Origin of the sequence: Mesorhizobium sp. IMUNJ 23033 (assembly GCF_044778005.1) — a bacterium.
In the GTDB taxonomy this organism is placed as follows: domain Bacteria; phylum Pseudomonadota; class Alphaproteobacteria; order Rhizobiales; family Rhizobiaceae; genus Mesorhizobium; species Mesorhizobium amorphae_A.
This window is the reverse complement of sequence record NZ_JBJACT010000031.1, coordinates 1-54,523: the sequence shown is the minus strand read 5'-3', so window position 1 is coordinate 54,523 and position 54,523 is coordinate 1. Positions and strand designations below refer to the sequence as shown.

Annotated in this window: 54 protein-coding genes, 1 pseudogene and 1 riboswitch (1 of these 56 cut by a window edge); of the genes and pseudogenes, 30 read left to right on the top strand and 25 right to left on the bottom strand. The window is 64.0% G+C overall.

Annotated elements, in window-relative coordinates:
• From ACFX5Q_RS27605 to ACFX5Q_RS27595, 3 genes are all read right to left on the bottom strand, one after another.
• On the bottom strand, positions 1 to 450 hold the 5' portion of the coding sequence (locus ACFX5Q_RS27605) for a lytic transglycosylase domain-containing protein (protein WP_404283120.1). The gene continues 387 nt to the left of window position 1, outside the view; only the first 450 of its 837 coding nucleotides appear in the window; its start codon is at positions 448 to 450; its stop codon lies off the left edge, out of view.
• Between the two features lie 166 nt (positions 451 to 616).
• Positions 617 to 1,870, bottom strand: a complete 1,254-nt coding sequence (gene ispG / locus ACFX5Q_RS27600; protein WP_404283055.1) for a flavodoxin-dependent (E)-4-hydroxy-3-methylbut-2-enyl-diphosphate synthase — start codon at positions 1,868 to 1,870, stop codon at positions 617 to 619.
• A gap of 263 nt (positions 1,871 to 2,133) precedes the next feature.
• Entirely contained in the window at positions 2,134 to 2,313 is a 180-nt protein-coding gene (locus tag ACFX5Q_RS27595) for a YdcH family protein (protein WP_006203778.1), read from the bottom strand.
• A gap of 241 nt (positions 2,314 to 2,554) precedes the next feature.
• Here ACFX5Q_RS27595 and ACFX5Q_RS27590 point away from each other — a divergent pair, with 241 nt between their 5' ends.
• Entirely contained in the window at positions 2,555 to 2,758 is a 204-nt protein-coding gene (locus ACFX5Q_RS27590) for a YdcH family protein (protein WP_006203777.1), read from the top strand.
• 30 nt (positions 2,759 to 2,788) lie between these two features.
• Here the strand turns inward: ACFX5Q_RS27590 and ACFX5Q_RS27585 are convergent, their stop codons facing one another.
• A complete protein-coding gene (locus ACFX5Q_RS27585) occupies positions 2,789 to 3,592 on the bottom strand; it encodes an IclR family transcriptional regulator (RefSeq protein WP_404283053.1) in 804 nt (267 codons plus the stop codon).
• Between the two features lie 119 nt (positions 3,593 to 3,711).
• Here ACFX5Q_RS27585 and ACFX5Q_RS27580 point away from each other — a divergent pair, with 119 nt between their 5' ends.
• The 8 genes from ACFX5Q_RS27580 to ACFX5Q_RS27545 all read left to right on the top strand — a co-directional run bounded on the left by ACFX5Q_RS27580 (position 3,712) and on the right by ACFX5Q_RS27545 (position 10,150).
• Positions 3,712 to 4,593: a transporter substrate-binding domain-containing protein gene (locus ACFX5Q_RS27580; RefSeq protein WP_404283052.1), complete on the top strand. Its 882-nt coding sequence runs from the start codon at positions 3,712 to 3,714 to the stop codon at positions 4,591 to 4,593.
• Between the two features lie 79 nt (positions 4,594 to 4,672).
• Complete coding sequence (locus ACFX5Q_RS27575; RefSeq protein ID WP_006203774.1) at positions 4,673 to 5,338, top strand: amino acid ABC transporter permease; 666 nt, start codon at positions 4,673 to 4,675, stop codon at positions 5,336 to 5,338.
• 1 nt (position 5,339) lies between these two features.
• Entirely contained in the window at positions 5,340 to 5,990 is a 651-nt protein-coding gene (locus tag ACFX5Q_RS27570; RefSeq protein ID WP_404283050.1) for an amino acid ABC transporter permease, read from the top strand.
• Between the two features lie 5 nt (positions 5,991 to 5,995).
• A complete protein-coding gene (locus ACFX5Q_RS27565) occupies positions 5,996 to 6,784 on the top strand; it encodes an amino acid ABC transporter ATP-binding protein (RefSeq protein WP_404283049.1) in 789 nt (262 codons plus the stop codon).
• A 35-nt stretch (positions 6,785 to 6,819) separates the two neighbouring features.
• Entirely contained in the window at positions 6,820 to 7,281 is a 462-nt protein-coding gene (locus tag ACFX5Q_RS27560; RefSeq protein WP_404283047.1) for a RidA family protein, read from the top strand.
• A 24-nt stretch (positions 7,282 to 7,305) separates the two neighbouring features.
• On the top strand, positions 7,306 to 8,511 hold the full coding sequence (locus ACFX5Q_RS27555; protein WP_404283046.1) for an aminotransferase class V-fold PLP-dependent enzyme: 1,206 nt from the start codon (positions 7,306 to 7,308) through the stop codon (positions 8,509 to 8,511).
• Between the two features lie 68 nt (positions 8,512 to 8,579).
• Positions 8,580 to 9,077 carry a 5-(carboxyamino)imidazole ribonucleotide mutase gene (gene purE / locus ACFX5Q_RS27550; RefSeq protein WP_006203767.1) on the top strand — a complete coding sequence of 166 codons (498 nt, stop codon included), beginning with the start codon at positions 8,580 to 8,582 and terminating at the stop codon, positions 9,075 to 9,077.
• On the top strand, positions 9,074 to 10,150 hold the full coding sequence (locus ACFX5Q_RS27545; RefSeq protein ID WP_404283045.1) for a 5-(carboxyamino)imidazole ribonucleotide synthase: 1,077 nt from the start codon (positions 9,074 to 9,076) through the stop codon (positions 10,148 to 10,150). The genes purE and ACFX5Q_RS27545 overlap by 4 nt, the downstream gene beginning before the upstream one ends.
• A gap of 8 nt (positions 10,151 to 10,158) precedes the next feature.
• Here the strand turns inward: ACFX5Q_RS27545 and ACFX5Q_RS27540 are convergent, their stop codons facing one another.
• Positions 10,159 to 10,584 carry a lysozyme inhibitor LprI family protein gene (locus ACFX5Q_RS27540; protein WP_404283043.1) on the bottom strand — a complete coding sequence of 142 codons (426 nt, stop codon included), beginning with the start codon at positions 10,582 to 10,584 and terminating at the stop codon, positions 10,159 to 10,161.
• Positions 10,585 to 10,837: 253 nt separating this feature from the next.
• Between ACFX5Q_RS27540 and ykgO the strand changes: the two genes are divergently transcribed.
• From ykgO to ACFX5Q_RS27525, 3 genes are all read left to right on the top strand, one after another.
• Positions 10,838 to 10,963 carry a type B 50S ribosomal protein L36 gene (ykgO, locus tag ACFX5Q_RS27535; protein WP_006203764.1) on the top strand — a complete coding sequence of 42 codons (126 nt, stop codon included), beginning with the start codon at positions 10,838 to 10,840 and terminating at the stop codon, positions 10,961 to 10,963.
• A 114-nt stretch (positions 10,964 to 11,077) separates the two neighbouring features.
• Complete coding sequence (locus tag ACFX5Q_RS27530) at positions 11,078 to 11,674, top strand: tetratricopeptide repeat protein (protein ID WP_404283040.1); 597 nt, start codon at positions 11,078 to 11,080, stop codon at positions 11,672 to 11,674.
• Positions 11,675 to 11,745: 71 nt separating this feature from the next.
• Entirely contained in the window at positions 11,746 to 12,804 is a 1,059-nt protein-coding gene (locus ACFX5Q_RS27525; protein ID WP_404283039.1) for an alpha/beta fold hydrolase, read from the top strand.
• An 87-nt stretch (positions 12,805 to 12,891) separates the two neighbouring features.
• On the opposite strand, the gene pyk is transcribed toward ACFX5Q_RS27525, so the two are convergent.
• On the bottom strand, positions 12,892 to 14,328 hold the full coding sequence (gene pyk / locus ACFX5Q_RS27520) for a pyruvate kinase (RefSeq protein WP_404283037.1): 1,437 nt from the start codon (positions 14,326 to 14,328) through the stop codon (positions 12,892 to 12,894).
• Positions 14,325 to 14,741 (bottom strand): DUF1036 domain-containing protein, encoded by a 417-nt coding sequence (locus ACFX5Q_RS27515; protein WP_404283119.1) that lies wholly within the window; start codon positions 14,739 to 14,741, stop codon positions 14,325 to 14,327. The genes pyk and ACFX5Q_RS27515 overlap by 4 nt, the downstream gene beginning before the upstream one ends.
• Before the next feature lie 323 nt (positions 14,742 to 15,064).
• Here ACFX5Q_RS27515 and ACFX5Q_RS27510 point away from each other — a divergent pair, with 323 nt between their 5' ends.
• The 3 genes from ACFX5Q_RS27510 to ACFX5Q_RS27500 all read left to right on the top strand — a co-directional run bounded on the left by ACFX5Q_RS27510 (position 15,065) and on the right by ACFX5Q_RS27500 (position 17,465).
• Positions 15,065 to 15,862 carry an N-formylglutamate amidohydrolase gene (locus ACFX5Q_RS27510; RefSeq protein WP_404283036.1) on the top strand — a complete coding sequence of 266 codons (798 nt, stop codon included), beginning with the start codon at positions 15,065 to 15,067 and terminating at the stop codon, positions 15,860 to 15,862.
• Positions 15,863 to 15,875: 13 nt separating this feature from the next.
• Positions 15,876 to 16,184, top strand: a complete 309-nt coding sequence (locus tag ACFX5Q_RS27505; protein ID WP_404283034.1) for a DUF1244 domain-containing protein — start codon at positions 15,876 to 15,878, stop codon at positions 16,182 to 16,184.
• A 99-nt stretch (positions 16,185 to 16,283) separates the two neighbouring features.
• Positions 16,284 to 17,465: an MFS transporter gene (locus tag ACFX5Q_RS27500; protein ID WP_404283032.1), complete on the top strand. Its 1,182-nt coding sequence runs from the start codon at positions 16,284 to 16,286 to the stop codon at positions 17,463 to 17,465.
• Here the strand turns inward: ACFX5Q_RS27500 and ACFX5Q_RS27495 are convergent.
• Positions 17,423 to 18,337 carry a LysR family transcriptional regulator gene (locus ACFX5Q_RS27495; RefSeq protein WP_404283031.1) on the bottom strand — a complete coding sequence of 305 codons (915 nt, stop codon included), beginning with the start codon at positions 18,335 to 18,337 and terminating at the stop codon, positions 17,423 to 17,425. The two genes, ACFX5Q_RS27500 and ACFX5Q_RS27495, sit on opposite strands and share 43 nt — an antisense overlap.
• A 94-nt stretch (positions 18,338 to 18,431) precedes the next feature.
• Here ACFX5Q_RS27495 and ACFX5Q_RS27490 point away from each other — a divergent pair, with 94 nt between their 5' ends.
• On the top strand, positions 18,432 to 19,397 hold the full coding sequence (locus tag ACFX5Q_RS27490; protein ID WP_404283029.1) for an SDR family oxidoreductase: 966 nt from the start codon (positions 18,432 to 18,434) through the stop codon (positions 19,395 to 19,397).
• Between the two features lie 67 nt (positions 19,398 to 19,464).
• Here ACFX5Q_RS27490 and ACFX5Q_RS27485 read toward each other — a convergent pair whose 3' ends face one another.
• From ACFX5Q_RS27485 to ACFX5Q_RS27460, 6 genes are all read right to left on the bottom strand, one after another.
• Positions 19,465 to 19,623, bottom strand: coding sequence for a DUF3309 family protein (locus ACFX5Q_RS27485; protein WP_006203743.1), 159 nt, complete (start codon positions 19,621 to 19,623; stop codon positions 19,465 to 19,467).
• A 96-nt stretch (positions 19,624 to 19,719) separates the two neighbouring features.
• A complete protein-coding gene (locus ACFX5Q_RS27480; protein ID WP_404283028.1) occupies positions 19,720 to 22,896 on the bottom strand; it encodes an efflux RND transporter permease subunit in 3,177 nt (1,058 codons plus the stop codon).
• Positions 22,897 to 22,971: 75 nt separating this feature from the next.
• Positions 22,972 to 24,153 (bottom strand): efflux RND transporter periplasmic adaptor subunit, encoded by a 1,182-nt coding sequence (locus ACFX5Q_RS27475; protein WP_404283026.1) that lies wholly within the window; start codon positions 24,151 to 24,153, stop codon positions 22,972 to 22,974.
• A 309-nt stretch (positions 24,154 to 24,462) separates the two neighbouring features.
• A complete protein-coding gene (locus ACFX5Q_RS27470) occupies positions 24,463 to 25,884 on the bottom strand; it encodes a coniferyl aldehyde dehydrogenase (protein ID WP_404283118.1) in 1,422 nt (473 codons plus the stop codon).
• 155 nt (positions 25,885 to 26,039) lie between these two features.
• Positions 26,040 to 27,170 (bottom strand): patatin-like phospholipase family protein, encoded by a 1,131-nt coding sequence (locus ACFX5Q_RS27465; protein ID WP_404283025.1) that lies wholly within the window; start codon positions 27,168 to 27,170, stop codon positions 26,040 to 26,042.
• A gap of 213 nt (positions 27,171 to 27,383) precedes the next feature.
• Positions 27,384 to 28,472 (bottom strand): citrate synthase/methylcitrate synthase, encoded by a 1,089-nt coding sequence (locus ACFX5Q_RS27460; protein ID WP_404283024.1) that lies wholly within the window; start codon positions 28,470 to 28,472, stop codon positions 27,384 to 27,386.
• Positions 28,473 to 28,566: 94 nt separating this feature from the next.
• On the opposite strand from ACFX5Q_RS27460, the gene ACFX5Q_RS27455 reads away from it, so the two are divergent.
• Entirely contained in the window at positions 28,567 to 29,709 is a 1,143-nt protein-coding gene (locus tag ACFX5Q_RS27455) for a citrate/2-methylcitrate synthase (protein WP_404283023.1), read from the top strand.
• Positions 29,710 to 29,784: 75 nt separating this feature from the next.
• Here the strand turns inward: ACFX5Q_RS27455 and phaR are convergent, their stop codons facing one another.
• The gene (gene phaR, locus ACFX5Q_RS27450; protein ID WP_404283022.1) at positions 29,785 to 30,396 is read right to left on the bottom strand and encodes a polyhydroxyalkanoate synthesis repressor PhaR; all 612 of its coding nucleotides are present in this window, start codon (positions 30,394 to 30,396) and stop codon (positions 29,785 to 29,787) included.
• Positions 30,397 to 30,423: 27 nt separating this feature from the next.
• Between phaR and ACFX5Q_RS27445 the strand changes: the two genes are divergently transcribed.
• From ACFX5Q_RS27445 to phbB, 3 genes are all read left to right on the top strand, one after another.
• Positions 30,424 to 30,657, top strand: coding sequence for a hypothetical protein (locus tag ACFX5Q_RS27445; protein ID WP_404283020.1), 234 nt, complete (start codon positions 30,424 to 30,426; stop codon positions 30,655 to 30,657).
• Positions 30,658 to 30,698: 41 nt separating this feature from the next.
• Positions 30,699 to 31,877 carry an acetyl-CoA C-acetyltransferase gene (locus ACFX5Q_RS27440; RefSeq protein WP_404283018.1) on the top strand — a complete coding sequence of 393 codons (1,179 nt, stop codon included), beginning with the start codon at positions 30,699 to 30,701 and terminating at the stop codon, positions 31,875 to 31,877.
• A gap of 85 nt (positions 31,878 to 31,962) precedes the next feature.
• Positions 31,963 to 32,688: an acetoacetyl-CoA reductase gene (phbB, locus tag ACFX5Q_RS27435; protein WP_404283016.1), complete on the top strand. Its 726-nt coding sequence runs from the start codon at positions 31,963 to 31,965 to the stop codon at positions 32,686 to 32,688.
• A 100-nt stretch (positions 32,689 to 32,788) separates the two neighbouring features.
• Here phbB and ACFX5Q_RS27430 read toward each other — a convergent pair whose 3' ends face one another.
• Positions 32,789 to 34,039: an FAD-dependent oxidoreductase gene (locus ACFX5Q_RS27430; RefSeq protein WP_404283015.1), complete on the bottom strand. Its 1,251-nt coding sequence runs from the start codon at positions 34,037 to 34,039 to the stop codon at positions 32,789 to 32,791.
• A gap of 83 nt (positions 34,040 to 34,122) precedes the next feature.
• Between ACFX5Q_RS27430 and ACFX5Q_RS27425 the strand changes: the two genes are divergently transcribed.
• The 5 genes from ACFX5Q_RS27425 (at position 34,123) to ACFX5Q_RS27405 (ending at position 40,663) form a co-directional block, all read left to right on the top strand.
• The gene (locus tag ACFX5Q_RS27425; protein ID WP_404283013.1) at positions 34,123 to 34,707 is read left to right on the top strand and encodes a TetR family transcriptional regulator; all 585 of its coding nucleotides are present in this window, start codon (positions 34,123 to 34,125) and stop codon (positions 34,705 to 34,707) included.
• A gap of 691 nt (positions 34,708 to 35,398) precedes the next feature.
• Positions 35,399 to 38,824 (top strand): helicase-related protein, encoded by a 3,426-nt coding sequence (locus ACFX5Q_RS27420; RefSeq protein WP_404283012.1) that lies wholly within the window; start codon positions 35,399 to 35,401, stop codon positions 38,822 to 38,824.
• Between the two features lie 12 nt (positions 38,825 to 38,836).
• Positions 38,837 to 39,223, top strand: a complete 387-nt coding sequence (locus tag ACFX5Q_RS27415; protein ID WP_404283010.1) for an RNA-binding S4 domain-containing protein — start codon at positions 38,837 to 38,839, stop codon at positions 39,221 to 39,223.
• A 149-nt stretch (positions 39,224 to 39,372) separates the two neighbouring features.
• Entirely contained in the window at positions 39,373 to 39,711 is a 339-nt protein-coding gene (gene fdxA / locus ACFX5Q_RS27410; protein WP_006202440.1) for a ferredoxin FdxA, read from the top strand.
• 370 nt (positions 39,712 to 40,081) lie between these two features.
• Positions 40,082 to 40,663: a CarD family transcriptional regulator gene (locus ACFX5Q_RS27405; protein ID WP_296745540.1), complete on the top strand. Its 582-nt coding sequence runs from the start codon at positions 40,082 to 40,084 to the stop codon at positions 40,661 to 40,663.
• 47 nt (positions 40,664 to 40,710) lie between these two features.
• On the opposite strand, the gene ACFX5Q_RS27400 is transcribed toward ACFX5Q_RS27405, so the two are convergent.
• The 3 genes from ACFX5Q_RS27400 to ACFX5Q_RS27390 all read right to left on the bottom strand — a co-directional run bounded on the left by ACFX5Q_RS27400 (position 40,711) and on the right by ACFX5Q_RS27390 (position 43,083).
• Positions 40,711 to 41,472: an amino acid ABC transporter ATP-binding protein gene (locus ACFX5Q_RS27400; protein WP_404283008.1), complete on the bottom strand. Its 762-nt coding sequence runs from the start codon at positions 41,470 to 41,472 to the stop codon at positions 40,711 to 40,713.
• Positions 41,469 to 42,149 carry an ABC transporter permease subunit gene (locus ACFX5Q_RS27395; RefSeq protein WP_404283007.1) on the bottom strand — a complete coding sequence of 227 codons (681 nt, stop codon included), beginning with the start codon at positions 42,147 to 42,149 and terminating at the stop codon, positions 41,469 to 41,471. Before ACFX5Q_RS27395 ends, ACFX5Q_RS27400 begins: the two co-directional genes overlap by 4 nt.
• A 160-nt stretch (positions 42,150 to 42,309) precedes the next feature.
• Positions 42,310 to 43,083 carry an amino acid ABC transporter substrate-binding protein gene (locus ACFX5Q_RS27390; RefSeq protein WP_404283006.1) on the bottom strand — a complete coding sequence of 258 codons (774 nt, stop codon included), beginning with the start codon at positions 43,081 to 43,083 and terminating at the stop codon, positions 42,310 to 42,312.
• 327 nt (positions 43,084 to 43,410) lie between these two features.
• On the opposite strand from ACFX5Q_RS27390, the gene ACFX5Q_RS27385 reads away from it, so the two are divergent.
• Entirely contained in the window at positions 43,411 to 44,274 is an 864-nt protein-coding gene (locus tag ACFX5Q_RS27385; protein WP_006202434.1) for an RNA polymerase factor sigma-32, read from the top strand.
• An 18-nt stretch (positions 44,275 to 44,292) separates the two neighbouring features.
• On the opposite strand, the gene ACFX5Q_RS27380 is transcribed toward ACFX5Q_RS27385, so the two are convergent.
• The 4 genes from ACFX5Q_RS27380 to thiB form a co-directional block, all read right to left on the bottom strand.
• Positions 44,293 to 45,762 carry a M48 family metalloprotease gene (locus ACFX5Q_RS27380; RefSeq protein WP_006202433.1) on the bottom strand — a complete coding sequence of 490 codons (1,470 nt, stop codon included), beginning with the start codon at positions 45,760 to 45,762 and terminating at the stop codon, positions 44,293 to 44,295.
• Between the two features lie 154 nt (positions 45,763 to 45,916).
• Entirely contained in the window at positions 45,917 to 46,702 is a 786-nt protein-coding gene (thiQ, locus tag ACFX5Q_RS27375) for a thiamine ABC transporter ATP-binding protein (protein WP_404283005.1), read from the bottom strand.
• Complete coding sequence (gene thiP / locus ACFX5Q_RS27370; RefSeq protein ID WP_404283003.1) at positions 46,699 to 48,309, bottom strand: thiamine/thiamine pyrophosphate ABC transporter permease; 1,611 nt, start codon at positions 48,307 to 48,309, stop codon at positions 46,699 to 46,701. The genes thiQ and thiP overlap by 4 nt, the downstream gene beginning before the upstream one ends.
• A gap of 8 nt (positions 48,310 to 48,317) precedes the next feature.
• A complete protein-coding gene (gene thiB, locus ACFX5Q_RS27365) occupies positions 48,318 to 49,316 on the bottom strand; it encodes a thiamine ABC transporter substrate binding subunit (protein WP_404283001.1) in 999 nt (332 codons plus the stop codon).
• A 43-nt stretch (positions 49,317 to 49,359) separates the two neighbouring features.
• A riboswitch (TPP riboswitch) is annotated at positions 49,360 to 49,474 on the bottom strand.
• A 134-nt stretch (positions 49,475 to 49,608) separates the two neighbouring features.
• Here thiB and ACFX5Q_RS27360 point away from each other — a divergent pair.
• Together ACFX5Q_RS27360 and ACFX5Q_RS27355 are read left to right on the top strand one after the other, a co-directional pair.
• Positions 49,609 to 50,253 (top strand): thiamine diphosphokinase, encoded by a 645-nt coding sequence (locus tag ACFX5Q_RS27360; protein ID WP_404282999.1) that lies wholly within the window; start codon positions 49,609 to 49,611, stop codon positions 50,251 to 50,253.
• Positions 50,254 to 50,255: 2 nt separating this feature from the next.
• Positions 50,256 to 52,073, top strand: a complete 1,818-nt coding sequence (locus ACFX5Q_RS27355) for an ABC-F family ATP-binding cassette domain-containing protein (protein ID WP_404282998.1) — start codon at positions 50,256 to 50,258, stop codon at positions 52,071 to 52,073.
• 27 nt (positions 52,074 to 52,100) lie between these two features.
• Here the strand turns inward: ACFX5Q_RS27355 and ACFX5Q_RS27350 are convergent, their stop codons facing one another.
• Positions 52,101 to 53,039, bottom strand: coding sequence for a homocysteine S-methyltransferase family protein (locus ACFX5Q_RS27350; protein ID WP_404282997.1), 939 nt, complete (start codon positions 53,037 to 53,039; stop codon positions 52,101 to 52,103).
• Positions 53,040 to 53,301: 262 nt separating this feature from the next.
• Between ACFX5Q_RS27350 and ACFX5Q_RS27345 the strand changes: the two genes are divergently transcribed.
• Complete coding sequence (locus ACFX5Q_RS27345) at positions 53,302 to 53,544, top strand: type II toxin-antitoxin system CcdA family antitoxin (RefSeq protein ID WP_120013622.1); 243 nt, start codon at positions 53,302 to 53,304, stop codon at positions 53,542 to 53,544.
• The gene (locus ACFX5Q_RS27340; RefSeq protein WP_404282995.1) at positions 53,544 to 53,843 is read left to right on the top strand and encodes a CcdB family protein; all 300 of its coding nucleotides are present in this window, start codon (positions 53,544 to 53,546) and stop codon (positions 53,841 to 53,843) included. Before ACFX5Q_RS27345 ends, ACFX5Q_RS27340 begins: the two co-directional genes overlap by 1 nt.
• 20 nt (positions 53,844 to 53,863) lie before the next feature.
• Here ACFX5Q_RS27340 and ACFX5Q_RS27335 read toward each other — a convergent pair.
• A pseudogene (locus ACFX5Q_RS27335) lies at positions 53,864 to 54,523 on the bottom strand (hypothetical protein); the annotation flags it as partial.

Here is a 54,523-nt window from a genome sequence, read left to right as displayed (position 1 = left end):
TTCACCCATGATGTCGAAGACGTAGCTCTCGGTCTCCATCGGCAGGAAGCCGCCGGAACTCAGCCAGCGCGACACACGGTTCTCGCCGGCATTGTAGGCAGCCGCCGCCAGGCCAAGATTGCCAAAGCCGACCTTCATCTCGGCGAGGTATTTCGCCGAAGCCGGGATCGCCTGCTCGATGTCGAAGGAATTGGCCAACCCTCGCATCTTGGCGGTTCCCGGCATGAACTGGGCGATGCCTTCCGCTCCGACGGGGCTCACCGCATTCGGATCGAAGCGGCTTTCCTTCCAGATCAGCCGAGCGAAGAAGTCCTTGGGCAGGCCGTTCTGGTCGGCATGCGCCTCGATCAGATCGCAGACCCGGTTGATCAATCTCTTGGCCGCGGATTGCGGCGGATCGGCGTAAGCCGTGTTGCCCCACAGAAGCCAAAGAGAGAAAAAGGAAACAATAAGCGCAACGACGTGCGCCAAACGCTGAGCCCGTGTTGAAAATTGCTCCGGTGAGCCAGATGATGGTGGCTTCGAGAACCGGCGCGGAGCGGACATCCGGTCCGTGAGCACCGGAAGCGCAGAAGACGCCTTCAGGTGGCCGCCGGAGTAGATTTTCGGCATGGGCTCATTCCGCCGCGGCCTTGCCGTGGCGCCCGAACCGCTGCTCGATATAGTCGGCGACCATCTTCTCGAAATCCGCTGCGATCGAAGGGCCGCGCAGCGTCGCCGCCTTCTTGCCGTCGACGAACACCGGCGCCGTCGGCGTCTCGCCGGTGCCTGGCAGCGAAATGCCGATATCGGCATGTTTGGATTCGCCCGGGCCGTTGACGATGCAGCCCATCACCGCGACCTTGAGGTTCTCGACGCCGGGATATTTCTCGCGCCAGACGGGCATGTTCTTCCTGAGGTCGGCCTGGATGTTCTGCGCCAGTTCCTGGAACACGGTTGAGGTCGTGCGGCCGCAGCCGGGGCAGGCGGCGACGATCGGCACGAACTGCCGGAAGCCCATGGTCTGCAGCAATTCCTGCGACACCTGCACCTCGCGCGTGCGATCGCCATTCGGCTCCGGCGTCAGCGAGATGCGGATCGTGTCGCCGATGCCTTGCTGCAGCAGGATGCCCATCGCGGCGGACGAGGCGACAATGCCTTTCGAGCCCATGCCCGCCTCGGTAAGGCCGAGATGCAGCGCGTGGTTGGAGCGGGTGGCGAGTTCGGTGTAGACGGCGATCAGGTCCTGCACGCCGCTGACCTTGGCCGACAGGATTATCTTGTCGCGGCCAAGGCCGATCTCCTCGGCCATCTCGGCCGACAGGATCGCCGACTGCACGATCGCCTCACGGGTGACTTCCTGGGCGGTGAGCGGAAAGCCTTGCGCCTGGTTTTCGTCCATCAGACGGGTCAGCAGATCCTGGTCGAGCGAGCCCCAGTTGACGCCGATACGCACCGGCTTGTCGTATTTGATCGCCATCTCGACGATCGCCGCGAACTGGCGGTCCCTCTTGTCCTTGAAACCGACATTGCCGGGATTGATGCGGTATTTGGCCAGCGCCTCGGCGCAAGCCGGATGATCGGCCAAGAGCTTGTGGCCGATATAGTGGAAATCGCCGACCAGCGGCACGTTGACGCCAAGCCGCTGGAGCCGGTCACGGATGGAGGGCACGGCGGCGGCACTCTCGTCGCGGTCGACGGTGATGCGCACGATCTCGGAGCCGGCACGATGCAGCGCTGCAACTTGCGCCACGGTCTGGTCGATATCGGCCGTGTCGGTATTGGTCATCGACTGCACGACGACAGGCGCACCGCCGCCGACTATGACGCCGCCGACGTCGACGCCGACCGACGTGCGGCGCGGGAAAGGAGAGGAAAAATACCCGGTCATGGCCGGCCGCCTCTTATCTAGAAGGTCCGGGCATGAGGTGGAGGAGCAAAGATGGCTTGTCAATGGCAAGCGGCAAGCAGTCGCGGCAAATCGCCGGGAGGCCAAGAAAGCCTGGCGTTCACGAGAGTCGCATTCCGGCTTCGCCGGTGACGACAACAGTGGGATATTGGATTTCAGAACAAACCACCAACACCGGCGGCATGACTGCCACCGGAAAGTTGATTGCGCACCGAAGGGGGCGCGCGCTGTTTGCTAGTGGAGCGTCAGTGCGTCGTCGGTTTTGCCTTCAGCTTTTCAATCTCGTCCTTGATTGCCAGCTTGCGCCGCTTGAGATTCACGATCTCGAGGTCGTCGACCGAAGGATGGTTCATCGCGTCGGTGATTTCGCGCTCGATGTCGCCGTGTTTCCGCTGCAACTCATCAAGATGGGATGCAAGAGACATGATTGGTTCTCCCTTTCATGGTTTCCTCGATTGCAGCCGCCAAAATGCGTCCACCGCCAGTTCGCATCTGTGACAGCGCGATGACACTCTGCCACCATCCGCCATCGATGTCGAATGCCCTGTGGTAGCATTCCACGACAATGTGAAATGTGATAAGGCCTGCGCACCGGTGGCAAAACCCCGCCGGCCCCGCCCAATCAGGCCCATCCTTTGGGCGCCGCTTACGTGCAGACGGTAGATAATGTCCGAACAGGAACAGGCTGAGATCCGCCTCGAATATTCCCGCCTGAAGCAGGAACACGCCGATTTCGACGCCGCCATCAACGCTATGATCGCCATGGGCTGCGACCCGCTGCAGATCCAGCGCATGAAGAAGAAGAAGCTCTTCCTCAAGGACCGGCTGATGGCGCTGGAAGACCGCATCATTCCCGACATCATCGCCTGAGCAGCGCCCGAGCCTCGCCGCTCAAACGCGTCACGCCGCGATTGACAGCCGCGCCGCGCGCTGGCGCAGCAGGATAAGCAGTTCGTCGGTCTTTTCCTTCGACGTGTCGATCGGAACCACCAGGCACATCGTCGCCTCGACCTTACCCGGCACCGAGAAGACGGGGGCGGCCAGGCATTTCGTGTAGGCGTCGACCAGGCCCGAAGTCACGCAGTAGCCGGTCGACCTGGCGGTCACTATATCGGCGATGAAATCGTCGAGCTTGAGCCTGCGTCCGTCCGGCAGCACGAGGTCGTCTTCGGAGACCATGTCCTCGATATCGGCTCTTTCGAGACCGGCCAGCAGCAGCCGTCCGGAAGCCGTCCAGGGCAACGGGATCTGCAGACCGGTGGCCGAACTGATTCGGAACGGCCTGGTGCCCGGGCTGGAATGGACGATCGTATAGCGGCCGCTTTGCAGCATGCACAATTCGGAGGTCTCGCCGGTCTCGCGCGACAGGTCGTCGACCTCCTGGCGCCCACGCCGGAGCAGGTCGTTGCCGCGCACATAATCCATTCCGTAGAGATAAAGCTTCTTGCCGAAATAGACCCGGTTGCCGTCGCCGGCCATTTCCAGCAGGCCCGCATCCACCAGCGAACGTACCAGCGTATAGGTCGTCGATCGCGGCGCGTTGACGCCCTTGGCGAGGTCGCCAATGCCGATCGCACGCTGCGTTGTATGCAGGAACTCAAATATCTCGAGCACCCGGTTGAGTCCCTTCTCGCGAGAGCCCGGGGTCTTGTCCTCGGCCGGGCTGATGTCCGGCCGATCTGTAACGCCAATACCGTCTTGCATTACTGATTCCTGATGTTAGTATCTGTCTTGTACAAGGTACAGATGTCTTTTGTAAGAGACAAATTGGCAAAAGACACATGTATCTGAAAGGGGAACACAACCACGAAAAGGAGGTCGCCATGAACGATACATCCAAGAGACGTGATTTTCTGAAATTGGGAATGGCCGGGCTCGCCACGGCCGGAGTAATCGGCGCAGCCGCCTCGGTCGATGTCCAGAAGGCGGCGGCACAAGCCGCACCCGACAGCCTGCTGCGCACTGTTCTCGAGCGCGGCAAGCTGATCGTCGGCACCGGAAGCACCAACGCGCCCTGGCATTTCGAGAACGATGCCGGCGAACTCGTCGGCATGGACATCACCATGGGCCACATCCTGGCCAAGGGTCTTTTCGACGACCCAACCAAGGTCGAGTTCGTCATACAGGACCCGGCGCAGCGCATCCCGAATGTCACCACCAACAAGGTCGACATCACCATCCAGTTCATGACCATGACCGCCCAGCGTTCGCAGCTGATCAACTTCTCCAGGCCGTACTACGTCGAAGGCGTCGCGCTGCTGACGCTTCCGTCAGCCGAGAACAAGACATTCGACAAGCTGCTCGCCGGCGGTTCGGCAACACGCATTTCCATCCTGCAAAACGTCGATGCCGAGCAGAATGTCCATCTCGTCCTGCCGCAGTCGCAGGTGATGCAGATCGACACCCAGGCCAATGTGCTGCAGGCGCTGGAATCGAAGCGTGTCGACGCGGCCGCCGTCGATCTCTCGACGGTCCGCTGGCTGGCCTCGCGCAATCCCGACAAATATTTCGATGCCGGCAAGAGCTGGTTTTCGATGCTTTACGGCGCCGCACTCCGGCAAGGCGATCCCGACTGGCTGGCCTTCGTCAACACAGCCTTCGCGACGGCGATGTTCGGTCATGAAACGGCGCTCTACGACGCCGCATTCAAGGACTATTTCGGGCTGGAACCGCCGGCGCGGCATCCCGGTTTCCCGGTTATCTGACAAAAGCGGAGGGGCAAGCACGCCCTTCCGCCTCCTTCTCCTCGACAGCGTGATGCACGCTGGCTATTGAGGCGGACGCATGGGCTATACGCTCAACTTCAACCTGATCTGGCGGCATTTCGACAAGCTCTGGGGCGGGCTGCTGCTCAGTCTTGAGCTCGCCGTCATCTCGATCGCCATCGGCATCGTCATCGGGCTGGTGCTGGCGGTCTGGTATGTTTCGGCCGGGCGCGTCGTGCGGTCGATCATCGCCGCCTATGTCGAATTCATCCGCAACGTGCCGCTGATCCTGCTCGTCTACCTCGTCTTCTACGGCCTGCCGACCGTGGTCGACATCGCCTACAGCGCACCGACCTCGTTCGTCGCCACGCTGTCGCTCTATAGCGGTGCCTATCTGGTCGAGGTGTTTCGCTCAGGCCTCGAAGCCGTGCCGCGCGGACAGCTGGATGCTGGCAAGGCGATCGGCCTGACGCCCTGGCAGCGGCTCATCCATGTGCGCCTGCCGACGATGCTGCGCATCACGCTGCCGGCGCTTTCGAATACCTTCCTGTCGCTGTTCAAGGACACCTCCGTCGCCTCGGTCATCTCGGTGCCCGAACTGACCTACGGCGCCCAGTGGATCAATTTCAACACCTTCCGCATCGTCGAGGTCTATCTGGTGACCACGGCGATGTATCTGCTGACCGGCTATGTGCTGCTTTTCGCGCTCAGGCTCGTCGAGCGCCGGTTCAGGGCGGCGCGCTGACATGCTGGGCCAGATCATCTACGCCTTGCCGTTCCTCGCCGAAGGCTTCGCCGTGACACTGTGGGTGTCGCTGCTGGTCGTAGTCCTGTCGCTCATCGCCGGTGTCGTGCTGGGCGTTGGCCTCGTCTACGGTCCGGCGCCGCTGCGCTGGGCAGTGCGCATCTTCAGCGACACCATACGCGGCATCCCGATCCTGGTGCTCATCTTCTTCGTCTATTACGGCCTGCCGGCCGTCGGGATTCACCTGCAGTCCTTCTGGGCAGCCGTGCTGGCGCTGACCTTGTTCAAGACGGCGCAGGTCGTGGAATATCTGCGCGGTGCCGTCGGCTCCATTCCCAAGGGCCAGTCCGAAGCGGCGATGGCGATGGGGCTGACCTTCCGCCAGCGGCTGGCCTACGTCATCTTTCCGCAGGCCTTCAGGCGCTTCCTGCCGCCCTGGATCAACGGCGTCACCGATGCGGTGAAGGGCAGCGCGCTGGTCTCGCTGCTCGGCATCACCGACTTGATGCAGGCCATCAACCAGGTCATCGGCCGCACCTACGAGGCCATGCCGCTCTATATCCTCGGCGCGCTGGTCTACTTCGCGGTCAACTACGCGCTTTCGCTCGCCAGCCGGCGGCTGGAACAGCGCTTCTCCTTCATTCGGGAATAGCAAGAATGTCCGATGCCTCCAATGCCGCGCTACTCGATGTGAGCGATGTTTCCAAGGCCTTCGGCACTGTCGAGGTGCTGCGTGCCGTCAGCCTCGAGGTGAAGCGCGGCGAGGTGGTGACCATCATCGGGCCGTCCGGCAGCGGCAAGACCACGCTGCTGCGCTGCGTCAACTTCCTCGAAAGCTACGACAGCGGCTCGATCCGCATCGACGGCAAGGAGGTCGGCTATCGCGATGCCGGGACACGCCAGCGCCGCAGCGAGCGCGACCTGGCGGCGATGCGCGCCGAGACCGGGATGGTCTTCCAGAGCTTCAACCTGTTCCCGCATCTGACCGCCGCCGGCAATATCATGCTCGGCCTGCGCAAAGTGCGCGGAAAGAGCGAGGCCGAGGCGCGCCAGATCGCCGAGCATTGGCTCGGTCGGGTCGGCCTCGCCCACAAGGCCGACAGCCTGCCGGCCGAGCTTTCCGGCGGCCAGCAGCAGCGCGTCGGCATAGCCCGCGCGGTCGCCATGGAGCCGAAGATCCTGCTTCTCGACGAGATAACCTCCGCACTCGATCCCGAACTGGTCGGTGAAGTGCTGGCCGTCGTGCGCAGCCTGGCCGAGGACGGCATGACGATGCTGATGGTCACCCATGAAATGGCCTTTGCGCGCGATGCCTCGAGCCGCATCGTCTTCATGGCCGATGGCGGCGTCAGCGCGGTTGGCCCGCCGGCCGAAATCCTAGCGGCGGAAGCGTCAAACGAACGCCTGCGCAGCTTTCTGGCGCGGTTCCGCGCCTCGCATTTCTGACACCGGACAGCGAAAGCTGCCGCAAGGAGCATTTGATGACGCCTTACATCCGGCTCGCCGAACTGGGCCTGATCCTGCCCGAGCCACCGACGCCGATCGCCAACTTCGTCACCTATGCCGAGAGCGGACGCCTGATCTTCCTCTCCGGACAGGGACCGCTGCGCGCCGACGGCACGCTTTGCACCGGCAAGGTGGGCGAAGACGTGACCGTCGAGGAAGCCTACGAGCACGCCCGCCTCACCGGCCTCAACCTGCTTGCTGTCATGCATGCGGCGGCGGGCGACCTCGGCCGCATCGTGCGCGTCGTCAAGCTGCTCGGCTTCGTCAACGCCATCCCGACCTTCAGCGACCATCCAAAGGTGGTCAATGGCTGCTCCGATCTTTTCGCCGAGGTCTTTGATAGGATCGGCGGGCATGCCCGTTCGGCGATCGGCGTCGGCTCGTTGCCGGGCAACATCACCGTCGAAATCGAGGCGGTCGTCGAGATCGCCACCTGATTTGTTAGAAATGGATCTGCCGAGATGAACACCTATTCCGCTGACCGCTCCAACCTGCCAATCCGCGACCGGCTCGGCCTGCGCCCGATCATCAATGTCTCCGGCACCATGACGACGCTCGGCGCTTCGATCATCGTCCCGGAAGCGATCGCGGCAATGGCGGAAATCGCCTCGCAATGGGTCGAGATGGACGATCTGCAGCGCGCCGCAAGCACGGTGATCGCGCGCCTGACCGGCGGCGAGGTCGGTTTCATCACCGCTTGCTGTGCCAGCGGCATCACCATGGCGATCGCCGGCGCGATGACCGGAACCAACCTTTTGGCGATCGAGCGCCTTCCGGATGACACCGAAGGCCTGAAGTCCGAGGTCGTCATCCAGCTTGGCCATATCGTCAATTACGGCGCGCCGATCGACCAGTCGGTCCGGGTGGCCGGCGCCAAAGTTGTGCCCGCCGGCACGGTCAGCGTCACACAGGACTATCATGTGCACGAAGCGATCAACGAGCGCACGGCGGCAGGACTGTACGTCGTTGCGCACCACACCGTGCAGTACGGCATGCTGTCGCTGGAGGAATTCTGCGAGATCTGCCACGCCAAGGGCGTCCCGGTGATCGTCGACGCGGCTTCCGAATATGATCTGCGCAGTTTCCTCGCGCGCGGCGCCGACATCGTCGTCTACAGCGGCCACAAATTCCTCTCAGGACCGACCAGCGGCATCGTGACGGGACGCAAGGACCTGGTGCGCACCGCCTATCTGCAGAACCGTGGCGTCGCCAGGGCGATGAAGGTCGGCAAGGAAAGCATCGCCGGCACCATGGCGGCACTCGAGGCCTGGGAGCGGCGCGATCATGCCGGCATCCGCAAGCGGGAAGAAGCGGCGCTCAACCTGTGGCAGGACGCGCTGCAGGGCCTGCCCGGCATCACCGCGCGCATCATCCCCGACCCGACCGCCAATCCACTCGACCGCCTGCAGATCTTTGTTTCGCCCGAGAGCCGCTTCACCGCCGCCGGCCTCGCCTCGGCGCTTGCCGCCGGCTCGCCGCCGATCATCGTGCGCAACCACGAAGTCGAGCGCGGCCATTTCTTCCTCGATCCGTGCAATCTGCATCCCGGCGAGGCCGAGATCGTCGGCGAGCGGCTGCGTGCCGTGTTGAGCGCGGCTGAGCGCCCCGCGGATGCCATGAAACAGCCCCGCAAGGAGTCCTCCGGCGCCTTGCGGTGGCCGGATTAGATGCTCCCGATCCTTGCGGCCCTTGGCGAATTCCGCTAAGGCGCGCCTTTGCCGCCGGGAGCATGCGCTTGAACGATCACCGCGCCGACGTCGCCATCATCATGGGCAGCCAATCCGACTGGGCGACGATGCGCCACGCCGCCGAAACGCTGGAGGCGCTGGGCGTTGCGCACAAGCGCCTGATCATCTCGGCCCACCGCACGCCGGACCGGCTCTATGACTTCGCCAAGGGCGCCAAGGCGGCTGGCTACAAAGTGATCATCGCCGGCGCCGGGGGTGCCGCGCACCTGCCCGGCATGACCGCGGCGATGACGCCGCTGCCCGTATTCGGCGTGCCGGTGGAATCCAAGGCGCTGTCCGGCCAGGACTCGCTGCTGTCCATCGTGCAGATGCCGGCGGGCATTCCCGTCGGCACTTTGGCCATCGGCAAAGCCGGTGCTGCCAACGCGGCGCTTCTCGCCGCCGCCGTGCTGGCATTGCACGACGAAGAACTCGCCGACCGGCTGGATGCCTGGCGCGCCGCCCAGACCGCCAAGGTCGCCGCCGAACCCACGGACGCGCCGTGAGCCTGCCGGCGGGATCGACCATCGGCATCATCGGCGGCGGCCAACTCGGCCGCATGCTGGCGATGGCCGCGGCACGCCTCGGCTACCGCACGGTGGTGCTCGAGCCGCAGGCCGATTGCCCGGCGGCGCAAGTCGCCAACCGGCAGATCACGGCCGCCTATGACGATGCCGCCGCACTTGCCGAACTGGCGGCGGCCAGCGCCGTCGTCACCTACGAGTTCGAAAACGTCCCGGTCGCCGCAGCCACAGCACTTGCCGCCAAGGTGCCTGTCTATCCGCCGGCACGGGCGCTGGAAGTGTCGCAGGACCGTTTGGCGGAAAAGAATTTCCTCAACGGCATCGGTATTCCCACGGCGGATTGTTGTCCCGTCGACAATGACGAGGAACTGACGGCGGCGCTGCAGAAATTCAACGGCAGCGGCATCCTGAAGACGCGTCGAATGGGCTATGACGGCAAGGGCCAGCGCGTTTTCCGCAACATGGAAACCGGCGGCTTTGCCGGCACCTGCGAGGCGATGGGCAATGTGCCGTTGATCCTCGAATCCTTCGTCGCTTTCGAGCGTGAAATCTCGGTGATCGCGGCGCGTGGTCTGGGCGGTGCGCTTGCCGCCTACGATCCGGCCGAGAATGTGCATCGCAACGGCATCCTTCACACCTCGACCTTGCCGGCCGCGATAAGGCCTGAAACCGCGGCCGCGGCGCAGGAGGCGGCCGCAAAGATTCTCACGGCGCTCGACTATGTCGGCATCATCGGCGTCGAGTTCTTCGTCCTTGCCGATGGTTCGCTGCTGGCCAACGAGATGGCGCCGCGCGTCCACAATTCCGGCCACTGGACCGAAGCCGCAGCAACCGTCTCGCAGTTCGAGCAGCATATCCGCGCCGTCGCCGGCCTGCCGCTGGGATCGCCTGCCCGCCATTCCGACTGCGTCATGGAAAACCTGATCGGCGACGACGTGCTGCGAGTTCCGGCTCTGCTCGCCGAGCCCGACCTGATGCTGCATCTCTACGGCAAAGCCGAGGCGCGGCCCGGCCGCAAGATGGGCCATTTCACGCGCGTCAGCCGCCGCGCCTGACGTTTTGTCTATTGGGGATCGTCGCCCTCGTCCTCGTTCGGACTGTCGCAACTCACGTCGCCTTCCTGGCAGTTGGCACCGGAGGTGAGCTGCTTGATCCGCTCATTGGTCAATTCCGTTAGGCATTGCGAAACCTCCATCGGATGGATGGAGCCACCCTCGCTGTCCGCGGTCGTGTACGCACATTCCGCGTCGCGGAAAGTGATCCAGGCGCGCTGTGCGGTCTGCAGCAATTTGTTGGACTTGTCGTCGTTGCGGCCGACAAGGTCCTTGTAGGCCGCGTTGAGCTTTGCGTCGGCCGCCTGGTAATCGGCGCCGGCGCAGATGGTCATCATCGACTGGCTGTCGTCGCTGCGGTCGCATTCCTCCTGTGCCTGGACGGCTGACCCGGCCGAAAGGACCACGAGACAGGCAGACAGTAGAAGGCGGCGCATGGTGTTCTCCGATTTGCTTCGCGGCGACGGCACCATTCCAGCCGCACCCGTATCGCGCAATGCCGCTCGGTGCGGATGGCGAATATTTGATGGGCAAGGTCACTTGCCGCATATCGGAAGCGCTCTTGTGGCTGACTTGCGGTTGACATGGGCAAGGCTCCTCGTTTATGAGCCACGCACAAGTTGAAAGGCGCGTCTTCGGGCGCGCCTTAAAAATTCGGCCCGGACCGGGCCCAGACCGACGGGCAAGACCATGAAGATCAAGAATTCGCTCAAGGCGCTGAAGGCGCGTCATCGCGACAACCAGCTGGTTCGTCGCAAGGGACGCATCTACATCATCAACAAGACCGCCCCGCGCTACAAGGCGCGCCAGGGCTGAGTTTTGCATGCGCGGCTGATGTTGCCGCGCCTGCATGATGTTAATTGCCGGCCTGCCGGCCCTTTCACGCTAAAATCACTTTGACGATCCGCCGTCCGGGGCTAGATTCCGGCGATGCGGATTCTTTTTGCATTGATCCCGGCCCTTCTGCTTTCGGGCATCGTCTTGCCGGCCGCCATCTCACCAGCTCGGGCGGACGATCCTGTCGCGCCTCCGGTTGCCACGACCAAACAGGCACGCCTCGACCAGCTTTTCGTCGACCTGAGGCGCGAACGCAATGAAAAGGCCGCCGAGCGCATTGCCGGGCGCATCTGGAGCGAATGGTTCCAGTCCGGCAGCGCCTCGATCGACCTGATGATGCAATGGTCGCAGAAGGCCATGGAAAACCAGAAATACGACGTCGCGCTCGATTTCCTCGACCAGGTGGTGACCTTGCAGCCGGCCTATGCCGAAGGCTGGAACCGGCGCGCGACGGTGCATTTCATGATGAAGAACTACGGCAAGTCGATGTCCGACATCGACCGCACGCTACAACTCGAGCCCCGCCATTTCGGCGCACTTTCGGGGCTGGCGCAGATCATGGCCGAGACCGGCCACAAGCAGTCGGCGCTTGAAGCCTGGCAGAAGGTGCTTGCCATCTATCCGATGATGCGCAGCGCCCAGGACCAGGTCGGTGCGCTGTCGGAAGAGCTTGCCGGCGAAGGCATTTGATGCGCAGGCTTGCAGCACAAAAACCGCTGCGCCCCCTGAACTAATTCCGCTCCGCTCCGTACCTCCTGCCCATGAACCTCATCTACGCTGCGTTTGCCTTCTTCCTGGCGCTTGTGTTCGCCTTTGCCGGCGTCACCCGCGCCGGCGCATGGCTGATCGAGCGTCGCAATCCGCCGGCCGGTGACTTCGCCGATATCGGCGGCGCGCGCATCCACTATGTCCACGTGCCGGCGCCGGCCAATGCCGACCTGCCGCCGATCGTCTTCATCCACGGCGCCAGCGCCAATCTTGAAGATCAGATGCTGCCGCTGAGACCCCTGATCGAAGGCCGCGCCGAGATGCTGTTCCTCGACCGTCCCGGCTTCGGCTGGTCGGGACGCGGCAACAACGAGACCCCGTCTGTGCAGGCCAACACCATCGCGGCGCTGATGGATCGCCTCGGCATCAAAAAGGCGATCGTCGTCGGCCATTCCTTCGGCGGCGTGGTCACTGCGGCCTTCGGGCGCGAACATGCCGACAGGACGCTTGGCCTCGTCTTCCTTTCGCCCGTCAGCCATCCCTGGCCGGGCGGCGCGACCGCCTGGTACTACAGACTGACGACGGTTCCGGTCGTCGGCCGGCTGTTTTCCGAAACGCTGGCCTATCCGGCGGGAACGCTGCAGATGGACGCCGCCACCACTTGCGTCTTTTCCCCCAACAAGGTGCCGGACGGCTATGTGGCCGCGGCTTCGATCCCCCTGGTGCTACGGCCCGCCGCCTTCCGCGCCAATGCCATCGATGTAGCGGGGCTCTATGGCTATGTGCTGGCCGCCGCGCCGCGCTACCACGACATCAAGGCGCCGACCGTGATCATCTCGGGCGACCGCGACAAGATCGTCTACGCGACGGTCCATTCGGTTGGCCTGGCGCGCGACATTGCGGGCGCCGAACTGGTTTGGGTGCGCAATCTCGGCCACAAGCCCGATTGGATCGCCCCCGATCTCGTCATCGGCGCGATCGGCAAGGTCGCCGGCAGGGCCCTGGACCTGCAGGCAATGGCCAGGAGCGTGGAAGCACGCATCGCCGGCGATGCGCAGGGCGCCAAATGTCCCGATCTAAAGGTGCCGGAAGCCGAACTCGCGCCGACCTAGAACAATTCCGGGAAAGGTGTGAAACGGTTTTCCGTCCGGAATTGCGTCAAAACAAAGAGATAGATTCCGCAATCGGGCGGACCAGCTCTACCGGCTCGGCTGCGTCTCCGACCCGACATAGGCGATACGAAGCATATTGGTCGAGCCCGGGGTCCTGAGCGGCACGCCAGCGGTAATGATGACGCGGTCGCCCGGCTTGGCGAACCCTTCATCTATGGCGATGCGGCAGGCGCGGTCGACCATGTCGTCGAGGTCGACCGCATCGGGCGAGACGACGCAATGCGTGCCCCACAGAAGCGACAGCCGCCGCGCCGTGTTGAGGATCGGCGACAGCGCCACGATCGGCACCTGCGGCCGCTCGCGCGCGGCGCGCAGGCCGGTGGTGCCGGAGGCCGTATAGGTGACGATCGCCGACAGTTTCAGCGTCTCGGCGATCTCGCGGGCGGCGAGCGAAATGGCGTCCGCACCCGTCGCTTCCGGTTCAGAACGCTGCGCATTGATGATGCCGGCATAGGTCGGGTCGGTTTCGACCTTGGTGGCGATCCTGTCCATCATCGCCACAGCCTCGACCGGATAGGCGCCGGCCGCCGATTCGGCCGACAGCATGATGGCGTCCGCGCCTTCGAAGACGGCGATCGACACGTCCGAGACCTCGGCGCGGGTCGGCACCGGTGCGGTGATCATCGATTCCAGCATCTGCGTGGCAATCACCACCGGCTTGCCGGCGCGGCGCGCGGCGCGCGTGATCTGCTTCTGGATGCCGGGCACGGCTTCGAGCGGCATTTCGACGCCGAGATCGCCGCGGGCAACCATCAGCGCATCCGACAGTTCGATGATCTCCGACAGCCGGGCGACGGCCTGCGGCTTTTCGATCTTGGCCATGATCAGCGCCCGGCCGCGCGCGATCTTGCGCGCTTCGGCGAGATCCTCCGGCCGCTGCACGAAGGACAGCGCCACCCAGTCGACGCCTGCCGCCAGCACCGCGTCGAGATCCTTGCGGTCCTTCTCGGTCAAGGCGCCGACCGGCAGGTCGGTGTCGGGCAGACTGACGCCCTTCTTGTCGGAAATGGTGGTGCCGGCAACGACAGTGCAGACGATCGACTTGCCGTCGCTCTTCACCGCCCTCAGTTCCAGCTTGCCGTCGTCGATCAGCAAACGGTGACCGGCCTCGACCGAGCTCAGGATTTCCGGATGCGGCAAATAGACCCTGCTCGACGTGCCGGGCTCCGGATTGTCGTCGAGCGTGAAGCTTTGGCCGACGCCCAGCACCTCCTTGCCATTGGCGAACTTGCCGACGCGCAGCTTCGGCCCCTGCAGATCGGCGAGGATGCCGATGGGACGGCCGACGGCTTCCTCGACAGTGCGGATGCGGCCGACCAGCGTGCGCATCAAATCGTGGTCGGTATGGCTCATATTGATGCGGAAGACATCGGCGCCGGCTTCGAACAGCTTCTTCAGCATCTCCTCGGAGGAGGAAGCCGGACCGATGGTGGCGAGGATCTTGACCTTGCGGTTGCGTCTCATTGACTGTTTGTTCCCGGGGCGGGGGTCGCCGGAGCGCCTCCCGTTGCGGGCTCGTCGGTCAGCTGGACCATCCAGCTTGCCTGCTCGCCCGTGTCATATTCCTGAAATCCGGCGCGCTGGAAGCCCCGGGCGACGCAATCGGTTACGCCGGCGATCTTGAACTCTTTTTCGGCCACGCACATGTTGATCGGGCCATCCCAACGCCCGCCGCGCTCGGCGTCTTCTGCATAAAGATAGTAAAACCTTGATGACAGCGGTCCTTCGATCAGCGTCTTGCAGCTCGATCCTTCTATGTGCCACCAGCCCTCGGTGATCCAGCCGGCCTTGGCGCGGTAGCCGATGCCGACGCCAACCAGGTTCTGCGTGGCGTTGCAGACGCGGAAGTCGGCACGGGCGGGCGAGGCCGCGATCATGGCCGACAGGCCCGCGGTGACGATCAGGACCGGCAAGGCGAAGGCACGGCGCATGCGCGGCCTGCCGGCGAAACCCATCCTGAAACCCCTCAAGAACCACATCTGCATCTCTCGACGCCCCTTTTCGGAAAACTCCGGGCGCATGTCAACGCGCCGTTCTGTCCAATTCCAATCGATTTAGAAAGGCCCCGCCGGCGATCTGTCGCCTTGCGTCGGATTTTTCGCAGAAACCGTGGCCAAACAACGGCATTGCGCCTGCGCCCTCTTCGTGGAATGACGATACCACCCTCCCCGGAAGCCAGCGACCAGACCATTTTCAGACAATGACCCGATCCACAGTTTTCGCGCCGTTCGATATCGTCGAAGGCGACCGCAAGCGAGGCATCGTGCTTCTTGGCGATCACGCCCGCCGCGAACTGCCGGAAGAGTATGGCAGCCTCGGCCTGCCGGCTAAGGAGTTCGAGCGCCACATCGCCTACGATATCGGCGTCGAGGCCGTGACGCGCGAGCTGGCGGCAATGCTCGGCGTGCCGGCGGTGCTTGCCAATTTCTCGCGGCTCTTGATCGACCCCAATCGCGGCGAGGATGACCCGACACTGATCCGCCAGCTCTATGACGGCACCATCGTGCCGGGAAATTACCCCATGGCGGCGGAAGAGCGGGAGAGACGGCTCGACGGTTTCTACCGGCCCTATCACGATGCCGTCGGCGCCATGATCGCCTCGGTGGCGCAGGCGTCCGCGAAAGCGCCCTTCATCTTCTCGGTACACTCCTTCACGCCGGCCATGCAGGGCATCGAGCGCCCATGGCATGTCGGCATATTGTGGGACCTGGACGACCGGGTGGCGCGGCCGCTGATCGATATGCTGGCGGCGGACGAGAGCCTCGTCGTCGGCGACAACGAACCCTATGACGGCGCGTTGCGCGGCGACACAATGTTCAGGCACGCCATCATCAACGGCTTTGCCCATGCGCTGATCGAGATCCGCCAGGACCTGATCGCCGACAGCAGGGGCGCAATGCAATGGGCCGAACGGCTGGCCCCGATCGTTGACGCGATCGACCGCCTTCCCGATATACATCGGGTGAAGATGTTCGGCTCGCGCACCGGGCCGGTGTGACGGAGATCCGACAATGACCGAACTTAGCGACGAACAGAGACGCGATTTCGAGGCCGCCGCCTTCCGCCGGCTGGTGGCGCATCTGCGCGAACGCAGCGACGTGCAGAACATCGACCTGATGAACCTCGCCGGCTTCTGCCGCAACTGCCTCTCCAACTGGTACCGCGAAGCCGCCGAGACCGAGGGCGTTGCCCTGTCGAAGGACCAGTCGCGCGAAATTATCTACGGCATGCCCTATGCCGAATGGCAGGCGCTCAACCAGACCGAGGCCTCAGACGCCAAGAAGGCCGAATTCGAGGCAAGACGTCCCAGGGATCACTGACGCTGCTTGGCCCAAACACTTTCGGCCCCCAGCGCTTGACTGAAAATTGAATCGATCTAATTTGCCGCGCAAAGCCCTTTTCACACCGGATTCTGCCTTATGGACGCGCAAAACGTCATGGAGACAGCCATTCGCGGGCGGTGGGCCGTGGCCGGCATCTTCCTCGCCAACGGCTTCCTGACCGGCAGTTGGGCGCCGCAGATTCCGGTGTTCCTGACCCGCCTCGACATCTCGAAGTTCACGCTCGGCCTGCTGATCCTGCTGTTCGGCGTCGGCGCGGTGACCGCGATGACCTGGTGCGGCCATCTTATCTCCCGGCACGGGTCGCGCAGCGTGCTGCGCTGGTTCGGCCTGTGCGGCAGTCTCGGCCTGCTGGTCGTGGCACTGGCCCCCAACGTGCCGCTGGCGGCCATCGCCATGTTCATCTTCGGCGGTTCGATCGGCGGCATGGACGTCGCCATGAACGCCAATGCGGTGGCGGTGGAAAGAAGGCTTTCCCGCGCGATCATGTCGTCCTCGCACGGTTTTTGGAGCCTCGGGGGTTTCGCAGGTGGTGCGGTCGGCGGCTTGGCCATACAGAACTACGGCCATCTTGCCCACGCGATGGTGGTGACAGTGCTGGCCTTTGCCCTGATCGCGCTGGCAGTCGGCCACCTTATCGTCGAGGACAAGCCCAAGGCATCCGAGCACCAGAAATTCTCGCTGCCGGCAAATCCGCTTGTCTATCTGGTCGGGCTGATGGCGCTGCTGACCATGATTTCCGAAGGCGCGGTGCTCGACTGGGCGGCCCTCTACCTCAAGCAGGAACTTAGTGCCGACCTTGCTATCGCCGGCCTCGCCTATGCCGCCTTTTCCGGCGTCATGGCCGTCATGCGCTTCCTTGGCGACGGCGTGCGCAACCGCTTCGGCGCGGTGGCGACGCTGCGTGGCTCGGCGCTTGTTGCCGCTGCCGGCATGCTGGTCGCCGGCCTGTCGCCGTCGCCCTGGCTCGCCATCGCCGCCTTTGCCTTTTGCGGCTTCGGCATCGCCAACATGGTGCCGATCATCTTTTCGGCCGGCGGCAACCAGGAAGGCATGTCATCCGGCACCGGCATGAGCGTCGTCACCACGATGGGTTACTCAGGCATTCTGGTGGCCCCGTCGGCGATCGGCTTCTTCGCAGAGCATTCGAGCTTCGGACCGATCTTCGTCGCCCTTTCGGGATTGCTCGTCATCGTGCTCTTGATGGCGGGGCTTGCTCACCGCGCCGAATTCGCGCCCGAGCCGGCGCCGGCCGAATAGCGCTTCAGTTCCTCATAGAGAAAATCCGCGACGCGGCGGATGCGCACGCTGCTGCGCACATCGCGATGCATGGCCAGCCACACCGGGAGCGTCGGCAGTGTCAGCTCCGGCAGTATCGTCTCCACCAATGGATCGCGGTCGATCAGCGGCCCCTGACCGAAACCGATGCCATTTCCCGCCCGCACCGCCTCCCACAGCACGATCTGGTTGTCGGTCCTGAAGCGAAAGGCATTGCGCGTGAGCGAGATGCCGAACTGGGTAAAACCGCGAATGATCTCGTCGCCGCGGTCGAAGCCGATCAGGTCATGCCCGACAAGATCGCCGGGCTCGAGCGGCCGGCCCCGCCGGTCGAGATAGGATGATGCCGCGCAGAGGCGGAGCGGAATATCGGCGACCTTGCGCGCCACCAGCTCGTTCTGCGCCGGCTTCACCATGCGGATGGCAATGTCGGCATCGCGGCGCAGCAGGTTCTCGACCTGGTTCGAGGCGACGATCTCGACCTCGATGCCGGGCTCCTCGACACCGAGTCGAGCCGTCATCTCCGGCAGCACACAGGCTGCCACCACTTCGCTGGCGGCGATACGCACCGTGCCTTCGATCGCTTCGACCGATCCCAGCGCCAGCAGCGAAAAAGCGCTCGCCTGTTCGCTGACGGCCCGGCCGCGTTCGTAGAGCGTGCTGCCGGCCTCGGTCAGTGCGTAGCCGCGCCGACCGCGCCGGAACAGCGTCACCCCAAGCGCCTGCTCCAGTTCCGCGATGTGGCGGCCAAGCGTCGGCTGGCTCGCGGCCAGCTTTCTCGCGGCAGCGGACAGGCTGCCGGTTTCCGCCACGGTGACGAAACTCTTGATCAGGTTCCAGTCGATCTCAGCCATTCATTTATGAATATCAGATCGCCAAATCCAGTCAATTTCCATTCGTTTGCAAACACTGCACATTGAAGGTCTCAACGCAAACATGGAGACAAAAATGACCAAGATCGCAATCCTCGGCGCCAATGGCCGGCTCGGCCGCGTGGTCGCCAGGGCCTTCATCGACGCCGGCTACGACGTCCGGACCGTCACCCGTAGCGGCAAGGTGCCGACGGAACTCAAGGGCGCCACGGCTGTCGCCGGCGATGCCCTCGACCGTGACGCGCTGATACGCGCCACGCAAGGCGTCGACATCATCTTCAATGGCCTCAACCCGATCTACACCGACTGGGGCAAGTGCCTGCCAATGGCCGAAAACGTCATGGCCGCCTGCTGGGCGAACGGCGCCCTGCACCTTACTCCGGGCAATGTCTACAATTTCGGCTCGCCCATCCCGGCGGTGATCTGGGAAGACACACCGTTCCACCCGACGACCGAAAAGGGCCGCATCCGCATCGCCATGGAGGAACTTTTTCGCCGTGAGGCGGACGCCGGACGTGTCCGCACCATCCTGCTCAGGAGCGGCGATTTCTTCGGCGGCACCGGCAGCGGCTCCTGGTTCGACCTGATCGTCGCCGCCAAGATGAACAGGGGCATCTATACGGCACCTGGGCCGGTCGATCTCGTGCATGAATGGGCCTATTTGCCGGATATGGCCAAGGCCTTCGTCGGCCTGGCGCGGAACCTCGACAAGCTCGGCTCTTACGAGGCACTGAACTTTCCGGGACATGCCGTCACCGATCTGGAGATCAAGGCGGCGGCCGAGAAAGCACTCGGGCGTACGCTCAAACTGACGTCGATGCCCTGGTGGGTGCTGCGCGCCGGCAGCCCATTCGTAGCGATGTGGCGCGAGATCGTCTCGATGTCCTACCTGCGCTTCGAACCGCACAGGCTGGCCTCGCCAAGGCTGGAAGGCATCATTGGGCCGATCCCGCATACGCCGCTGGAGACGGCCGTTGCAGATGCCTTGAACGACATTGGCATTGCCACAATTGCAGCAGTGGACAGCCAGAAGGCTGCCTGATCTACAGTTCGGACAACGCAGCGGGCGCCAGATGGGCCTCCGCTGCTTGCTCTGCCGGAGTCTCGGCTTAGATCCTGCCCATCAAGAGCAGGATCAGCAGCACCACCAGAAGGACGCCGACGATGCCCGACGGGCCATAGCCCCAGGCGCGCGAATGCGGCCATGCCGGCACCGCGCCGATCAGGATGAGGATCAGAATGATGATGAGAAGCGTGCTGATTGTCATGAGAAATCCCTCGCCTTAAAATTGAATTCGAAGGGACAATGCAAAAGGCCGCCCGAGGTTCCCGGACGGCCTTTTGCTCGGCTAACCAAAACAAGGCTATTCGGCGGCCTTCGGGAAGGCGATTGCGGGCTCCGCACCGAGATCCGGCGCCGGCGCATCCGAAGAAATCTCACCCTTGCCGCGCCGGAACAGACGGCTGAACCATCCGCGCCGGGCGCCGGGCTTGACCTTGGCGCGAGTGAACACCATCAGCATCGACGGCGTCACCACCAGTGTCAGGATGGTGGCGAAGGACAGGCCGAAGACGATCGCCGACGACAGCGAAATCCACCATTGCGTCGACGGCGCGTTGATCGTCGTCTCGTGATGGAAGATTTCGAGGCCGAGGCCAAAGGCGATCGGCAGCACGCCGAGGATCGCCGACACCGCCGTGAGCACCACCGGCCGGGCGCGTTCGCGGCAGGTCTGCAGCACCGCCTCGACTTTGTCCCAGCCCTCTTCGCGCAACCGGTCGTAGGTGTCGATCAGCACGATGTTGTTGTTCACCACCACACCGGCAAGCGCAATGACGCCAATGCCCGACATGACGATGCCGAAGGCTTCTCCCGTCAGCAGCAGTCCGAGGAACACGCCGATCGTCGCCATGACCACGCAGGACAGCACCAGCCAGACGCTGGTGAACTTGTTGAACTGCGCGAGAAGCACGAGGAAGATCAGGAAGATCGCCGCACCAAAGGCCTTGCTGAGGAAGGCGCTGGCTTCCGCGCTGTCCTCGTTCGAGCCGGCAAGCTTCCAGCGTATGCCGCTGCCGAGGTTCATGTCGGAGACGGCCTTGGTGACCTCCTGCTGGACGGCTGCGACCTGGGTGCCGGCGGCGACGTTGGCCTGGACGACCACCGTGCGCGCGCCATCGATGCGGTTGAGCACACCAACTGTCGGTTCTGGCTTGCGGATGACGAAGTTCGAGATCGGCACCGCCCCTTGCGAGGTCTGCACCCTGAGTTCGTCGAGTGTCGACAGCGTGCGCCGGTCCTCGGGCAGGCGCAGCCTAATGTCGACGGCGTCATCGGCGCCCGCGGGCCGGTATTCCGAAAGCTTCAGCCCGTTGGTCACCAGCTGCACCACGGTGCCGACCGAGGTCGGGCTGATGCCGTACTGCGCCGCTTTTGCGCGGTCGACGTCGATCGCCCAGTCGACGCCGGGCGGCGGCAGGCCGTCGGAAATGTCGATGACGCCGGGCACCTTGGCGATCCGTGCGGCGACGGCCCGCGCCTTGTCGTCGAGCCCCTTAGGATCGGCGGCCGAAAGCCTGATCTGGATCGGCTTGCCTGTCGGCGGGCCGGCCTCGGGCACGCGCACCTCGACATCGACGCCGGGAATACCGGCCATGACGCCGCGCAGATCGTTCAGTATGTCATTCGCGGATTTGCGCTCGCGCCAGTCCACGAATTCGTACTGGATCACGCCGACCACGTCCTCGGGAACGTCCTGGCCACCGCCTTGCGTCTTGCCGACGCGGGTATAGACCGATTTCACGCCCGGCCAGCCGAGCAGCCGGTTCTCCGCCTCCTTGGTCGCGGCGTCCATTTCGGCAAGCGAAAGATTGCCGCGGGCATGCACGTAGAGCAGGCCGTAGTCGGGCTCGACATTGGGGAAGAACTCGACGCCGGCGCCGAATTTCGAATAGGCGAAGCCGACACCGAACAGCAAAGCGACCGTGAGCACGAGCACGGTGATGGGAAAGCGCACCGCCTGCTTCACCACGGCCATGTACCAGCCATCGCGGTTGTCGTCCTCGTGATGCTTCGGCGCCTTGGCGAAGATGGCGCCCAATGTCGGCGCGAAGACCAGCGCATAGAGCATCGAGGCCGACAGCGTGACGATCAGCGTGATCGGCATGTATTTCATGAAATCGCCGATGATGCCCGGCCAGAACAGCAGCGGCGAGAAGGCGGCGATGCGCGTCATCGTCGCCGCGATCACCGGCCCGGCCATGCGCCTTGCGGCAAGCGCGAACGCCTCTTCCTTCGGCATGCCTTCGCTCATCCGCCGTTCCGCGAATTCGGTGACGATGATGGCGTCGTCGACCAGCATGCCGACCGCCAGGATGAGGCTGAACAGCACGATCATGTTGATCGTGTAGCCCATCATGGCGAGCAGCAGGATGCCGATCAGGAAGGACGATGGAATGGCCAAGCCGATCAGCAGCGATGCGCGGCCGGACAGCGCATAGAGAATGACGATGAACACCAGGATGACGGCGATCATGACATGGTTCTGCAAATCGCCGAGCAGTTGATTGACGAAGACCGACTTGTCCTGCGTGTAGGTGACGTGCATGCCTTCCGGCATCGACTTGATGAAACTATCCGACACCGCCCGGACATTGGTCAGCGTATCGATGAGGTTGGCGCCGATGCGCTTCTTCACCTCGATGGCGATCGCCGGCTTGCCGTCGAGCCGGGTCACCGTCTCGGCATCCTTGAAGGTGGAGCGGATGGTGGCGATATCCCTGGCCCGGACGACCGCGTCAGGCGTGGCGACCACCGGCAGATTGGCGACGTCTTCCGGCTTTTCGATCAGCGACGGCACCTTGACGGCGTATTTGCCTTCCGAGCCTTCGATGTTGCCAGCCGCAACCAGGCTGTTGGAGGCAGCGACGCCTTGCACGACCTGGTCGAGCTGCAGCCCATAGGATGACAATTTCATCGGATCGACGACGACTTCGACGAGATCGTCGCGCGCGCCCTGCAGCGAGCCTTCGAGCACGCCGGGCACTTCCTCGATGCGGTCGCGCAATTCACGCGCCGCCGCCGTCAGCACCCGCTCCGGCACTTCGCCAGACAGCGTCACCACCAGCACCGGGAATTCGGAAACGTTGACCTCGGTGACCGTCGGCTCCTCGGCCGCTTGCGGCAGGTCGGCCTTGCCGTCCTGCACCTTGCTGCGCGTATCCTGCAGCGCCGTCGCCAGGTTCGTCTGCGGCTGGAACTCGACCAGCACATAACCGCCGCCCTGGAAGGCGGCCGAGCGCATCTCCTTGAGCCCCTTCAGGCTCTTCAGCTTGCTTTCCATGGGCCGCAGCAGCAGGCGCTCCGAATCCTCCGGCGAGATGCCTTGATAGATCAGGCTGACATACATCATCGGGATCGGAACGTCGGGCTCCGCTTCCTTCGGCGTCGACTGATAGGCGACCCAGCCGGCGAGCAGGAGGAAGACCAGGACCGAAATGGTCAGCCGGGCGTTGTGGATTGCGAGTCTTACGATATCCATGACTTAGGCCTGCTGTTGCTTTCGGGATCTGAGCGGCAGCGTGTCGTCACCAGGGTGGAACCCCGGCAGATCATGCTATTGTGTGCCGGCTGTCGCCTCGCCGATCAGCTTGTTGATTGTCGCCTGGTCGGCCTCGACCGGTTTGACCAAATCGCCTTCCTTCACCAGCTCCTGGCCGGCGACGATGATGCGCGCATCATCGGGAATGCCGCCCAGCACGAGGCCATTCGGCGTGTCGTCGACGAGATCGATCGGGAAGAACGCGACCTTGTTGTCCTTGCCAACGGTGCGGATGCCGAGATCGCCCTTGTCGCCCAGCGTCACCACCGAACGTGGCAGCATGACCGCGTCGGTCGGCTGCGCGCTGAGCGCGATTTCCGCCGTCATGCCGGCCGGGATGCTGCCGTCCGCATTGGGGATCGCCACCTCGACGCGGAAGGTCCGGGTCTGCGACGAGGCATCGCGGCTGATGTAGCGCACGGTGCCGGTGACCTTCTGGTCATTGACCAGGCGCACATTGGCCTCGTCGCCGATCTTGATGTAGCGCAGGTCGCGCTCGCTGACTTCGCCACGGGCGATGACCGGATCGAGCTTGAGAATGGTCGCCACCTCGCCGCCCGCCATCACAGAACTGCCAACTTCCACCGGCACCCGGTCGATGATGCCATCGAAAGGCGCCTTCACCTCATTGCGACCAAGCTCGGCTTGCATGGCTTCCAGCACCGATTGTGCCAACGTCAGGCTGGAGCGGGCGTTATCGAGCTGCAGCTTGGGCAGATTTCCGGTCTTGGCCAATCGCTCGGCAGCAGCAAGCTCCGCCTGGCGTTGGGCAAGAAGCTGCCTGGCATTGCTGACCGCCGAAAGTTTTTCCTCGGTGGCAAGCATCAGCACGAGGTCGCCGGTCTTGACGTGCTGTCCCTGCTTGACCGGCAGCTTGTCGATGATGCCGGCCACCCGCGTCGCCAGCACCGCGCGCTTGTCGGCCTCGGTCAATCCGGAAATGCGGATAGCGCGCGCATAGGTCTTGCGCGGCGGCGTCACCACCGCGACGGTGCGCGGCGCGGCCTTGGGCTGCTCGGCCTCGGCGGCCTTCGGCTTGTCGGTGCCCGCCGCCTTGGGCTGATCGGCTTCGCCGGCCTTGGGCTTGTTGTCAGGGGCAGCGCTGCCGACGGATGAGAACGCGCCGGTCCCCATCCAGGCTGCGAATCCGATAAGCACGACAATTGCTGCAAGCTTGTGAAACCTGATTTTCGGCATGTCGTTTTTTTCCACTGCGGGTCGGGCCAGGTCACGTCTTCGAAACGCGGGCGCGTCGCCGATATGGGTGCGCGCAGGGCCATGTTCAATTTGCCGTGAACGGCGAAGCGCGCTTCTACCTCAAAGTTGCATTGCAAAACAGTCAGAAAGTTTGATGGATCATTGCGCCACCGGACAGAGTATGCCCGCCATTCTCCAGCTCTTGGCCGCCTGGCCGCTCGCCTTTACTGGTTCGGGACGGTCATTGGCAGCAGGTGTCAGGATGATGCGGAACCTCTCAAGCATTCGAGGAAACCGAGGGCAAATCTATCAGGTGATGAGCTTCAACAGGCGGAAAAGCCGCTCGAATGTTTTGCCGTAAGGTGGGCGCAAAAGGGCGCCCGCGCTCAATTTGGACTGAAGGAAAATCGGCTTTTCCTTGCTGAAGGTCCGAAAACCCCATTCGCCGTGATAGGCACCCATGCCGCTGGCGCCGACGCCACCGAATGGCTGGCGTTCCTGCACCAGATGCAGCATGCAGTCATTGACCGTCACACCGCCGGCAATCGTTTCCTGCATCACCCGTTGGCGATTGCCGCTGTCGCGGCCGAACCAGTAGAGCGCAAGTGGACGTTCCGCCCGGTTCACATGCTCGATGGCGTCATCGACGTTGGCGTATTCGATGATCGGCAGCACCGGCCCGAAAATCTCTTCGCGCATAAGCCGCAGATCCTCGCCCGCGTTCCTGATCAGCGTAGGCAGCATCTTGCGATCCGTGTCGCCGAGTTTTTCGCCTGCCGGATTGATCTCGATGACATCGGCACCACTCTCACGAGCTTCGGCGACCATGTCGCTGAGCCGCCGATGGTGCCGCTCGCTGACGATGGCCGTATAGTCGGGATTGTTGCGCAGGCTCGGATAGAGCCGCGCCATCGCGGCCGCAAACTTCGTGGCAATCATCTCCGACTGCCCTTGCGGAACCAGCAGATAGTCCGGAGCGATGCAGGTCTGGCCTGCATTCAAAAGCTTGCTGTAGGCGACGCTGGACACGGCTGCGTCGAGGTCGCATGACCCATCGAAGATAGCTGGCGACTTGCCACCAAGTTCGAGCGTCACTGGCGTAAGGTTCGCTGCCGCGGCGATCGCGACCTGGCGGCCGACCGCCGTCGAACCGGTGAACAGCAAATGATCGAAGGGCACCGACACGAAGGCTTTTCCGACCTCGGCGTCGCCGACAACGACACTCATCTCGTCAGGGGCAAAATGCTCGCCGACCAGACGTTCGAGCAAGGCGGAAAATTTCGGCGTCAGTTCGGAGGGCTTGATCAGAACGCGGTTGCCGGCTGCCAGCGCGGCCGTGGCCGGCGCGATGGCAAGCTGGAACGGATAGTTCCAGGGCGACACGATGCCGACCACACCGACCGGCTGGGGCAGAAGCCGATTGCGCCCCGGCAGGAACGGCAGGCTGGTGGCGACGCGGCGCTCCCGCATCCATCCGCGCAGATGCGCAAGCGCATGCTTTATCCCCGCGCCAACGACGAACAGCTCCGCAAGGCGCGTCTCGTGGGCCGAACGGCTGCTGAAATCGGAGTCGATGGCGGAGCAGATCTCGGCCTCATGCTGCTCCGTGAGCGCCAGCAGACGCTTGAGACGATCCTTGCGGACATCAAGGCTTGGGAAAGGCTCTTTCTCGAATGCCCGGCGCTGCGACTCGAACCGTGCGCCAAGGGCATCCTGTCTGGTCTGCAACATCGCAACCTCCCGTTTACGTCTAGGTAAGTTACATCGCACCTGGGGTCGAATCCAGCACTTCCCTGGTTCCGTTGGGGAAGAACCGCGCCGGCAGACATCTCGTTGTTCTCGCCGCGAGGCAAGCACTTGGCAGCAGATGAATTGAAGACCGCTGCTCAGGCCTGACGGCGTGCCTGCTCGGGCTTCTTGCGCGCCGCCAAAAACTCCTTGACTCGCCGGCCGGGCGCCGGCCCGCGCACCGGCTTGAAACCGTCGTCGAGCTCGCCGGAGAGATCGAGCGTCGGCCGCTTGCCGACGGCGTCGTAATTCTCCTCCAGCCAGTCGCTGGCCGCGGTGCGGCCGAGATCGCGCAGATAGGCGAGGAATGCCCATTCGGCATTGACCTTGGACGACGCCGACAGGTCCTTGAACGCTTCGTCGGCGTCGATGCGGTGCATACGGATGTCGCGGTATTCGCCATGCGGCAGGCGGCCAGCGGCGATCAGTTCCTTGACGAAGGCGATCGAGCGGAATTCGTTAAGAAGCCCTGCATTGAAGGTGATCTCGTCGATACGGTTCTGGATCTCGTTGGCGCTCTTCGGCGTCCCCTCGCGCACCACCGGATTGATCTGCACCAGAAGCACGTCCTCGGTGGCAGCCGTCTTGAAGAACGGGAACAGCGCCGGATTGCCGCCATAGCCGCCATCCCAATAGGGCACACCCTTGATCTCGACGGCGCGGAACAATTGCGGCAGGCAGGCCGAGGCCATCACCGTATCGAGGTCGATCTCGCCGTCGGAAAAGACGCGCAACTGCCCGGTCTCGACATTGGTCGCCGAGATGAACAGCTCCATCGACTTGCAGGCGTGCACGTTCTTGAAATCGATCTCCTGTTCGACCACGTCGCGCAGCGGGTTGAGCCCGAGCGGATTGGCGACATAGGGTGAAAACACCCGCGACATGGTGTCGAAGAAGAAATAGCCCGGCGTGTTCTCGATTGACCAGTTGCCCCAGGCGACGTCCCACGGCATGCGCTGCACCGGGCTGAAGCGGCCCTTCGCCGCCACGGCGCGCCAGAAATCGTCGAGCTTCTGCCGCGCACCCTCGACACCGCCACGCACAAAGCCATCAGCCAGCGCCACCGCGTTCATGGCGCCGGCGCTGGTGCCGGAAACTGCTTGGATCTCGAGCCGCCCATCCTCCAGCAGCCGGTCGAGCACGCCCCAGGAAAAGGCGCCGTGCGAGCCGCCGCCCTGGAGCGCGATATTGATCTTCTTTTTCTCCTCCGCCTTGCCGTTCGTCGTCATGGCGTTCCTGTCGGTTTGGATGCTGCGTGCCTCATCCTGCCCGAGAATCGGAACAGTTCTGACGCAGCGGACCTATGTTGCAGTGCAGCATATAAGTCCTGACCAAGGCAAGAACACGAACACGGTCGCGTGATCACATGAAATTTCGGTCATGGAGAACAGCCTCCCCGCCTTGAAGCAGGGAGGCGCTGTGATCGAAACAGGCTGGGAGGCTCAGGCCACCAGATCCGGCACCGGGCCGACATAGCGCGACTGCGGTCGGATCAACCGCCCGGTCGTCTGCTGCTCGCGCGCATGGGCGACCCAGCCGGCAACGCGCCCGGCGGCAAACACATTGCTGAATGCCTCGGCAGGAAAACCCGCCGCCTCCAGCAAGAGCGCGGTGTAGAACTCGACATTGGTCTGGATCGAGCGCGACGGCTTGGCCTGCCGCAGCACCTCGAGTGCGGTCTGCTCCACCGTCTCGGCAAAGGCCAGCCGGTGGCCGGTTGCGCCGGCACCACCGAGTTGCCGCACCACCGCCTTCAGCACGTCGGCGCGTGGGTCGCGCACCCGGTAGATGCGATGGCCGAAGCCCATGATGCGTTCGCCGCGCGCGATCTCCGCCCGCAGCCAGCCGGCAGCATTGCCGCCTGCCTCGATCGCGTCGAGCATCTCGATCACCGGACCGGGCGCGCCGCCATGCAGCGGCCCTTTGAGCGCACCGAGGCCGGCCAGGATGGCCGAGGTCAAGCCGGCCTGCGTCGAGGCGACCACACGCGTCGCGAACGTCGATGCGTTGAGGCCGTGGTCGCAGACGGTGACTAGATAGGTGTCGAGGGCCGTGGCCAAGGCAGGCGATGCATCGGTGCTGCTCAGCATCCGCAACATGTCGGCGGCATGGTCTGCCTGCGGGTTCGGCGCGATCGCCGGATGTCCGCGCTTGCCGCGCAGCAAAGCCGGCGTCAGCACCGCCGGCGCCGCGATCAACAGCAAGGCGTCCGTCAACGTATCGCCGTCCGGCAGCAAGGCGATGCCGGCGCGCATGCCGCTGTAGACATCGAGCGGCACCTGGGCCGGGAGCATCGGCCGCAACCGCTCGAACACTTCGACGCGCGATCGGCCGATGGCCTGCGCAAGCTCGGCATTATCGGGAAGATCGTCGAAGAAGCCGTCCAGCAGCAGGCGAACCACTTGCGGATAACGCCAGCGACCAGCCAGCTCCGGCAGCGAATGGCCTCTTATGGTGAGGCGGCCGCCAAGGCCGTCGACATCGGAAAGCACGGTTTCCGCCGCTACCACGTCATCGAGCCCGTTTGCCATATCTGTCTCCTTGAGAGGTTTACCGACAGCAACTAATGGTGCATGATCAATGCATCAATCTTGATCAAGATAATCAATATAGGCTTGGAGCAACATGTCCGAGTGGCTGACACGTGAGGAAGCTCTGGGGCGGCTCAGGGTGCGGCCACAGACCCTCTATGCCTATGTCAGCCGCGGCCGCATCGGCATGCGGCCGGATCAGGCCGATCCGCGCCGCAGCCAGTATCGCGCTGACGATATCGCGGCGTTGGCGACCCGCCGGGCGCGTGGACGAAGCCCGCAGGCGATCGCCGAAAGCGCCATCGCCTGGGGCGAGCCGGCCATTGCCACCTCGATCTCGACCATCGTCCACGGCCGCCTCGTCTATCGTGGCGAGGACGCCGCGACACTCTCTGCCACGGCCACGCTGGAAGAGACGGCGAGCCTGCTTTGGGCGACGAATGCCGGCGTGTCATTTGCGGCGCAGGGCTCTCCCGGCGGTCAAAGCAGCCGCGCGGCGGCCTTCACCAGCCTTGCCCGGCTGGCGGCGGAAGGCCGGCCTTCCCTCGGACGCTTGCCGACCATGCTGTATCAGGATGCGGCCGGCGCCATCGGCGCTCTGGCGGCGGCACTTGGCGCGGTTGCCGGACGCGGCGCCGTGCACGAAAGGCTGGCGCGTGGCTGGTCCGTCGGCGGCGCCGGCGCGGGTTTGATCCGCAGGGCGCTGGTGCTGTTGGCCGATCATGAGTTGAATGCATCGACCTTTGCGGCGCGCGTCGCCGCCTCCACCGGCGCGCCGGTTGCTGCCTGCCTGCTTGCCGGCCTCGTCACCCTTTCCGGGCCCCGGCATGGCGGCGCCGGCGAGGCGGCCCTCAATCTGGTAGAAGATGCGGAGCGGCTGGGAGCCGATATCGCGGTCGGGCGCTGGCTTGGCCATGACAGGCCACTGCCAGGGTTCGGTCATCAGCTTTACCCCGAGGGCGATCCCAGGGCAGACGCCCTGCTGACCGATATCGAGGTCGACGGCGCACTTTCAAACCTGCGCGATGCTGTCTTCGCCGCGACAGGCACCCGCCCGAACATCGATTTCGCTCTGGCCGCGCTGACCCGAAATTTGCGCCTGCCGTCAGAAGCGCCGTTTCGCCTGTTCGCGCTTGGCCGCAGCATCGGCTGGGCCGCGCATGCCGTCGAACAGGTGACCAGCAACGGATTGATCAGGCCCCGCGCCCGCTACAACGGGCCCGTGAAGGAACCTTAGATCGACCCGACGAATGACGACGGCTGCCGTCGCAGCTGAGTTTGCGGCACCGGCCGAGCCGGCGCCGTCTGGCGCTCACGACATGGTGTCGAGCTTGCGCTGCATGGCGGCGATCTGTTCCTTCAGTTCCTGAAGGTCGTCCGGTTTCTCCGGCGCTTCCTTCTTGGCCGGCTCAGCCGGGGCAGGAGCAGGCCCGTTCGATCCGGCCGATGGGAACGGCGTGAACAGGCGCATCGCGTTCTGGAACATCTCCATGTTGCGGCGCGTCTGTTCCTCCAGCGCCTTGATCGGCGTGGCTATCTTCATCACGTCGATCGGAGACTTGCCGAAGGCGCCCTTCATCTGCTCGCGGAATCGCTCCTGTTCCTTGGAGAAGGCGATCATCGATTGTTCGAGGAAACTCGGCACGATCATCTGCATCTGGTCGCCATAAAAGGCGATCAACTGGCGCAGGAACGGGATCGGCAGCATGTTCTGCCCATCCTTGTTCTCCAGTTCGAAGATGATCTGTGTCAGCACCGGGTGCGTGATGTCGTCACCGGTCTTGGCGTCCTGGACGGTGAACTCCTCGCCCTTCTTGACCATGTCGGCCAAGTCCTCGAGCGTCACATAGGTGCTGGTGCCGGTGTTGTAGAGCCGGCGATTGGCATATTTCTTGATGATGATCGGATCGTCTTTCGCGGCCATCAGTATCCTCCCCGGACACCGGCCCATGTGAGTAAGCAGCCGGTAACGATTGCGCCCTTGCGAGGATATGCGCAAAAGCGTCACAATTCCAAGTGGTTTGTGCAGTGCGGCATCATTTTATGCTGCATGGCGGGCAAAATATGCTGCGCAGCGAAAGCCGTGGCGATTGCGCTGACCGCCGGCAGCCTGCTTGCCGCGCATGGCTGGCATGCCTATTTCCGGTTTGACTTGGGTCATGGAACGGGCAAGAAAAGTCCCTAACGATACCCAAAAACACGTCAACTCGAAGTCTGGAGAAGAAAATGTCCAATGCCATCGTTGTCGCCGGCGCGGCACGCACGTCTGTTGGCTCCTTCAATGGCGCCTTCGCCGCCACTCCGGCGCACGAGCTCGGCGCCGTCGTCATCCGGGAACTCCTGTCGCGTACCGGAGTCGAGCCGGGCGAGGTCGACGAGGTCATACTAGGTCAGGTGCTGACCGCCGCCCAAGGCCAGAACCCCGCCCGTCAGGCCTCGATCAACGCCGGCCTGCCCAAGGAGACCACCGCCTGGGGCCTCAACCAGGTTTGCGGTTCGGGCCTGCGCGCCATTGCGCTCGGCATGCAGCAGATCGCCTCGGGCGATGCCAAGGTGATCGTCGCCGGCGGACAGGAATCGATGTCGCTCTCGGCGCATGCCCAACATCTGCGCGCCGGCGTCAAGATGGGCGACTACAAGATGATCGACACCATGATCAAGGACGGGCTGTGGGACGCCTTCAACGGCTATCACATGGGCAACACTGCCGAGAACGTCGCGCGCCAATTCCAGATCACCCGCGACGACCAGGACCAGTTCGCGCTGGCCTCGCAGAACAAGGCCGAGGCCGCGCAGAAGGCCGGCAAGTTCAAGGACGAGATCGTCGCCTTCACCATCAAGGGCAAGAAGGGCGACACCATCGTCGACCAGGACGAGTACATCCGCCACGGCGCCACCATCGACGCCATGACCAAGCTGAAGCCGGCATTCGACAAGGACGGCACCGTGACCGCCGCCAACGCCTCCGGCATCAATGACGGCGCCGCCGGTGCCCTGCTGATGAGTGAGGCCGAAGCCATCAGGCGCGGTATCACGCCGTTGGCGCGCATCGTGTCCTGGGCCACCGCCGGCGTCGATCCGCAGATCATGGGCACCGGACCCATTCCCGCCTCGCGCAAGGCGTTGGAAAAGGCCGACTGGTCGGTCGGCGACCTCGACCTGGTCGAGGCCAATGAGGCCTTCGCCGCCCAGGCCTGCGCCGTCAACAAGGACATGGGCTGGGATCCCTCGATCGTCAACGTCAATGGCGGCGCCATCGCCATCGGCCATCCGATCGGCGCTTCCGGTGCCCGCATCTTCAACACGCTGGTCTTCGAGATGCGCCGCCGCGGTGCGAAGAAAGGCCTCGCCACGCTCTGCATCGGCGGCGGCATGGGCGTCGCCATGTGCATCGAAGCGCTGTAGTGACAGACTATCCGGGCGGCGCGAGCCGCCCGTTCCATTCTGCATGAAACGCCCGAAAACAGGGCGGTACCGAAAGGGGAAACGCATGAGCAAGGTAGCAATCGTCACGGGCGGGTCGCGCGGCATCGGCGCCGCGGTATCGGTCGCGCTGAAGAACGCCGGCTATTCGGTTGCCGCGAACTACGCCGGCAATGACGAGGCGGCGACGAAGTTCACTGCCGAAACCGGCATCAAGACCTACAAATGGTCGGTCGCCGACTATGACGCCTGCGCCGCCGGCATCAGGCAGGTCGAGGCCGATCTCGGCCCGGTTTCCGTGCTCGTCAACAATGCCGGCATCACCCGCGACGGCATGTTCCACAAGATGACGCGCGAGCAGTGGAAGGAAGTCATCGACACCAACCTTTCCGGTGTCTTCAACATGACGCATCCTTTGTGGGGCGGCATGCGCGACCGCAAGTTCGGCCGCGTCATCACCATTTCCTCGATCAACGGCCAGAAGGGACAGGCCGGCCAGGTCAACTATTCCGCCGCCAAGGCCGGCGACATCGGCTTCTCGAAGGCGCTCGCCCAGGAAGGCGCCCGCGCCGGCATCACCGTCAACATCATCTGCCCGGGCTACATCGCCACCGAGATGGTCAAGGCGATCGACGAGAAGGTGCTCAACGAACGCATCATCCCGCAGATCCCGGTCGGTCGCCTCGGCGAGCCGGAAGAGATCGCGCGCTGCGTCGTCTTCCTGGCTTCCGATGAAGCCGGCTTCATCACCGGCTCGACCATCTCCGCCAATGGCGGACAGTATTTCGCCTGAGGTTTCGAGTCCGTTCCGCGACAACTGACGTACCGGCCTAACGGCCGGTACAGATCTACGCGCCCACGATCGAGGCTCGTTGCCGTGACAATCGCAGTTGTCAGGCGGCAAGCTTCAGCGCTGGTTTGGCTACGGGCTTGCCGGGAGCAATTGAACCCGGCACACGCGAAGGTGCCGGCAACCGGGCCAGCGGCGCGCGGCTGAGGCCCGACAGTTTCAAGGCCATGCGACGCTTGAGCAATGGATTGAGGTTCATCAGCGAGAGCAGCAGATTGCGGACGAACCGCTTCACCGGATTACGGGTAAGTGCCATCTCGGTCATCCTGCCCGCCAGCTCAAGCACCTCCTGGGCCGCCGGTCGCCGCAGCTTTTCGTAGAGGTCGAGCTCGGCTTCCGTGCGCACGCCGTTCACCACATCGCCGAGCAATTCGCCAAGCATGACCGCGTCGATAATGCCGGTGTTCATGCCCTGTCCCCCTGCCGGGCTGTGCACGTGCGCGGCATCGCCCATGAGGAACAACCGGTCCTTGCGATACGACCGGACCAGGCGGTGATGCACGCGAAAACGCGAACTCCACGCCAGGTCGAGCACCCGGGCGCGCTGTCTGGTCGGCCCACGGCTGTCGAGCAGCGCCTGGATGTCGGCAATCCCTGGCTTTTCCGGCGCGTCATCCATTGTTGCAACGATACGGTATGACCCGTCCGGAAGCGGCGCCACCACCACCAGCCCGGCCGGCGCAAAGAACAGCGACACTTCCTTCGGCCCGATCGGCCAGTCGAGGCGGACGTCGGCAAGCACGAACGACCCGTCATAGGCAGCGCCGTCGAACTCGATGCCGGTCGCGCTACGCACCAGGCTGTTCATGCCGTCACCACCGACGACGTAGCGCGCCGATATCAGCTTCTCGCGACCGTTCTCGACCACCGTCACGCGGGCGCCGTCAGCATCGTGAACAACCGCCCTGGCCTCGACTTCGCGATGAATGACGCCGCCCAGGGCAGCGATCCGCTCGGCGAACACCAGCTCGGTCAGGTTCTGAGGCAGCATCAACAGATAGGGATGCCTTGATGGAAGCTTGCCGAAATCAAGATTGAGCAGCGCCCGGTTGCGGTCGCGGATGGCGAAATTTTGCAGCTTCAGGGCAAGTTCGTCCAGCCGCTCGGTGACACCGAGAGGCTGCAGCGCTTCCAGCGTCTGCGCATGGATGACGCCGGCGCGCGAAGTCTGAAGGCCCTGCGCCAGCTTGTCGATCAGCACGTGATCGACACCGGCCTGGTGCAGCATGATGGACAGCGCCATGCCGGTCGGGCCGGCGCCAATGATCAGGACTTCCGTTGTATCGGGCAACATTTTCTCTCTCCGTTTATCAACAAGTGTTGACTTTCTAATCGACGCCATTGCATTTGTCAACAGTCGTTGGCATATGAATTTTCATGGCTCAGAATCAGGCGAAGAAAATCAGCAAGTCGGACCGCACGCGGGCCCATATCCTCGAGGCCGCACGGCTATTGTTCGCCGAGCGCGGCTATGACGGCGCCTCCATCCGCGATGTCGCGGCGCATGCCTCGATCGATCCGGCCATGGTGATCCGCTATTTCCGCAGCAAGGACGAACTGTTCGCCAGGGCGGCGGTTGTCGACCTGCATCTGCCGGAGCTGCGGATGATTGACCGAGCCGCCATCGGCGAAACACTGATCAGGCGCTTTCTCGAAATCTGGGAAGGTCCGGCCAGCGGTCCTGGCATGACAATTCTGCTGCGTTCGGCGATGTCCAACGACTTTGCTGCCGAAAAGCTGCGCGAGGTGTTTGCCAGCCAGGTGAGGCCAGTGGTTGCGGCGGTCGGCGACCCCGCCGATGCGGGTCGACGAGCCGGTCTCGTCTCAAGCCAGTTGCTGGGTTTGGCGATGTGCCGATACCTGCTGCGGCTTCCTCAGGTCGTCGCCCTCTCCCACGACGAGATCATCCGGAATGTCGGCTCTGCCTTGCAGCGCTATGTGACGGAAGAGGATCTGTCCTGAAGCAGCCGTTTTGGCATTGCTGGCCGAGCCTGGTCGTGGTGCTATGATCGGGCCGACCGGTGCGCCCAACACCGATCTGTGCCGGAGTGGCACGCAAAGGTTAACGGCAGCTGCCAAGGCTGTGCAAAACCGACGTCACAAGCTGTGACTCCTCGGTGGAAAACCTGTTTTAAGCACAACCTGTTGGGGTGAACAAACCGGGAACATACTGACATCGCTGATTCGTCGCCGATTCGTTCCGGCTTTGGCCGAAACGTTAACGGCGAGGCCCGAAAATCTCGGCCAAATGGTTAAGGTCCGTTAGGAAAAGTCAACGATTTCATAATGTTGGCCGAGGTCGAGCTGGGTGCGGCGATCGTTCCCCGGCAAAAGTTAACAGCGTTGTTCTCTCTGCATAAATCGGGCCAGTTTAGCGATTCAGCATGTGGTGAGACTCGCCACCCAAAAATCCACATGTAGCCGTGAACAAAACCTGAATCAGCGAGAGTCGGTGATTCGTCGCCGATTCGTTCCAGACTCGTTCCAACTCTTAATCGGGACCGGATTTCGCGCGAGCCGGACGGCTCTTCGCCCCATCTGCGGAACATTCCGCTTTCGCTTCGCGCCTGAAATCCTTATGTGTCGGCTGTCACACGCGCCACCACTGGCGTGCTCCCCGGCAACGAGCGGCAGAAGCGTTATTTCCGAGCCGATGAACATCCAGCCGAAACACTCCCAGCCGCTGATCCTTTCGGGCCGCGACGTGACGGCCGTGCTCGGCCCGACCAACACCGGCAAGACCCATCTCGCCATCGAACGCATGGTGGCGCATGAAAGCGGAGTCATCGGCCTGCCGCTCAGGCTGCTGGCGCGCGAAGTCTACACGCGCGTCTGCGAAAAGGTCGGCGCTCATAAGGTGGCGCTCATCACCGGCGAGGAGAAGATCCAGCCGGTGGGCGCCAAATATTCGGTCTGCACCGTCGAAGCCATGCCGCGCGAGACCGACGCCGCCTTCGTCGCCATCGACGAGGTCCAGCTCGCCGGCGATCTCGAGCGCGGCCACATCTTCACCGATCGCATCCTGCATCTGCGCGGCCGCCAGGAAACGCTACTCTTGGGCGCGGCCACCATGCACGGCATCCTGCAGCGCCTGCTGAAGGGCGTCTCGGTGGTGACGCGGCCGCGGCTGTCGCACCTCGCCTATGCCGGCTCGAAGAAGCTGACCCGTCTGCCCCGGCGCACGGCGATCGTCGCATTCTCGGCGGACGAGGTCTATGCCATCGCCGAATTGATCCGTCGCCAGCAGGGCGGTGCCGCCGTCGTGCTCGGCGCGCTCTCGCCGCGTACCCGCAACGCCCAGGTGGCGCTGTTCCAGTCCGGCGATGTCGATTACCTCGTCGCCACCGACGCCATCGGCATGGGCCTCAACCTCGACCTCGACCATGTCGCCTTCGCCCAGAACCGCAAGTTCGACGGCTACCAGTTTCGCGACCTCACATCCGCCGAACTCGGCCAGATCGCCGGCCGCGCCGGCCGACATCTGCGCGACGGCACTTTCGGCGTCACCGGCCAGGTCGATCCGCTCGACGAAGAACTGGTCAAGAAGATCGAGGGGCACGATTTCGATCCGGTGAAGGTGCTGCAATGGCGCACCGCCGATTTCGATTTCGCCAGCCTCGATGCGCTGAAGCGCTCGATCGAGACCAACGCGCCGGTTGAGGGCCTGACGCGGGCGCTGCCGGCGGTCGATGCTCAAGCGCTCGAGCACCTGTCGCGCGACGCGGACATCCGCGCTCTGGCCACCGACGCCAAGCGAGTGGCGCTGCTGTGGGAAGCCTGCGCGCTCCCCGACTACAGGAAGATCGCGCCGGCCCAGCATTCCGACCTCATCGCCTCGATCTATATGGACCTCGCCCGGCATGGCCATGTCGACGAGAACTACATGGCCGAGCAGGTGCGGCGTGCCGACACGACAGACGGCGACATCGACACGCTGTCGCACCGGATCGCCCAGATCCGCACCTGGACTTTCGTTTCCAACCGGCCCGGCTGGCTGGCCGATCAGGCACACTGGCAGGAAAAGACGCGCGAAATCGAAGACAGATTGTCGGATGCGCTGCATGAGCGGTTGACGAAACGCTTCGTAGACCGCAGGACTTCCGTCCTCATGCGGCGCCTTAGAGAAAATACCATGCCTGAAGCCGAAATTAGCCCTACCGGAACCGTCCTTGTCGAAGGCCATCATGTCGGCGAGTTGCAAGGGTTCCGCTTCACCGCCGACCAGAGCGCCGGCGGCGAGGATGCCAAGGCCGTACGCACGGCGGCACAAAAGGCTTTGGCCACCGAATTCGAGGCGCGCGCCGAACGCTTCGGCGCCTGCGCCAATGGCGACATCGCGCTCGGCTCCGACGGCACGCTGCGCTGGATCGGCGCGCCGGTCGGCACGCTGGTCGCCGGCGACGAGCCGCTGAAGCCGCGCCTTGTCCTGTTGGCCGACGAGCAGCTTACCGGTCCCGCCCGCGACAAGGTCGCGGCGCGCGCCGAGCGCTTCGTCAACTTCCAGGTCGAATCCCTGCTGAAGCCGCTGGTCGACTTGAAGAACGCCGACCAGATCACCGGCATCGGCCGCGGCATCGCCTTCCAGCTGGTCGAGAATTTCGGCCTCATCAACCGCCGCGACATTGCCGAAGAGATGAAGTCGCTCGATCAGGAAGGTCGCGCCGCATTGCGCCGGCTGGGCGTGCGCTTCGGCGCCTACCATGTCTTCGTGCCGGCGCTGGTCAAGCCGGCGCCTGCCGGACTGGTGACATTGCTTTGGGCATTGAAGAATGACGGCAAGGAGAAGCCGGGTTTTGGCGACGTGGTTCACGCCCTGGCGTCGGGCCGCACCTCGGTGGTCATCGATCCGACCTTCGACAAATCCTTTTACAAACTCGCCGGCTACCGCAATCTCGGCCGCCGCGCGGTCCGCGTCGACATCCTCGAGCGGCTGGCCGACTTGATCCGTCCGGCGACCAACTGGAAGCCGGGCCTCGGACAGCGCCCCGACGGCGCCTATGACGGCAACGCCTTCATGGTGACGCCGCCGATGATGTCGATCCTTGGCGCCACCGCCGACGACATGGAAGAGATCCTGAAGGGTCTCGGCTACCGCGCCGAACCGAAGCCTGCCACCGAAGTCAAGGCGCGGCTCGAAGCGCAGGACAATGCCGCGCGCGCAGCCAAACTGGCAGCGGAAGAGGCGGCAAAGGCCGAGCAGGCTGTGGCGGCGGAAGCCGTTGCCGACACTGTCGCTCAGACCACGGCCGAAGGTTCGGAGCCTGATGCGGCTGCCACTGTAGAGGCTGAAATTCCTGCGGAGCCCGTCGCTGACGCAGCCGCGGAGGCTGTTACCGACGCGCAGCCGGAGACGCCCGCAGAGGCCACGGACGACGCGCCGCCAGTAGCCGAAGCCGTTGCTGCAGAAGGGCCCGCCGAAACAGAGGCTGAGCCAGAGGCAAAGCCCGAAGCTGCCGAGGTTGAGGCCGCACCGGCAGAGTCGGCGGCGGAATCCGAAGCTGTCGAAGTCGATGCCGCATCGGCAGAACCGGTCGCCGAGACTTCATCTGCAAGCGAAGACGCAACGGCCGCGGAAACCGCCACCGGCGAGCCCGCTCCAGAGGCTGAAGAACCAAAACCCATCCTTTTGTGGCGGCAGGGTCGTTTCGAGCAGCGCCCACGTCACCGCCATCACGACAACCGCCGGGACAATCGTCCGCGCAACGGGCAGGCTGCGCAGAGCCGCAGCGATGCGCCGGCAGGCACTGAAGCCGCCCCCGGCAGCCGGCCGCCTCAGGAGGGTCGCCGCGAACAGCGCGACGGTGCCGGCAAGCCGCGCTTCGATCGCAGCAAGTTCAAGCCGAGGCCGCAGCCTCAAGGCGAGGCCGGAGAACGGCGCGAGGGCAAGCCGCAGGGTGAGCGTCCCGATCGCCGCGAGAGCCGGCCCGACTGGAAAGGCGGCCGGCAGGACGGCAAGGGCGGCGCACAGAGTGGCAAGCCTGCATTCCAGGCAAAGCCGCGCGAGGAGCGTCCGGTGCGTTTCGATCCGGACTCGCCCTTCGCCAAGCTCGCCGCTTTGCGCGACCAGTTGAAGAAGTAAGTCAAAGGTCCGATGGTTGCCGAAGGCCGCCAGAGAATAGACAAATGGCTGTTCTTTTCCCGCGCGGTGAAATCGCGCTCGCTGGCGGCGAAGCTGGTGGTCGCCGGACGCGTGCGCATCAATCGCGACAAAGCAGCGCAGGCCTCGGATCTGGTCAAGCCTGGCGATGTCCTGACCATCACGTTGGAGCGGCGCATCTTCGTCTGGAAGGTGCTCGGTGCGGGTGTCCGGCGCGGCCCGGCTGAAGAAGCGCGCCTGCTTTACGAGGACATGTCGCCACCGCCGGCGCCGAAGGGCGAGGCCGTTCCAGATGCGATTCCGGCACTGCGCGACGCCGGCAGCGGCCGGCCGACCAAGAAGGAACGCCGCCAAACCGAGCGGCTCATCGGCGACGATTGAAGGCACGCGCGACTTTCACCAACGTCTCGCCCTGGAAATCCATTCCGGAAGCGCCGACACCGGTGAGAATGGCCGCCCTTGCCAGCGGCAGGCAAAGGCGTTACCTCACCAAAAAAGCCCAACAAAATGGGACGTCCCGGAGCCGACCGATGACCTATGTCGTGACCGACAATTGCATAAAATGCAAATACATGGACTGTATCGAGGTCTGTCCGGTCGACTGTTTCTACGAAGGCGAGAACATGCTCGTCATCCACCCCGACGAGTGCATCGACTGCGGCGTCTGCGAACCGGAGTGCCCGGCCGACGCGATCAAGCCCGATACGGAACCGGGCCTTGAAAAATGGCTGCAGGTCAACACCGAATACGCCGAGAAATGGCCCAACATTACCGCCAAGAAAGAGCCGCCGGCAGACGCCAAGACCTTCGATGGCGAGGCCGGCAAGTTCGAGAAATATTTCTCCGCCGAGCCCGGCGAAGGCGACTGACGGTCGCGCCGGTTCGGCCGGCGTGACGCTGCGTAACGGGCATGAGACATGAACTGTCTTGACAGGCGGTGATGGCCCGTTGCCTTCGCTAATGCAGCAAAACCTTGATTCTTCCGACTTTTTGTGCTACATCAGCCAAACATGCCGGTGACACAACATCGATTTATGGCGCAAACGCCCCAAATCACTGAAAGGTGAACTTCTCAATCCGGACCAGAGCGATCTGGGGCAGGCGGTCGCGATATTGCGGTTTGCCGGTCGCTTTTCCGGATGGGTTCGTCTGTTGTGCGGCTAACGGTCGGCCACCCCGATCGCGCGAAGTTTCAGCCGGCGCCGCCACGCCGGCGCTACAACAAGGAGTTCAGGGCGTATGGCAACGATCACCCCGCAGAAGAAGTCCACCGCGGCGCGTCACGGTTTCAAGACCGGCGAGTTCATTGTCTATCCGGCGCATGGCGTCGGCCAGATCGTGTCGATCGACGAGCAAGAAGTGGCAGGCCACAAGCTGGAACTCTTCGTCATCGACTTCCAGAAGGACAAGATGCGCCTGAAGGTGCCGGTCGCCAAGGCGACCTCCATCGGTATGCGCAAACTTTCGGAAGAGGACTATGTCGACCGCGCGCTGAAGGTGGTGCAGGGCCGTGCCCGCATCAAGCGTACCATGTGGTCGCGCCGCGCCCAGGAATATGACGCGAAGATCAACTCGGGCGACCTGATCTCCATCTCGGAAGTGGTGCGCGACCTCTACCGCGCCGACAACCAGCCGGAGCAGTCCTATTCCGAGCGCCAGCTTTACGAGGCGGCACTCGACCGCATGGCGCGCGAGATCGCGGCCGTCAACCGCATGTCGGAGACCGAAGCGGTGCGCCTCATCGAGGTGAACCTCAACAAGGGTCCGAAGCGCGGCGCCAAGGCCGACAACGAGGAAGCCGAGCAGGAAGAAGCTGCCTGAGCTTTTCGTACGCGAAATTCAGAAAACCCGGCCTCGCGCCGGGTTTTTTATTGGGACCCGCCCGCTTCTTGCTTCAACGTGGCGATGAACCGCTTGGTGCGCTGATGCTCCGGGGTAGAAAACACCACGGAAGCCGGGCCCTTCTCGACGACGACACCGGCGTCGAGAAAGACCACTTCCTGCGCGATCTTGGAAGCGAGCCTGAGATCATGCGTCGCCATCACCATGGTCGTGCCTTCGCTGGCGAGCTGACCAAGCACGTCGACCACTTCCTGCGCCAGTTCCGGGTCAAGCGCCGAGGTCGGCTCGTCGCAGAGCAGCACCTTCGGCGACGGCGCCAGCGCCCGGGCGATGGCCACCCGCTGCTGCTGGCCACCCGACAGCGTCGCCGGCCAGGCATCGGCCTTGTGCACCATGCCGACCTTCTCGAGCAGGGCCATCGCCCGTTCGCGCGCCCTCTCAACCGGCCATTTCAGCACCGTCACCAGCCCTTCCATGACGTTCTCGATCACGGTGCGGTGCGGGAACAGCTGGAAGTTCTGGAACACCATGCCGGTCTGCAGCCGCAGGCGCCGGATGTCCCTGGTGGCGACCTTGGTGCCCGGGCGGAATTCCAGCGTCTCATCGCCGATGCGCACCGTGCCGGAGGTCGGGATCTCCAGCAGGTTGATGCAGCGCAGAAGCGTGCTCTTGCCGCCGCCGGAGGGGCCGACAAGGGCGGTGACGCCGCCCTCCTCGATGGCGACGGTGACGCCCTTCAGCACAAGATTGTCGCCGAAGCGCTTCTCGATATTGGTGAGGCCGATCATGAGCGCGCCTCCAGGAAGCCGCCATAGCGGTTGAGTCGTACCTCCAGCCGCGTCTGCAGCGCCGACAGCACCGAACTCAGCGCCAGATAGAGCGCCGCAGCCTGGACATAGAGGATCAGCGGCTCATACGTGGTGGCAACAATGCGCTGCGCCGCCTGGAACATTTCCGGCACCGTGATGGCGGCGGCCAGCGACGTATCCTTGACCAGCGAGATGAAGGTGTTGGACAGCGGCGGCACGGCGACGCGTCCGGCTTGCGGAAGGATCGTGCGCCGCATCGCCTGGCTCCAGCTCATACCGATCGAATAGGCCGCCTCCCACTGCCCCTTCGGCACCGAGCCGATGGCGGCGCGGATGATCTCCGACGTGTAGGCGCCGATGTTGAGCGTGAAGCCGATCAACGCGGCAGGAAAGGCGTCGAGCAATATGCCGACCGACGGCAGGCCGTAGAAGATCAGGAACAACTGCACCAGAAGCGGCGTCCCGCGAAAAATCCAGACATAGAAACGGGCCACGGCAACCAACGGCTTCGGGCCAAACAGCCTGATCAGCGCCGTGACCAGTCCGGCGGCGAGGCCGAAGGCAAACGACAGCAGCGTCAGCGGCACGGTAAAGATCAGCGCCGCCCACAACAGCGTCGGCAAGGAGTCCAGCATCAGTTGCAGCCAGTGCGGCACAGAAGGCCTCCTTGCCAGATCATCTACGGTGCATCAGCCCGCATCCGTCGAGGCGCGGACACAGGACCGGATATCATGCGAAAACCGGCGAGCCGTCAAAGACGGCTCACCGCAAAATATGGAAAGCGGGCCGGTATCGGCCCGCCCGAGAAGAATGCGTTTACTGCGAGACGTCTTGGCCGAAATAGGTGTCGGCGATCTTCTTGTACGTGCCGTCGGCCTTGATGTCGGCCAGCGCCTTGTTGATGGCGGCGACCAGTTCCGGATCGCCCTTGCGCACGATCACGCCGGAATAGTCGGCGTTCTCTTCCTGCGCCGCGATCTTCACATTGGCGTCGGGTTTGTGCTTCTTGAAGTCGAGGAAGGACAGGCTGTCATTGACGGTGGCGTCGGCACGTCCGGTGAGCAGCAGCTGGATCGACTGGTCGAAGCCGTCCGTACCGACGAGCTCGGCGCCGTTGGTCTCGGCGAGCTTGCCGAAGTTCGAGGTCAGCGACTGTGCCGACTTCTTGCCCTTGAGATCGGCGAAGCTCTTGATGTCAGTGTTGTCGCCGCGAACGATCAGCACCGCCTTGGAGGCGATATAGGGATCGGAGAAGTCGTACTTCGCCTTGCGCGCATCGGTGATGCCGACCTCGTTGATGACGGTGTCATAGCGGTTGGAGTCGAGGCCGGCGATCAGCCCGTCCCACTTGCCTTCGAGGAATTCGACTTTCACGCCGAGCTTGTCGGCGATCGCCTTGGCGATCTCGACGTCGAAGCCGACCAGCGCGCCGGAAGCGTCATGATAGGTGAAGGGCGCATAGGTGCCTTCCGTGCCGACCTTGATGACGCCAGCCTGCTTGATCTGGTCGAGGTTGGCGCCGGCGTGGCCTGACGTAACCGCCAGAACCTGCAGCGTTCCGGCAACGATGAGCGAAGTGAGCCATTTCATTTTTCTGTGATCCCGTCTTGGCCGGTGGTCGGCACTTTGTGAAGGGCTGGAAACTGGCAGATGCAGCTCGGCAAAATAAGGAATCGGATTTCAAAGATAGATCATTTCAGAAATCCCATTCTCAAAATCCACACCGACGAACGCGGCGCAAACCTTCAGCGTTCCCGCTTCGCTCCACTCCGTCCAACCGCAGGGCGATTGCGCCGGGGAACATTCCTCGGCGTGGCGAGTTTTGCTGTTGTAGGGCGCAGCGCCGACATTTCAACCGAAGCGCCGACAAGATCGCGGTGGCGAGCCCGCCGGCAAGACCCGGAACAGGAGCGCGGCATGATCGAAGACACGGCAGGACGAACCATGGTCCGCGCGGCGATGAAGGCTCCTTATCTCGAGCGCGAGGAGGAGCATCTTCTGGCCTTGCGCTGGAAGGAAGATAACGACCAGCAGGCGCTGCACCGGATCACCGTCGCGCATATGCGGCTGGTCATTTCCATGGCCTCGCGGTTTCGCCACTACGGCCTGCCGCTCGGCGACCTGATCCAGGAGGGTCATGTCGGCTTGCTGGAAGCCGCGGCGCGTTTCGAGCCGGACCGCGAGGTGCGGTTTTCGACTTATGCGACATGGTGGATCCGCGCTTCGATGCAGGACTACATCCTGCGCAACTGGTCGATCGTGCGCGGCGGCACCAGCTCGGCGCAAAAGGCTCTGTTCTTCAACCTGCGGCGCCTGCGCGCCCGGCTTGCGAACGGTGCCGAACCGATCTCCAACGCCTCACTCTACCGCGAAGTTTCCGTCGCGCTCGGCGTCTCCGAGGCCGACGTGGCAATGATGGATTCCCGCCTCTCGGCTCCCGACTCTTCGCTCAACGCGCCGCTTGCCGACGATGCCGGCACGGCCGAGCGGATGGATTTCCTGATCTCGGACGATCCCTTGCCGGACGAAATTGTCGGCGACACGATCGACATCGAACGCCGCTCGCTATGGCTCAAGGCAGCGCTCGGCGCGCTCAATGCCCGCGAACTCAGGATCATCGAGCAGCGCCGTCTGACCGACGAGGGCGCAACGCTTGAGTCGCTTGGCGAAGCGCTCGGCATTTCCAAGGAACGCGTCCGCCAGATCGAAGCCCGCGCCATGGAAAAGCTGAAGGTTGCGCTGGTCGAGCAGAACCCCGAATTCATGGCGACAGCCGCCTGAACCTTGCCGTCCTGAACCTTATCTATCTGTGACGATCTTGACCTTGTCGCCGGTCGAAACGGCGGCGCCCGGCGACATCGCGTTGAGCACCCTAAACAGGTCGAGCTTGCGGTCGACGCCGACCATCTGCGCGGCGAGCGAGCCCATGGTCTGCCCCGCCTGCACGGTGACGACGCGGATATGCAGCGGCTTCAGCGCCGCCTTCTCGGCCGCGCTGAGGATGCGGAACGAGCCGCTCACCGAGCGCGCCACCGGATCGAGCGTGGTGCTGGCCGAGGGTGCCGCCGTCAGCAGCCGGTAGACCTGGCCGCCGGCGCGGATCACCGCGATGTCGAACTGCCAGCCGTCGGCGCCGGCATGCGCTGTCGCCGCCTCGTTGCCGTTGATGGTTTCCTGCTTCACGCTCGCATCGTCGAGACCGGCCACCCAGCCGCTGCGGATATAGTCGGTCAGCGGGCGGTTCTTGTCGATCGAAACGCCGTCGAAGCGGATCGCCATGTCGCCCGGGCCGGTCGCCGTCACGGCGGCGGCCGAATTGTCGATGACGAAGCCGTCGGGCACGGTGAACGACACGCCGAGGCCAGGATGCAGGAAGGTCTGGCCGCGCACATAGCCTTCTTCCGGCGTATCGCCGTAAAGCAGGCCGTCTATGCCGGCGAGGAAAGCATCGCGGTCGCGCGTGCCAACGCCCGGCGGGCCGAACTGACGGGCATGCCGCTGTGCCAGGTCGATGCGCTGCGGCGTGTTGGGGTGCGTCGCCAGGAAGTCGAGGCTGGCATCGGTGGCGCCGCTGATCGAGCGGAAATCGGTATAGGCCGACATCGACTGCAGGAAGCGGCCGGCGGCGTAAGGATCATAACCCGCCTCGCCGACCGACTTGATGCCGATGGCATCTGCTTCGAGCTCCTGGTTGCGCGAGAACTGCGCAAGCCTGAGCTTGCCGCGGATGAGTGCGGCCTTGGCGGTCGGGCTGTCGCCGAGCACATCGGAGACGACCTTGGTCGCCAGCCCTTCCTCGGCCTCCAGCTGCTGCCGCTGCAGGCCGTGATTGGCGGTGACGTGGCCCATCTCGTGCGCGATGACGGCGGCAAGCTCGGCCGAATCATTGGCCAGTGCCAGCAGGCCGCGCGTGACGTAGAGATAGCCGCCAGGCAGCGCGAAGGCGTTGACGTTGGGCGAATTTAGGATGGTGATGCGATAGGTCTGGGTCGGATTGGCAGACACCACGGTCAGGCTGCCGACGACCTTGGCCACCATACGCTCGAGCTTGGGATCGGAATATTCGCCGCCATAGGTGGCGAGGATGCGCGGATGCTGCGCCTTCGCCATCTCGGCGAGCTTGCTGTTGGCGACGACATTGTCGACGGTGACGGGCCTGTCGGACGGCTGGAAACCGGATTCCTGCACATCCGGCGGCGTGAACATCTGGCAGCTTGCCAGCGCCACGGCCAAGCCGGCCAGCGCAAGGAATCGCGCCAGCGGCTTCATCAACAGTCTGTCCTTGCCGGTCGGCAGATCGGCGTCCCTTCTGTTGTTTGCGGCAAATCACGGCCTATGCCGGACCAGTATGGCCGGACCTAGCCACACTCCTCTGGTCAAGGCAAGCAAACGCCGCATCGTCCAAACCCGGTTTGGCCGTAAATTATGTCCGCTTCCGGGCAATATCTCGTGATCCGGTGTTGACCGGTCCCGAGCCGATATAGCGCCGGAAGGCTTCCGGTCCAGCGCCGTCGAAGAAATCGGCCGCCGTCCCCGCCGCGGCGACCGCGCCATTGTCGAGAAACACCATATCTTGGCCGATGCGGCGCGCATCTTCGGGCTGGTGGGTGACGAACAGAACCGTCATCTTCCGCTCGGCATGGACACTGGCCAAAAGATCCAGCATGTCGTCGCGCAGGGCCGGTCCGAGGGAGGCGAATGGCTCGTCGAGCAGAAGCACCGGCCGGTCGCGCACCAGCACGCGGGCAAGTGCGACGCGCTGCCGCTCGCCACCGGAGAGCTCGCGCGGCAGGCGGTTTTCCTTGCCGGCAAGGCCGACGCGCTGGAGTGCCCCGGCGATCGCCTCGCGGTCGGCGCCGCTTAGGCCGAGCGACGGCGAGCGGCCGAGCCCGACATTGCGCTCCACCGGGAGATGGGCAAACAGATTGTTTTCCTGGAACACCATCGACACTGGCCGGACCGAAGGCGGAGCGGCGCTGACTTCCGCCTCGCCGATCAGCACGCGGCCCGACCCTGGCGCCTCGAAACCGGCCACCAGATTGAGCAGCGTCGATTTTCCGGAGCCGCTTGGCCCCATGATGGCGGTGATCCTGGAAGCGGCAAACTGGACATTGAAGAGAAACGACGCCTCGCCGTAGCTGAACGAAACATTGTCCAGCCGCACTGCTGCCCCGTGTTTCACGTCGGCGCCATCATGGGTGGGCGTCATGCTCGTTCTCCCCGCCCCAGCCGGTCTGCGACAAGCACGAGCGCCAGGCAAACCATGCCGAGCAGCAAGGCCAAGCCGGCGGCGTCCGCGGTCCGGTAACTGCCCATGCGCGCCAGCAAAAGATAAGGCAAGGTCTGCACTGAATCGCTGCCGAACAGCGCGATGACGCCGAGGTCGCCGAGCGACAAGGCCATGGCGAAGGCGAAGGCTGTGGCCAGAGGCCGCCTGAGCGACGGCCAGTCGACCAGAATGAGCCGGCTCCAGCCTGAGATGCCAAGTTGCGCGCAAAGCCGTTCGTGCCGTTCGCTCGCCGCATCATAGGCGGGACGCACGGCACGGATGGCGAAGGGCATTGCCATCACCGCGTTGACGGCAACGACCATGACAGGCGCGACGGCAAAGACGTCGCTGATCGCACTCAACAGCAGGAACCAGCCGGCGCCGACGACGATGGGCGGCACGACCAGCACAAAGCCGGCGCCGGTGTCGGTGGCATGTTCGAGCAGCGTCCGAGGACCGACGCCGCGCATCAGCGCGAGTGCTCGCCGCGCCATGATGAGCGACAACGACAGCGCCACCGCAAGAACCGCCGAGAGCAAGGCAAGCACGACGCTGGTCACCGTCGCCTGTCGCACGGCAGCCTCGCCCGCCAACCGGCCGAGATCGGCGCCAAGCCCGGCGGCCAACGTCGCGGCCATCGGCCCGGCGACGAACAGCAAGGCCAGACCGATCAAGGTGACGTTCAACGCGGTCTCGGCCATGCCGGCGGAAAGATACCGTCGCGGCGCCACCGGCAGATTGGCATCGCCAACCGTGTTGACGCCGAGCCGCATCAAGGCCAGCACGACGACGAAGGTGAGCGCGATCTGCAGAAATGTCAGCGTTACGGTCCGCGCGGGATCGAAATCGAAGCGCAGCGCCTGGTAGATGGCGACCTCCAGCGTCGTGGCGGCCGGCCCGCCGCCCAACGTCAGCACGATGGTGAAGGAGGTGATGCAGAGCATGAAGACAAGCCCGGCAATACCGGGGAGTGCCGCGCGCAGCGCCGGCCATTCGATCAGCCGGAAGGCGGGTCTTGCGCCCATGCCGAGCTGACTCGCCAGCCGCCATTGGTCGGCCGGCACCGTCCCCAGCGCCTCCAGGAACAGCCTTGTGGCCAAAGGCAGGTTGAAGAAGACATGGGCGACGAGAATGCCTGACAGCCCGTAGATGCCCGGCCAATTCCGGCTGCCAAGAATGCCGGCGAAATAGCCGGCATTGCCGTAGAGCGCCAGGATGCCGAGCGCAGCGACGATGGCCGGCAGTGCCAGCGGCAGGGCGAAGAGCTGCAGGATCAGGCCGCGGCCGAAAAAGCGCGGATGCCGCGACAGGGCGCGCGCCACGAACAGCGCCGGCACGACGGAAAGCAGCGTCGAGAGAGCCGCTTGCCACAGCGTGAAGCGGGCGACGCGCAGGAGATAGGGATCGAAGGCGGACGCAGCGCCGGAGAGGTCGCGTGCGCCTTCGAGGATGAGCCCGGCGAACGCGCCGCCGATCAGTAGCGCTATTGCCGAAAGCGCGACGATGCCGGCGGTGATGCGGGGATCGGTCGAACGCGCCGGTACCATCCCGACCCCTACTTGCTCATCACCGCCAGCCATTCATCCACCCAGACCTTGCGGTTGGCCGCGACCTCCTCCGGACTGAACAGCAAGGTCTTGGTTGGCTTGACCAGTCTGTCGAAGGCCGGGTTGAGCGGCTTGTCGGTCTTGCCGGCCGGGTACATCCAGTTGGTCTCGGGAATGACATTCTGGAACTTCGGTCCGGTCATGAAGGCCATGAACTTTTCCGCCAGCGGGTTCTTGGCGCCGGTCGTAGTGATGCCGGCAACCTCGATCTGCAGATACTCGCCTTCCTCGAAAGACGCCGCCTGGTAGCGCTCGGTGTTTTCGGCGACCATGTGGTAGGCCGGCGACGTCGTGTAGGACAGCACCATCGGCGCTTCGCCCTTGGTGAACAGGCCGTATGCCTCGCTCCAGCCCGGCGTCACTGTCAGCACCTTCGACTTGAGCTTGGCCCAGGCCTCCGGCGCCTTGTCGCCATAGACCGACTTGACCCAGAGCAGCAGGCCGAGGCCCGGTGTCGAGGTGCGCGGATCCTGGATGACGATCTTGTCGGTTGCATCGCCTTCGACCAGTTCCTTCAGGCTCTTCGGCGGCACTTTTAGCTTTTCGGTATCGTAGACGACGGCGAAATAGCCATAGTCGAACGGCACGAAGGTGTCGTCGCTCCAGCCGCCCGGCACGTTGACATCGGACACCGCGCCATGCGGCGCGAACAGGCCGGTGGCCTTGGCTTCGGCCGTCAGGTTGGTGTCGAGGCCGAGTACGATGTCGGCCTTGGTCGAGGCCCCTTCGAGCTTGACGCGGTTGAGCAGCGCCACGCCGTCGGCGACCGAGACGAAGTCGAGGGTGCAGCCGCATTCGGCCTCGAATTCCTTCTTCACCAACGGACCCGGACCCCACTCGGCGGTGAAACTCTCATAGGTGTAGACGGTGAGCTTGTCCTGCGCTTGCGCGGGTGCAGTAACAGCCAGGGTGATTGCTGAGATCAGTGCGTATAAAAGCGTGCGCATCGGCGCCTCCTTCGTTCGTGTTGAAAGGAATTGAGGCGTCGGGTTGTCCGAAACGTCTAATCCCTCCGCCGGTACAAACCGGATCAGGTTCAGCGGGTTGGCTGGTTTGCCTCTCAGCCGGTCCGCGAAGATCGCGTCCGGCACCCCGTTAGAGCGTTTCGACACATAGGCCCGGCCGATGTGGCGTGCAAGCGGAACTTTGCCGGGGATCCAGTGCATGTTGCCCAAAGACGCGACGCACGTGAGGCCCGGCCTTCCGTTTCGCAGGCAGGGCTGGTAAGGGCCACGAGATATGAGCACATTCACCATCCTGCTTGGCGGCGATCTCATCCGCACGCCACTGCTCGACCGCCAGATCGAGGGCACGCGCGTCATCGCCGCCGACGCCGGCATCGGCCATGCTCGGATGCTGGGAGTGATGCCCGAACTCTGGGTCGGCGATTTCGATTCCGTGCCGGCGGATTTGCCGGACGATCTGGCCGCCGTGCCGCGCCAGGTGTTTCCGCCCGAGAAAGACCAGACCGACGGCGAACTGGCGATATCAGCCGCACTCGAACGCGGCGCCACCAGCCTGGTTCTCGCCGGCGCCTTCGGCGGCAAGCGTGCCGACCACGCCTTCCTGCACCTAGCCCTCGCGGTGCGCCTGGCCGAAGGCGGGATGGATGTGCTTTTGACCAGCGGCGCACAGGAAGGCATCCCGCTTTTGCCTGGAAAAGCCGGTTTCAGCTACGCCGACGGCACGCTGTTTTCGGTGCTCGGCTTCTCCGACCTTGCCGGCTTGAGCGTCACTGGCGCCAAATGGCCGCTCGACCATGTCGAAGTTGCGTTCGGCTCGTCGCTGACCATTTCCAACGAGGTCAAGGGCCGCCTCGAAATCGCCTTGGGCAGCGGCCGTGCGCTGCTGCTTGCCCACCCCTACCCCTTGCCTGAAAGCTGATCATGGCCCCGCCGCTTCTCAATCTCGACGGGGTCAAGCTCACCTTCGGCGGCACGCCGCTGCTTGACGGCGCCGAACTCAGTGCCTCGGCCGGCGACAAGATCGCGCTGGTCGGCCGCAACGGCTCCGGCAAGTCGACGCTGCTGAAGATCGCTGCTGGAATGATCGAGCCGCAGGATGGCGAAGTGTTCCGCCAGCCCTCGGCGACCGTGCGCTATCTGCCGCAAATGCCCGACATGGACGATTTCGCCAACGTTCGCGCCTATGTCGAGGCGGGACTGGGGCCCGCCGACGATCCCTACCGCGCCACCTATCTGATGGAACACCTTGGCCTCACCGGCGAAGAGAAGCCGAACGATCTCTCCGGCGGCGAGGCGCGCCGCGCAGCCCTTGCCCGCGTCATGGCGCCCGAGCCCGACATTTTGCTGCTTGATGAGCCGACCAACCATCTTGACCTGTCGGTGATCGAATGGCTGGAGGAGGAGCTTGCCCGCACCTCGTCGGCGCTGATCCTCATCTCCCACGACCGTCGTTTTCTCGAGCGCGTCTCGCGCGCCACCGTCTGGCTCGACCGTGGCCAGACCCGCCGGCTCGACAAGGGCTTTGGTCATTTCGAGGAATGGCGCGACCAGGTGCTGGAAGAGGAAGAGCGCGAGCAGCACAAGCTCGGCCGCCAGATCGTGCGTGAGGAGCACTGGCTGCGCTACGGCGTGACGGCGCGGCGCAAGCGCAACATGCGCCGGCTTGGCGAGCTGCAAACCATGCGCCAGCGCTTTCGCGGCCATCGCGGCGCCGAGGGCACGGCGACCCTGGTGGCCAGCGACGCCGCTGAATCCGGCAAGCTGGTGATCGAGGCCAGGAACATCGAGAAGAGTTTTGGTGACCTCACCGTGGTCAAAGGCTTTTCGACCCGGATCCAGCGCGGTGATCGCGTTGGTCTGGTCGGACCGAACGGCGCCGGCAAGACGACACTTCTGAAGATGCTGACCGGCGAGCTGGCACCGGATGCCGGCTCGATCCGGCTTGGCGTCAATCTGGAGATCGCCACGCTCGACCAGAAGCGCGAGGCCGTCGACCCGGCCGAGACGCTGGCGCATTACCTCACCGACGGGCGCGGCGAAAATCTCGTCGTCAATGGCGAGCAGCGCCACGTCGTCTCCTACATGAAGGACTTCCTGTTCAAGCCGGAGCAGGCGCGCACGCCGGTGCGCGAGCTTTCCGGCGGCGAGCGGGCACGCCTGCTGCTGGCTCGCGTGCTGGCGCGGCCGGCGAACCTTCTGGTGCTCGATGAGCCGACCAACGATCTCGACATGGAGACGCTGGAACTGCTGCAGGAATTGGTCGCCGGTTTTGCTGGCACTGTCATCCTGGTCAGCCACGATCGCGATTTCCTCGACCGCACCGTGACCAGCGTGATTGCGCCTGACGGCGGCGGCCGCTGGATCGAATATGCCGGCGGCTATTCCGACATGCTGGCGCAGCGCGGCGGCACCAGGCTGGAAGACCGCAAGGCGAGGCCGAAGGACGCTGGCGAAGCGCCGGCCACAGCTAGGTCAGAACCCGCGGCTCCGAAAGCTCCGGCCAAGAAACTCTCGTTCAAGCAGAAATTCGCGCTGGAATCGCTGCCGAAGAAAATCGAGGCGGTGACCGCATCGATCTCAAGGCTGGAGAACAACATCGCCGATCCCGCCTACTACGAGCGCGATCCGGCCTCGTTCCAGAAGACCATTGCCGCCCTCGACAAGGAGCGCTCCACGCTGGCCGCGCTCGAGGAGGAGTGGCTGGAGCTGGAGATGCTGCGCGAGGAGATGGAAGGTTAGAGCTGGGCCTTCTCTGACAGCAGCCTGTCACAGGCAGGCATCGCAGATCGCGGCGATGTGCCTTGCGTCCGTACCACAGCAGCCGCCGAGCACGCAGATGTGGCCGAAACGGTCGCGCATCGCGCGATAGCGCCGGCCGAGGTCGACCGGATCGCCGGGATCGAGCTCGGTCGCCGCGTCGAGCTCGGCATGGCTCTTGGCGGACGCGTTGGCGCGCACGCCGCGAATGCGGCCCACCCAGCCTCCGTCGCCGGCAAGAACGGCGTCGAAATGGCTGGGGTGCGCACAGTTGATCATGAAATAGGCCGGTGCGCCGTCGGTTTCGTCGTCAACGGTTTCGATGGCATCCTTCAGGCTCTCGCCGGAGGGCAGGCGCCCATCGGTCTCGACAGTGAAGGAGAGCACCGACGGAAGGCCCGATGCCATTGCGGCGCAGGCTATTCCGGCCGCCTCGTGCGAATAGGTCATGGTGATGGCGCTGACCATATCGGCGCCGGCGTCGCGGAACGCCTTGATTTGCTCGATGTGATAGTTTTCGGCTTCGGCCGTCGTCATCACCGCATCGACACGGTAGCCGTCGCCGCGCGGTCCGACCACTCCATTCACAAGGACGACCATCCCGCGCGCGACGTAAGGCGCACCGAGCGCCCGTGCCCACGAGACAGCGTGCCGGTTGGCGGCCGACAGCGCCTTATCCGAGTAGCCGAGCTTCCCGCCCCAGTCCGGATTGGCGCGCCACGTCGGCGTGTCGAGCACGAAGCCGACGCCGCGCTGTTCGGCGATATCCAGAAACTGGCGGAAATAGCGAGCGAGCCTGTCTTGGCCTTCTTCCTCACCGAGCAGGGGAAAAGCGGCAAAGAACGGCAGATCGAGCCCATGCATGAAGACGAGCGACGTTTCGAGGCCGCCATCCGTCAGGAGAACGGTTTCGCCCAGCTCACGAAGATCGATCTTCGCATTGGTCATCGCCCGTGCCCGGTTTCGACCTGCCGTTTAAGTGAGTATAGCATCTGAAGACAATTTCTCCCATGTCCCCAGAGCAATTCCAGGAAAAGTGCGTAGCGGTTTTCCGCCCGGAATTGCGTAAAAACAAAGAGTTAGAGCGGCTCAACGATTCTACCGATGTTGGACCGCTCTAGGAAGCAGGCTCGTGCGCACCGCGATCGGACACCGCCATTGCCGCTGCGCGCAAATGCGCATAGATTATGCGCATGTTGCGGAGGTCACCATGCGCAAGCTTGCCTCGAACGCGATCCGCCAGCCGGCGAACCTGTCGATCGATTCCAATCTCATGAAGGAAGCCAAGGGGCTGGACGTCAATGTCTCGCGCGCCGCGGAAGCCGGCATCGCAGAGGCCGTGGCTGCCGAAAAGACGCGGCTGTGGAAGCTGGAGAACCGTGCCACGATGGAAGCGTGGAATGAATACGCCGAAAAGCAAGGAATACCGCTGGAAGAGTACCGGCAATTCTGATGGCCCGCTATGATGTCTTCGCGGGTCGCGTCGAAGGCAGCTATTTGCTGAACGTGCAATCCGATCTGCTCGACCATCTCAGGACACGCGTGGTGATCCCGCTTCTCCCGATCCAGGCCGCACCACCGGCGATTCGAAAACTGCATCCCATCGTCGAGATCAATGGCCGAAAGCTGCTTGTGGCCACCCATCTGATCGCCACGGTTCCGACCAGCGAACTGGGTGAAATCAGGTTGAACATCACCAAGCATCACGACGACATCGTCGGCGCGCTCGACATGTTGTTCCAGGGTTTCTGAATTGTCGGGCCGAGCTTTGCTCAGCCCGACGTCTTGGCCTGCCAGGCCTTCAGCGCCTCGTCGAACACCTTCTCGCCGGGGATGCCCTTCTCCATGGTGAGCAGCGCCCGCCGTCCGGTCTTGTAGACAACCGGCACGTCGATCCAGTCCTGGCCGCGGAGCAGGGTAAGGTTGGCGTCCTCGTCCGCCTTGGTGTCGTTGAGCGCGACAAGGAAGAAGCCGTCGGCGATCTTAGCCGGGATGCCGATCAGCGGGCTGCCGGCATCCTGCTCCGAGCTCTTCATGGCGATGCGCAGGATGTTGTCGACGCCGCCACCGTCAAAGCTTTCCGGCGTCAGGAAGATCATCTCGATGATGTGGCTGGCCGGCAGCGTCTGGTCGGTGTTGCGCCTGATCGTCATGCGCAGCTGGATGTCCTTGCCCGGAATGGTCGCTTCGGCCCGGATCGCCGGCTCGGGCGGCAGGTCACCGCCGGGCGATTCCTGCACCAGCGACCAGACGATATTGCCAGGCTCGGCCGAGCCTTGCGCGGTGCTTGTGCGTTCTTCGTAGAAGATCGCTTTCTGACCGACCGGCAGCGTGGCCTCGGCGGGTGCGGCCGCCGGTGCGGCAGGCGCGGCCGGTGTGGTGCCGGCCGCTGGCGGCGCAGTCGGAGCGGCGGCAGTAGCGTCAGCCGGTGC

What these genes read in the sequence shown, in the direction of transcription:
- phbB (WP_404283016.1), top strand. Translation starts at nt 31,963, where the DNA reads ATGAGCAAGGTAGCAATCGTCACGGGCGGGTCGCGCGGCATCGGCGCC.
- ACFX5Q_RS27360 (WP_404282999.1), top strand. Translation starts at nt 49,609, where the DNA reads ATGAGCACATTCACCATCCTGCTTGGCGGCGATCTCATCCGCACGCCA.
- ACFX5Q_RS27470 (WP_404283118.1), bottom strand. Translation starts at nt 25,884, where the DNA reads ATGTTGCAGACCAGACAGGATGCCCTTGGCGCACGGTTCGAGTCGCAG.
- ACFX5Q_RS27415 (WP_404283010.1), top strand. Translation starts at nt 38,837, where the DNA reads ATGGTTGCCGAAGGCCGCCAGAGAATAGACAAATGGCTGTTCTTTTCC.
- ACFX5Q_RS27480 (WP_404283028.1), bottom strand. Translation starts at nt 22,896, where the DNA reads ATGGATATCGTAAGACTCGCAATCCACAACGCCCGGCTGACCATTTCG.
- ACFX5Q_RS27425 (WP_404283013.1), top strand. Translation starts at nt 34,123, where the DNA reads ATGGCTCAGAATCAGGCGAAGAAAATCAGCAAGTCGGACCGCACGCGG.
- ACFX5Q_RS27565 (WP_404283049.1), top strand. Translation starts at nt 5,996, where the DNA reads ATGTCCGATGCCTCCAATGCCGCGCTACTCGATGTGAGCGATGTTTCC.
- ACFX5Q_RS27355 (WP_404282998.1), top strand. Translation starts at nt 50,256, where the DNA reads ATGGCCCCGCCGCTTCTCAATCTCGACGGGGTCAAGCTCACCTTCGGC.
- thiQ (WP_404283005.1), bottom strand. Translation starts at nt 46,702, where the DNA reads ATGACGCCCACCCATGATGGCGCCGACGTGAAACACGGGGCAGCAGTG.
- fdxA (WP_006202440.1), top strand. Translation starts at nt 39,373, where the DNA reads ATGACCTATGTCGTGACCGACAATTGCATAAAATGCAAATACATGGAC.
- ACFX5Q_RS27590 (WP_006203777.1), top strand. Translation starts at nt 2,555, where the DNA reads ATGTCCGAACAGGAACAGGCTGAGATCCGCCTCGAATATTCCCGCCTG.
- ACFX5Q_RS27430 (WP_404283015.1), bottom strand. Translation starts at nt 34,039, where the DNA reads ATGTTGCCCGATACAACGGAAGTCCTGATCATTGGCGCCGGCCCGACC.
- thiP (WP_404283003.1), bottom strand. Translation starts at nt 48,309, where the DNA reads ATGGTACCGGCGCGTTCGACCGATCCCCGCATCACCGCCGGCATCGTC.
- ACFX5Q_RS27525 (WP_404283039.1), top strand. Translation starts at nt 11,746, where the DNA reads ATGAACCTCATCTACGCTGCGTTTGCCTTCTTCCTGGCGCTTGTGTTC.
- ACFX5Q_RS27555 (WP_404283046.1), top strand. Translation starts at nt 7,306, where the DNA reads ATGAACACCTATTCCGCTGACCGCTCCAACCTGCCAATCCGCGACCGG.
- ACFX5Q_RS27505 (WP_404283034.1), top strand. Translation starts at nt 15,876, where the DNA reads ATGACCGAACTTAGCGACGAACAGAGACGCGATTTCGAGGCCGCCGCC.
- phaR (WP_404283022.1), bottom strand. Translation starts at nt 30,396, where the DNA reads ATGGCCGCGAAAGACGATCCGATCATCATCAAGAAATATGCCAATCGC.
- ACFX5Q_RS27440 (WP_404283018.1), top strand. Translation starts at nt 30,699, where the DNA reads ATGTCCAATGCCATCGTTGTCGCCGGCGCGGCACGCACGTCTGTTGGC.
- ACFX5Q_RS27485 (WP_006203743.1), bottom strand. Translation starts at nt 19,623, where the DNA reads ATGACAATCAGCACGCTTCTCATCATCATTCTGATCCTCATCCTGATC.
- ACFX5Q_RS27585 (WP_404283053.1), bottom strand. Translation starts at nt 3,592, where the DNA reads ATGCAAGACGGTATTGGCGTTACAGATCGGCCGGACATCAGCCCGGCC.
- ispG (WP_404283055.1), bottom strand. Translation starts at nt 1,870, where the DNA reads ATGACCGGGTATTTTTCCTCTCCTTTCCCGCGCCGCACGTCGGTCGGC.
- ACFX5Q_RS27400 (WP_404283008.1), bottom strand. Translation starts at nt 41,472, where the DNA reads ATGATCGGCCTCACCAATATCGAGAAGCGCTTCGGCGACAATCTTGTG.
- ACFX5Q_RS27560 (WP_404283047.1), top strand. Translation starts at nt 6,820, where the DNA reads ATGACGCCTTACATCCGGCTCGCCGAACTGGGCCTGATCCTGCCCGAG.
- ACFX5Q_RS27390 (WP_404283006.1), bottom strand. Translation starts at nt 43,083, where the DNA reads ATGAAATGGCTCACTTCGCTCATCGTTGCCGGAACGCTGCAGGTTCTG.
- ACFX5Q_RS27575 (WP_006203774.1), top strand. Translation starts at nt 4,673, where the DNA reads ATGGGCTATACGCTCAACTTCAACCTGATCTGGCGGCATTTCGACAAG.
- thiB (WP_404283001.1), bottom strand. Translation starts at nt 49,316, where the DNA reads ATGCGCACGCTTTTATACGCACTGATCTCAGCAATCACCCTGGCTGTT.
- ACFX5Q_RS27500 (WP_404283032.1), top strand. Translation starts at nt 16,284, where the DNA reads ATGGACGCGCAAAACGTCATGGAGACAGCCATTCGCGGGCGGTGGGCC.
- ACFX5Q_RS27540 (WP_404283043.1), bottom strand. Translation starts at nt 10,584, where the DNA reads ATGCGCCGCCTTCTACTGTCTGCCTGTCTCGTGGTCCTTTCGGCCGGG.
- ACFX5Q_RS27490 (WP_404283029.1), top strand. Translation starts at nt 18,432, where the DNA reads ATGACCAAGATCGCAATCCTCGGCGCCAATGGCCGGCTCGGCCGCGTG.
- ACFX5Q_RS27420 (WP_404283012.1), top strand. Translation starts at nt 35,399, where the DNA reads ATGAACATCCAGCCGAAACACTCCCAGCCGCTGATCCTTTCGGGCCGC.
- ACFX5Q_RS27475 (WP_404283026.1), bottom strand. Translation starts at nt 24,153, where the DNA reads ATGCCGAAAATCAGGTTTCACAAGCTTGCAGCAATTGTCGTGCTTATC.
- ACFX5Q_RS27465 (WP_404283025.1), bottom strand. Translation starts at nt 27,170, where the DNA reads ATGACGACGAACGGCAAGGCGGAGGAGAAAAAGAAGATCAATATCGCG.
- ACFX5Q_RS27510 (WP_404283036.1), top strand. Translation starts at nt 15,065, where the DNA reads ATGACCCGATCCACAGTTTTCGCGCCGTTCGATATCGTCGAAGGCGAC.
- ACFX5Q_RS27340 (WP_404282995.1), top strand. Translation starts at nt 53,544, where the DNA reads ATGGCCCGCTATGATGTCTTCGCGGGTCGCGTCGAAGGCAGCTATTTG.
- ACFX5Q_RS27530 (WP_404283040.1), top strand. Translation starts at nt 11,078, where the DNA reads ATGCGGATTCTTTTTGCATTGATCCCGGCCCTTCTGCTTTCGGGCATC.
- ACFX5Q_RS27345 (WP_120013622.1), top strand. Translation starts at nt 53,302, where the DNA reads ATGCGCAAGCTTGCCTCGAACGCGATCCGCCAGCCGGCGAACCTGTCG.
- ACFX5Q_RS27580 (WP_404283052.1), top strand. Translation starts at nt 3,712, where the DNA reads ATGAACGATACATCCAAGAGACGTGATTTTCTGAAATTGGGAATGGCC.
- ACFX5Q_RS27380 (WP_006202433.1), bottom strand. Translation starts at nt 45,762, where the DNA reads ATGAAGCCGCTGGCGCGATTCCTTGCGCTGGCCGGCTTGGCCGTGGCG.
- ACFX5Q_RS27515 (WP_404283119.1), bottom strand. Translation starts at nt 14,741, where the DNA reads ATGATCGCGGCCTCGCCCGCCCGTGCCGACTTCCGCGTCTGCAACGCC.
- ACFX5Q_RS27350 (WP_404282997.1), bottom strand. Translation starts at nt 53,039, where the DNA reads ATGACCAATGCGAAGATCGATCTTCGTGAGCTGGGCGAAACCGTTCTC.
- ACFX5Q_RS27570 (WP_404283050.1), top strand. Translation starts at nt 5,340, where the DNA reads ATGCTGGGCCAGATCATCTACGCCTTGCCGTTCCTCGCCGAAGGCTTC.
- ACFX5Q_RS27455 (WP_404283023.1), top strand. Translation starts at nt 28,567, where the DNA reads ATGTCCGAGTGGCTGACACGTGAGGAAGCTCTGGGGCGGCTCAGGGTG.
- ACFX5Q_RS27385 (WP_006202434.1), top strand. Translation starts at nt 43,411, where the DNA reads ATGATCGAAGACACGGCAGGACGAACCATGGTCCGCGCGGCGATGAAG.
- ACFX5Q_RS27495 (WP_404283031.1), bottom strand. Translation starts at nt 18,337, where the DNA reads ATGGCTGAGATCGACTGGAACCTGATCAAGAGTTTCGTCACCGTGGCG.
- ACFX5Q_RS27595 (WP_006203778.1), bottom strand. Translation starts at nt 2,313, where the DNA reads ATGTCTCTTGCATCCCATCTTGATGAGTTGCAGCGGAAACACGGCGAC.
- ykgO (WP_006203764.1), top strand. Translation starts at nt 10,838, where the DNA reads ATGAAGATCAAGAATTCGCTCAAGGCGCTGAAGGCGCGTCATCGCGAC.
- ACFX5Q_RS27460 (WP_404283024.1), bottom strand. Translation starts at nt 28,472, where the DNA reads ATGGCAAACGGGCTCGATGACGTGGTAGCGGCGGAAACCGTGCTTTCC.
- ACFX5Q_RS27405 (WP_296745540.1), top strand. Translation starts at nt 40,082, where the DNA reads ATGGCAACGATCACCCCGCAGAAGAAGTCCACCGCGGCGCGTCACGGT.
- pyk (WP_404283037.1), bottom strand. Translation starts at nt 14,328, where the DNA reads ATGAGACGCAACCGCAAGGTCAAGATCCTCGCCACCATCGGTCCGGCT.